Origin of the sequence: Corynebacterium jamesii (genome assembly GCF_046097395.1) — a bacterium.
GTDB lineage: Bacteria > Actinomycetota > Actinomycetes > Mycobacteriales > Mycobacteriaceae > Corynebacterium.
Window position 1 is genome coordinate 226,938 of the sequence record NZ_CP175789.1, and the last position, 57,515, is coordinate 284,452.

Here is a 57,515-nt window from a genome sequence, read left to right on the forward strand (position 1 = left end):
AAGGCACCGATGACCGCATCTCCGACCTGGAGTTCGAGCAGGACTTGATCGAACCGATGATGGTGCGAGCCGAGGTGGGTAACGGCTCCCTGATCACAGTATTGCTGGGATCCGGCGCCGACGAGCCCGAGGCGACTGTCACATTCGTGACCTTCGGTGAGGACTACGACGAACTGGTGGCCCAGGCCGAGGCCGAGCTGGACAGCGACGAGAGCCTCAGTGATTTTGAGCGTGAAGTGATGTACCAGAACGTGCTGGAGGACGCTGCCGAGATGACCCAGGAAGTCCTGGAACTGGGTACGTTCAAGGATTTTGATCAGCTCTTCGACGCCCTGGCAGTCGCACAGGTGCAGGCCACGGAGTGGGAGGAAATGCTGGTTCCGCTGGAGGACGAGTACGAGTACTACGACGAGTTTGGCGAAGAGGACTTCGACGAAGACTTCGACGGCGACGAGGACGGCGACGAGGAAGACTTCGACGACGACTACTTTGACGACGGCGACGAAGACGAAGATGATGCAGAGGACGAAGACTAACCCGTCCCGCTAGGGGGTCAGGCGGCTCGCGGGGCCGGGGCCTCGCCCGCCTGCAGATCCTCCTGCGTCATCAGGGCGTGCCACGTTAGGCCTATCTGTGGCTGCTGACTGCGATCTCTAAACTCCCGTGGATCCTCCCGCACCGTCCATGCCTGGCCGAGGATCAGCTCTAATAGTCGGGTGGATTCGTGGTGCATCCACCGCGGGCCCTCGACGGATACCGTGACCAGGAATAATTCCTGCCCCGCTGGCGCTGTGCGCTGACTAAGCCGGTGCCACATCACAGGCGATACGCGTCGCCGTGAGACGTAAACCAGGGCAACCGAATCGCCTGCGCCCACAGCAAAGCGGGGGGCACGCCAGCCGGGGGTGATCCGGATGAGGCTGCGCGGGTGCCGCAGCATGGCGCGTGCTTCCGCAGTCGCACGTTGGGGGTCGCCCAAGCCGAAGCGCCGAATGGCAGGTGCGCTGGCGTTCATGCGCTGGGGAGTAGCGCGCCGAGGGGTGGGTCTCCGAGTGGTGATGCGGGATTTCATGGTGGCTCACTTCCTTTTGCTAGGGATCGGCTGTGCGGGCTCTCCACTGGGGAGACGTGCCAGCAGTGGTTTGCGTTCAGGGATGAACACTAAGGCAGGGGGTGGACAGGGTGGCGTCGCTAAGAAAAAATAATAGAACACACAATCGAATTAGGGAAGGGGTTTCGGGCGACCGGCTACCACACCTCGTGCGATAGCATGGGCAGGGAAGAGCGCGGGCAGAAGCGCCGAACTAACGGCAATAGGTTTGGGAGCAGCGACATGGCGGAGGCGACACACAGCGCGACGAATGGTGCGGCGGACAGCGTGGCCATCGTGGGCGGTGGGCTGGCTGGCCTAGCTGCAGTACGTACCCTGCACAAACACGGCGTGAGCTGCACTGTCTTCGAGGCCGGCGACCAACTCGGTGGCCGCGTGCGCAGCGAGAAGATCGATGGTGTGACTGTCGACTACGGTTTGCAGACCTTCAACTCGTGGTATCCGGCCGTCAAGGAGATCCTGGAGCCGGGAGAGTATTCTGCCCTGGGGATTCGCCCGTTCCAGCCTGCGATTCAGACGCTGACGGACGACGGGCTAGCGCTGATTAGCGATCCCATTCGTGCCCCGCGCCTACTGCCCAGCCTCATGCGTTCCAAGGTTCGCAGCGCGCTGTCCTTCCGGGACCTCATGGCGTTGCGCCGCTGGTTGCGATCCGAACTTTCGCACCGCTCTAGCTTGGAGCTGCGCAGCATTAAGCAGAAGTACATCGACGAAGACGTCAAGACCTGCGAATCCCTCGACCAAAGAGGCGTGCACCGGCGCACCCGCTGCGTGGCGATCGACCCGCTGCTGAGCGCGTTTCTTTTCGACACAGAAGGGGAATCTTCCGCGATTTTTGCCAAATGGATGGTCGGAACAATGATGCGCGGGAACTTGGCGGTGTTGAACAACGGTATGGGGGATCTGGCGGCGATGCTGGCGCGCGTGCCGGGTGCACATTTCCGGCTGAACTCGTCGGTGACGGGCATCGAGGAAGATGGCGACGGGGTACGCGTGACTGTCGAAGGGGCAGGGGCAGAACACTTCTCGCATGCCATCGTGGCCGTGGATCCGAAGCGCGAAACCGAACTGTTGGGATCGCCGGAAGTGCCTACAACAAGCGTTTCTTCCTGGTGGTTCGTCTCTGATGAGCCAGTGATGTCAGAGGGGTTGATTACCGTCGACGGTACAGGGCGCACGCCCGTCACCTCAGCCACGGAGGTGACCGCCGTGGCGCCCAACTACGCACCGGGTAAGCACGTGGTGGCTGCCAACCATGTGCATCCACGTGGTGCGAACCCCGCAGATGGGCCGTCGGTGGCCGAGGTACAACGCGGTCTGGGCTCGCTGTTCGGTGTGGACTCTTCCGGTTGGGAGCTGGTTACGGAGCAGAAGTTTATTGACGCCATCCCACTGATCCTCCCGCAAAGCCTGCAACGCATAGGTAAGGAGCTCGGAAAGCGAGAACTCCAAGGCAGCCGCATAGCCTTGGCGGGCGCTCAGCATGCCACACCGAGTATCGACGGTGTGCTGCGCAGTGGGCAAAGGGCAGCGAACTACGTGGCCTCCCTACTGGATCAGTAAGCATCGTTAAATCCGGACCTAGCGCGGGTCTGCAGCTGACCTGCAGTGGGCGGATCCGCCACAGAATCGCTTTATTGCTCTATGCAGCGTAGGCTTGGGGCTACGATGAGTGATACTGAAAACGTCACCGGCGACGTTAACCAGCCGGTCAATGACGAGTCGGTATCTCAGAATGAACTGCAGGGTGGCATCACGGAGAATTCTTCGCAAGATTCTGCCGTGGAAAAGCAAGAGCCACAAGATGTGACTAATGAGGCAGTGGAGTCTGAGAACGCCGAAGCGAAAGTTCCAGAAAACAACAACACGCATAGCCAAGAGCAAAGCGGAAAACAGAACGAAGAGCAGCAGCCCTCTTTCGACGGGCTGGGATTGCCCGATAACGTACTAGCTGCAGTTAAGAAGGTCGGCTTCGAAGTACCTTCCCCAATCCAGGCAGAAACCATTCCGGTGCTGATGGAAGGCCACGATGTTGTTGGCCTCGCACAGACCGGTACTGGTAAAACGGCGGCATTTGCGCTCCCCATTCTGTCGCGTATTGACGTGTCGAAGCGCCACCCTCAGGCCCTCGTATTGGCTCCGACGCGCGAGCTTGCGCTGCAGGTTGCCGAGAGCTTCCAATCTTTCTCCGAGCACCTGGGTGGCATTCACGTGCTGCCGATTTATGGTGGCCAGGCTTACGGCGTGCAGCTGTCCGGCCTGCGCCGCGGAGCACACATTGTTGTCGGCACGCCCGGTCGTGTGATTGACCACCTGGAAAAGGGCAGCCTGGACATCTCTGAGTTGCGCTTCATGGTGCTCGACGAGGCCGACGAGATGCTGAATATGGGCTTCCAGGAGGATGTCGAGCGCATCCTGGAAGACACGCCCAGCGAAAAGCAGGTTGCCCTGTTTTCCGCGACGATGCCGTCCGGCATTCGCCGTTTGTCGAAGCAGTACCTGAACAATCCGCAGGAAATCACAGTCAAGTCCACCCAGCGGACCAGCGAAAACATCGAGCAGGACTACCTGCTGGTCAGCCACCGCGACAAGCTGGACGCACTGACCCGCATCCTCGAGGTCACCGAGTTCGAGGCCATGATCATGTTCGTGCGCACGAAGAATGAGACCGAGGAGCTGGCCGAGCGCCTGCGTGCCCGAGGCTTCAATGCGGCCGCCATCAATGGTGACATTCCGCAGAACCTGCGCGAACGCACCGTTGATCAGTTGAAGGACGGCCGTCTGGACATTCTGGTGGCCACCGATGTGGCTGCCCGTGGCCTGGATGTCGATCGCATCACGCACGTCTTCAACTACGACATCCCGCACGATACCGAGTCTTACGTGCACCGCATTGGCCGCACGGGCCGTGCAGGTCGCAAGGGGCGCGCTATTTTGTTTGTGACGCCCCGTGAGCGCCGACTGCTGAAGGCCATCGAAAGGGCCACCAAGTCTCGCCTGAATGAGATTGAGCTGCCGACGGTGGACGCTGTTAACGAGGCTCGCAAGGAGAAGTTCCGCGATAGCCTGACGGAATCTCTGGCCGACCCGCAGATTGGAATCTTCCGCGACCTGGTAAGCGAGTACGCGGAGTCTAATGAGGTGGAGCTGGCGGACATCGCAGCCGCGCTGGCTGCGCAGCTGCAGGCGGGCGAGGACTTCCTGATGAAGGAGAAGCCGAAGGAGGAACGTCCGCGCCGTCGTGATCGCTACGGCGACGATAACCGCAATGGCGGCGGAGCATATAAGCCTTTCGACGAGCGCTTCAATAAGGAAGCTCCGCGCATCACGGATCGCAGCGGCAAGGAGCTGGCCGTCTACCGCCTGTCGGTTGGCCACCGCCAACGCGTGCGACCGGGTGCCATTGTCGGCGCTTTGGCGAACGAGGGTGGCATGAACTCCCGCGACTTCGGTCGTATCAGCATCTTCGCTGAGCACTCCCTGGTGGAGCTTCCGGCGGATTTGCCGATGGAGGTCTTTCACGCTCTGGACCAGACCCGCGTGTCTGGCCAGCTGATCAACATCGAACCAGATCCGGGTGCGCCGGCTGGCCGCCCCGGCAGCCACAAGCGCCAGCACCGCAATGATCGGGGAGATCGTGGCGGGCGTGGTGATCGTGGCGGGCGCAACCGCTTCGACGACCGCGATGATCGTGGTGGTCGTGGCGGACGCGGCGGTCACGGTGGCCGTGGCGGGCGCAACCGCCGAGATGATCGTGGCGGTCGCGGTTTCAAGTCAGACCGCGGGCACCGTGGAGGTCGCCGCTAGCGGCAACGCCTACGCTGGGCCACGTCGCGTACTACGACTACGCAAATAAGAACGCACCCCGGGTGGGGTGCGTTTTTGTGTACCCGCGAGTTTATCCGCGGGTTTTAATTAAAGCTTCGATCCTAGACGAACATCAGAATCGCAGTGACCAGCCACAGTAGGTTGAAAATGCCTGCGAACATTGCAGCCTGACCTGGGATCTTGGAGGTGTCGGCCTTGGCAGCCTTGGCAGCCTCGGACTCGGAAGCCGGAGCGTCGCCAGCCTCCACAGCATTCAGGGCAACCAGGCCCTTGCGCTGACGGGGGATAACCAGGGCGATCAGTACACCCCAGGCGATGATGGCCAGCAGCAGAGCGAAGTGCAGTGCGGTGTTCTTCATTGCACCGTCAACGACGAAGAATGCGATGAGACCCAGTACCGGAACCAGCAGGGAGATAAAGCCGTAAGAGCGGGTGATGCGGTGCACCAGGCGCAGGGCGCCGATGGCCGCCGGGTCGCCAGACTGAGCCTTGCGGAACTGGGGAGCGTACATGGAAGAAGCAATAGCTACGGGGCCGATAAGCAGGATGGCCGCCAGGACGTGAAGTGCAACAATGAAGGTAGACATGGCCTCTACTCTGACAGATCAGCAGGCCGGTTGTCACTTCGGCAGCCCGCGGCGCCTTCAGACGTTGCAGGCCTCCCGCGCCACCCGAACGTCTGCAGCTGTCAGGGCTAAACCATAATCACCCACTACCCGCACGAACCTCGCGCAATAACCACACTGATCCACGGGCGGCAGCCACTGGCTCAGCGTAGCATCGGACTTCTCCCGGTTTACCGCCGAGGACGTGACCACCAGATTCCGCAGAGTGTCATTCGCAAACTTCCGGCGCTGAGCCTCCGGCCACGCATACGCCCCCAGATCCCACGCGGCCGCCAAAGGGACGATGTGATCGATGTCCACACCGTGGCGGTCCATGGGGCGATGTGTGTAGGGGTCTAGGTTTTGGGGTTCGGAGCCCCTGCGTGTCGCCCCACCGCCACCTCTGCCGTCGCTTGCGCACCCGCCGGTCGCACCTCCGAATGTCTGCACCAGTAGCAGGTTCCGGGTATCGCAGATGCCGAGTTCTGTGATTTGCATTCCCCACCCGTTACCGAAGCGGGCGCGCGAATAGCCCAAAACGCGGGGTCGGGCGGGAATCTGGCGGATGTGCTGCAGGTAGTCCCGAACGGCTTTCTGGTCCTGTGGGTGGTGATAATGCGGCGTCGTCACCCAAGAAACAACACAGGCCACAGCAGCCAGCAACAGGCAGTAGATAGGGAAGGGGGCTAGGCGAGAGGGCAAGAAAAAGCGCCGCATGCAGTATTAGACTGCAGCGGCGCTAGAAAAGTTCGCGCGAGGTTAGGCGGCTACTTGGCGGTTACCTCTGCGGCTTCCTCGAAGTCGATGTCCTTCTTGATAGCGACCTTGGACAGCTTGGCTGCCTCGTCGAAGGTGTCGGTGATGGCCTTGGACGGCTCCTTGGTCAGCAGGGTCACCGCGACCATCACGATGATGTTCAGGGCGACACCCGGGATCATCTCGTACAGACCGAACGGCTTGTCAATAACACCGAACTGTGGCAGGCCACCCCAGATGAAGGCGACGATTGCACCGGTGACCAGGCCAGCGGCTGCGCCCGCAGCGTTGAGACGACGCCAGAACAGTGCACCCAGAATGACTGGGCCGAAGGACGCACCGAAGCCGGCCCAGGCGAACTCGACGAGACCCAGAATTCCGGAGTCCGGGTTCAGTGCAATCAATGCAGCCAGCACGGCCACAACCAGAACGGCGATGCGGGAGAGGTTCTTCAGGGACTGGTCAGAGGCGTTCTTGTTGATGAGGCCGTTGTAGATGTCCTCGATCAGCGCGGAGGAAACCACCAGCAGCTGGGAGGAAATCGTGGACATGATTGCGGCCAGAACGGCGGTGAGGATCAGACCGGCGATCAGCGGGTGGAACAGGATGCGACCCATGTCCAGGAAGATGGTCTCGAAGTTGTCCTGGTCAGTGATGGCGATGGAGGGGTCCATGCCGAAGAAAGCCGGACCGATGATGGCGACCATGACGGTGCCGATCAGGCAGAGGAACATCCAGCCAACGCCGTAGCGCATACCTGCGCGGGCATCGGACGGGCCGCGCAGTGCCATGAAGCGCACGATGATGTGCGGCTGGCCAAAGTAGCCCAGACCCCAGGCTAGGTTGGAGATAATGGTGACGAAGGAGACCCCGGTGAACAGAGAGAACCAGTCCGGGTTCGGTTCGATGGTGTCGAGACCGTAGGTGTTCTCCAGCTGGTAGGTCCAGATCGCACCCGGATCGTCCATGTGCAGCAGTGCCATGACAGGCACCAGCAGCAGGGAGATGAACATGATGCAGCCCTGGACGGTGTCGGTGAAGGATACGGCTAGGAAGCCACCGATGAAGGTGTAGCCCACGGTGACGGCGGCGATGATGATCATGCCGGTCAGGTAGTCACCTTCGAAGGTGGACTCGAAGTAGCGGCCACCCGCGACCATGCCGGAGGACACGTAGAAGGTGAAGAACACCAGAATGATGATGCCGGCGGCGATGCGCAGGAAGTGGCTGCGATCGTTGAAGCGATTCTCCAGGAAGGAGGGGATTGTGATCGAGTTGTTCGCCACCTCCGTGTAGGAACGCAGGCGGGGTGCCGTGACCAGCCAGTTCACCGCAGCGCCGATGAGAAGGCCGATGGCCATCCACATCTCGGAGAATCCGAGCATGTACAGCGCGCCGGGTAGACCCATGAGGAGCCAGCCGGACATATCGGAGGCGCCGGCAGACAAGGCGGCAACGAAGGGGTGCAGGTTACGGCCGCCGAGCATGTAGTCCTCATACTCGTCGGTCTGGTTGAAACTATAAAGTCCAATCAGCAGCATGACGATCAGATAGATCACCATGGCTATGACAAACCATGTTTGGTCAGCCACGAACAGTCATCTCCTCAAGTTGAATGTATAAGTTCTATACGTCAGCTTTCGGGCTCTCTGTGCTCCGAAGTGTAGAAGGCGCGCGCATGTGTGACGCGCACAACTCGACTTCCACGTTAGCGAACGTAGTCGCGCTTCGAGGGGTGTCGGGCGTACGTGGTAAAACTTCCAGCATGGGATTCACGCATCAGATGCACGTAGTTGCACCGACGTCGGGTGGGTTGTGGTTGTGGGTGGAGCGGGTCGCGGGACACGGGGTGGTGCTCGATATCGATGAGCTAGAAACGGGGGATCTACCAGCGGTTTGTATGGACATTCTGGGGTCGCGCCCCTGGCGCAATAGGGGCGGGATCTGGCTTGCGACGCCACGGGGAAGAGTGAAGGAATTACCGGTGCCTGCGGTGGCTTTGACGCCCGAGGAATCCGTTGCACTTATGGGGGCATTATGTGAGTATGTGCATAAAAGTACCAGTAATGAAGCCCCGGATAAGCGCGAGCTAATCGATGGGTTCGCCCCGGAGCTCAAATTTCTTATGAACCTTTGTGTGTTCGTTGAAGAGGCAGTGTTGGCCGGGCGTGTGATGCTGCGCATGGAACGCGTGGACGATCAGTGGTTCCCGCGTTGGACACTGTCGCCGGCTGGCGATCACATGCGCGTGCTGCAGCAGTTCCACGAGCGTGTGCCCGGGGTGCTCACGCGCAACGGCGGCGAGGATGTGGTGGAGCGGCTAGCGGACGAGTTCGCTCACTGGATTGCCGTGGCGCACCTGCGTGATAAGCCGATGGAGTTTACGTCGGACTTCGTGCGAGCCTTGGCCACGGGGACGGCGACCCGGCGGGGAGGGGCAAGCACTGTGGCCAGCCTGGGGCAGTGGCGGCGGGAGGCCGAGGCGGAAGCTGGGCAGCTGGTGTTTTTGCTGTCCGCGCCGTCCGAGGTGGAAGAGCCATATGAGGGCGACACAGAAGAAGGCGAGGGACCCACGCCGACCTGGTGGCTGCAGATAGCCCATTCGGTAAACGGTAGGCCTGCCGAGCAGATTAACCCTGCCACCATGGATGAAGAGCTAAAGGTACGGGTGATCTCCAGCCTCAAGCGAGCCGGAACTGTGTGGCCGGCCTTTGAACCGCATCTGCGCGGCCTACTGACGTGGCTCAACATGGGTACGAATTCGCAGGCGCGGGGCTGGTGGCGCACGGAAGAACTGCCGAGCGAACAGCCGACCTTGGGAACGAGCTTGACCCTGTCCGAGCTGGCGAGCTTCCTGGAACACGGAGCAACCGCGCTGCGTGAGGCCGGGTTTGGGGTAATGATCCCGCGCGGGTGGGGCAAGGTGCGCCCGCGGGTGAAAGCGATTGCCACGCCGGTCGGGCAGGGGCCGGGCGCGGGCAAGCTGGGCATGGATCAGCTGCTGAACTTCTCGTGGGAGGTTAGCGTTCGCGGCGCCGACCGTGCGGACGGTGCCGGCGGCGCGGGCGAGAACCTCGACGAGGCAACGCGCCAGGAGCTCCTGAACGCGGCCGAGGCGATCGTGCGCATCAATGGCGAGTATGTATTCCTGGACCAGGAGACCCTCTCGACAGCGCGCAAGTGGTTTGCACAGGTGACGAAAGAACAGGACAAGCCGGTTGGGGAGGCCACGGTCAGCGTGCGCGACATCCTGGAAGCCGACCTGCTGAGCGCTGCCGAGACGGTAGATGCCGACCACGAATTCCGCCTGGAAGCCGACGGGTGGGTGGCACGGCTGCTGGACGGCGAAGCACAGCTGAAACCGCCCGAAGCTGTGGAGATACCCGCTACGGTGCAGACCACGCTGCGTGACCATCAGCGGCGGGGTGTGAGCTGGCTGGCCTGGAGGCACCGCCACCGCATCGGCGCGATCCTGGCCGACGACATGGGGTTGGGGAAGACGCTGCAGGTTCTGGCGCTGGTTGCCTGGGAACGTGAGGTTGACGACTGTGAAGGACCCACCTTGGTCGTTGCGCCTACCTCCGTTGTGGAAGCCTGGCGCGCTGAGGCCGCGTTGCACGTGCCAAGCCTGGAGGTCTTGGTCGATCACGGCTCCGGGTTGTTGGATGACAAGGAATTTAGTGACGCCACATCCCAGGGGCTAGAGGGGCGAATAAAGCGCCCGGATGTGGTGGTAACAACCTATGGGCGAGTGGCGCGCAATACCACCCGTTACCAGCAGATTCAGTGGGGTCGGGTGGTTGCCGACGAAGCACAGGCGATTAAGAACCCGGCGACGCAGCAGTCCCGCGCAGTACGCAGCCTGCCGGCCGCGACGCGCATTGCGCTTACTGGCACGCCGGTGGAGAACCGGTTGAGTGACTTGTACGCGATCATGGATTTCGCCAACCCCGGAATCTTTGGTTCCGCCGCAGCGTTCCAGAATCGCCTTGCTATCCCTATCGAGCGCTACGGGGACGAGGAAGCCAAGCGCAGGCTGCGTGGACTGGTGCAGCCGTTCATTCTGCGCAGGCTGAAAGACGATGCGGCAATTGGCCTGGATCTGCCAGAGAAGAAGGACATCGTGGAGCGGGTGCCGCTTTCAAGTGAGCAGGCAGCACTGTATGAGTCCTTCGTTAAGGATATGGAGATGCGCCTGCAACTACCCGGCGGCAAACGGCGCGCGAGTATTCTGGGGGCGCTGGTGAAGATTAAACAGATCTGCAACCACCCGGCGCATTACGCGGGCGACGGATCGGGGATTCTGGCCGAGGGCGAACATCGATCGGTGAAGATCGAGCGCATCTTTGAAATCACCGAAAATGCCCTGGAAGAAGGCAAAAAGGTGCTGATGTTTACGCAGTTCCCGACGTTTGGAAAGATGTTAGCGCCAGAGCTGGAGGCCACCTTCGGTGTGGAGGTGCCCGTGCTGCACGGTGGGGTGTCGCGTACCCAGCGAACCCAGATGGTCCGCGATTTTCAGAGTCCGGATGGTCCGCCGATTATGATCCTCTCAGTGCGGGCAGGCGGCACCGGCATCACCCTGACGGAGGCCTCGGTGGTGATCCACATCGACCGTTGGTGGAACCCGGCGGTGGAGGACCAGGCCACGGACCGGGCGTATCGCATTGGCCAGAATAAGTCCGTCGAAGTTTATAAGCTGGTGGTACAAGGCACCATCGATGAGAGAATTCACGACATCATCATGAGCAAGCGTGAGCTGGCGGGCGACATTGTTGGTGCCGGCGAGGGGTGGATCGCCAACCTCGACGATGCGGAGTTGCGCGAGCTGCTGCAGCTGCGCGAGTCTGCCCAGTTGGAGGAAAACGATGGTTAGCAAGCAACCAAGGAAGCGTTCGCGCACGGATGCGACCTGGGGCGATAACGTTGTGCTCGCTGATTTTGGGGCGAGGCGACGCCAAGAGACCAACCGCCTGCGGGATCAACACGGCACGCACATCAGGGGCGAGGATAGCTGGGCTAGTTCGCAATTGATGGAGGCGGTATCTAAGGCCACGGACTCGGGGCGCTTGGCGCGAGGCCGAGAGTACTTCCGGGGCGGCAAGGTGTTGAGTGTGGATTTCGCGAGAAACGTCGTTGCTGGCCTGATCCACGGCTCGCAGTTGGAGCCGTTCGAAACCTCCATCCATCTGCGCGCGCTCACCGATCGACAGCAGGACTTTGTGTACCACGAGATGCTGTCCGATAGTTCGCACATCCGCTCCATCCTGAGAGGCGGCGCGCCGGGCATGGAAGTAGCTTCGGTGTTGCTACACCCCGGGCACGTCAATCGGGTCAGCTGCACGTGTCCGGACAAAGCTGCGATCTGCAAGCACGTGGTGGCGTTGGCCTACTCGGCGGCGGAGAGGTTGGACAAGGATCCCGGCATTTTGCTGAGGTGGCGGGGGCTGAATGCGCAGGAGCTGCTGCGCCCGGTGCAGGGCTGGGGTAATGGGGGCGTAGGGGCGCCCCCAGTTAAGGGGTCTCGAGCATCCGGTGGTGTGCCGGAACAGGCTTCGCAACCAGAGCAGGTGGATTCGGAAGAGTTCTGGGGCACGTCGGCGGAACCGGTGCAGTGGCATCCGCTGAGTTGGGAATCCGGCTTGGAGCAGGGCGACCAGCAGGCGCTCAAGGAGGCTATGCGTTCGGTGGCATGGCACGCAGTGGATCAGTTAAAAGCCACACATGAACTGGAGGTTTGCTACGAAACCCTAGAGGATTCCGCGCCTTTGTTCTATTTCAAAGATGGGTTGTCCGAGGCACCTGATAGAACTACGGGCGAGGCAAGGGACAGGGCGAGCAATCGTTCGGGCGACAATGCAAGTGGCGAGATGAACAGTGAGAGCGGAAAGAACGAGTAGGGCAGACATGACACAACCATTGGCGGCACCGTCCGCGCACCGTGCGCGGATCGTGCACACATCAGACTGGCAACTGGGGATGAGGCGGCGTTTCCTCAGCGCAGAAGCGCAATCGCGCTTCGATGAATCGCGGCTGGAAGCGGTCGAAGCGCTGCTGGAACTGGCGCAGGAGAGGGAATGCGACGCAATAGTCGTGGCGGGTGACGTTTTTGACGATAACCTGCTGAAGCCAGAAATCTACGGGCGTGCGATGGACGTGCTGAAGCGTTCGACTGTGCCGGTGTTCCTACTACCCGGAAACCACGATCCGCTGGATGCGGCGAGCGTGTACCACCGGGAGGAGTTCGATGAACTGGATAACGTTTACGTGCTGAAGAATTCCGAACCGGTGGCGGTGCCAAACTCGGGCGGCGCCAGCGTGGATGGTGCGAGCGGTGCTGCCTTGGAAATTGTGGGGGCACCATTGCGCGGGAAGTCAGCAGATGAGGATCTGGTGGCAGCTGCGCTGAGCGGTCTGAGCCAGGTGAAGGGTGCCGGCATCCGTGTAATGGTCGGCCACGGAGCGGTGAACTCCTTCGGTGAGAGGGACGATTTCGACCGCATCGACGTGGCTAACGCAGCCCGGGCGTGCCAGGAGCGCAAGGTGGATTATGTGGCGCTGGGCGATACGCACTCGGCCATCCCTCTAGACGCGGACAGTGCGCAGGCGCGAGTGTGGTATTCCGGAGCCCAGGAAGTCACGGACTTCATAGAAGAGGACGGGCGCGGCGAGGCGAACTCGGGCAATGTGCTGGTGGTGGACATTGGCGTGGACCCGGCACGCCCCGAGCAGCAGGCGCAGGTGCAGGTCGAAGAGGTGCCGGTCGGGCGTTGGGCATTCCAGGCGTTGAACGCGACGGTGAACTCGGCAGAGGATATCGACGAGTTCCTGGAGCGGCTCGAAGCTATCGAATCGAAGCGCACAACCGTTATCAAGTATGCGCTGCAGGGCACACTGTCCGTTCACGATGCCGCCTACCTAGACGAACAGGTTGCCAAGATTAGGCCGACCTTCGCGGCTTTATACGAGCGCGAACGGTTGATGGACTTGCACGTTATCCCTGACGAGGAAGAACTATCGGAGGGGTTGCTGAGCCAAGGTTTCATCGGCGAGGCCGCGCAGAAGCTTAAACAGCTGGCCGAAACCGAGAGTAAGGATCCACAGCAACTGCAGCAGGCGCAGCAGGCACAGGATGCGCTGCGTTTGTTGATGCGTCTGGCTCGCCATGCGGAGCAGGGAAAATAGGGGAGAGATGCAAGAAATGACTACTGCAACGAAAGCCAGCTTCGTGCTGGAAACTCTGGATGTAGAAAACTTTGCGGGTATCCAATCCGCCCACTTCGCGCCCAATGCAACGGGAGTGACCGTCGTCCACGGCAGCAACGAGGCTGGAAAATCCAGTCTGATGAATGCTTTCGGTCTGTTGCTTTCTGATTGGAAGGTAAAAAGTAAATCCAAGAAGGTAACCACCTTCTTTCCAGTGGGAAATGGTGCCAAGCCCAGGATCACGGCCCGTCTGCGCCTGGGAAAAAATCAGGTGGAGTACACCAAGGACTTCGAAAAGGAGAAGATCTACCTGGATGTGCTGCACCCTTCCGTGCAGAACTTCACCGGCGACCAGGCGATGCAAAAATTCAATGAGCTGTTGAACGAGAACATTGATGCGGCACTGCGTGAGGCGCTGTTCGTCAGTCAGGGCGAGCGCCTGGATGCCCTCGATTTCACAGCCATTCCCTCACTGTCCTCGGCTCTACGCACCGCTGATGAGGACGCCACCCTAAGTGTTGCCGGTGGCATCAGCGAAGGTGACCAGGGGGCTGCGGAGTTACTGGTCCGTCTGATCGACGATGAAGATACGAAACTGCGGGACCGCCGAGTTAACAGGAATTCCAAGGGAGAGCTGGCCACAGCCGAAACAGAACTAGCTCGTGCACGGGAATTCCTGGCGACCGCCGAGCTGGAATACAACAATGCTCAGGCAGCGATTAGCGAAATCGAATCCAAGCAGGTTCAGCGTGCGGATGCCGAAGACGATCTACCGGATGCGCAAAAAGAGTTCGACGAATGTAACGGGCGGTTAGAAGCTGCGAAGAAGATCGCGGAGGCTTTGAGCGCTTTGGAAAATGAGCTGGAACTGAAGCAGGACCAGGTCGGGCGGTGGAGGGAAGCCTCCGAGGTGCGGGAGAAACAGAAGATCACGCAAGGGGAGCTAGAGCAGTTGCTCAACACCGCGACGGAGGAGCTACGTGGCGTCCAGAAAAAGGCCGAGGAACAACAGGCCGAGCGGGACGAGGCAAAGATAGCCTACGACAATGCCCGCGCCGCGTACGTGCGTGCGGATAAGCGTGCCAAGCTGGCTACCGCGCTGAAAAACACGGCGGAAATCCAGGAGCGGCTGGAGTCCGCGACAGAGGAGCGGGATAGGGCAGTAGGGCTGGACACGAAGGTCGCGGAGTTGGCGCAGAAGGTGGATCGCAACCTGGCCACGCCCAAGGCGGAACAGCGTATCCGCGAGGCGATGACGGACCTGGATGCGCAGATAAAAATCCGCGATGCAGGCGCGACCTCCGTGCACATCGCAGGTCCAGCCGGCAGCACCATCGTTGACAACGGAATGGAAGGCACACTGGGGGAGCGCGGTCTGGAAAAGAAGGTCACCACCGAATGGACAGTTGGCCTGGGCGAATACGAGGTGCGAGTTACCCCTGCGCAGAATTCCAGCAACCTCGACCTGAATGTCGACGAGGCTCTTCACAAAGTCAATGCGGAGCTATCTGCGGTCGGGCGCGAGCGCGTAACACTCGAAAGCCCCCGTGCGGAGATTCTTGAAGAGTTTGGGCTGGCTGTGCGGGCGCGAAACGAGGATGAGGAAACCCTGCGCGACCAGCGGGCGAACCTCAAGGCAATCCTCGGTAAGCGCACGGTTTCCGACCTTAATGCACAGGTTGAAAGCCTCACTGTCGAAGTTGAAAGGCTGCGGGAAACCTGCAGTGCCTTGCGAAGCGACGCCAACGTGAAAGCTGGCGAAAAAGTCAACGAGGAAGAAGCTATCGCCACGATGGAGGCAGCTACTCGGGCTCGTGACGAAGCCTATGAACGACTGCTCACCCTGCAGAACAGCGACGCGATCGGGCGCAGGATCCAGCACGAGGCGAAGGTGGAAAACCTACAGCAACGGCTGGATGGGGCGGTGAAGGATCTGGAAGCAGCCCGCGAGCGCTATTCCGACGAAGACCTACATGCGAAGTGCACCCAGGCAACGAAGGCCGTGGATGTGGCGCGCGAAAAGCTGGATTCCAAGCGTCGGGAAGTAGGCGAGCTCGGCGACGTTGCAGACGTGCAGGCTAGCCTCGAGGGCGCCCGGAGTCGGGTGAACATGTTGAACCAGCAGATACAGGAATGTCGCGTGGATATTGCAGCCCTGAATGCCAAGCTCGGGCAGGCTCGCGGGTCCGCAGGAACGAAGGAACAGGCAGAGGCGGAAGTAGAGCGTCTGGAGGGCGTAGTCGCTAGGCTGCGTAGGCAAGCGAATGCCGCAGAGTTACTGCACCAGGTGGTTCAGGAATCTCGGAAGCGCATGCAAGAAAAGTACTCCGAGCCATACCGTAATGCTCTAAACAAGCTCTCCGGAATTGTCTTCGGCGGCGATGTTGATCTGGGTGTAGATGAGCGGTTCCAGGTTTCGAGCCGCGCTATTGGCAACGTGCGCTTGGATAAAGAGCAGCTCTCCGGCGGCGCTCAAGAGCAGGTGGAGATTCTGCAGCTGCTCGCCATCGCCCGCCTGGTGGGGCACGACGGCAGCGGGGTGCCGATCTTCCTTGACGACGTACTGGGATTCAGTGATACCGACAGGGCCAAGAGTATGAATAAGGTGCTTGGCGCGTTGGGGCGGGATAACCAGATCATAGTCCTGACCTGTGACAAAGATAGGTTCTCCCGGATCCCGGGCGTGGACTTCCAGAGCATCGACAGCGTAAAGAAGGCTGGAGCTACGGGGAGGGCTGCGACCTAAAATGACCTAGTAGTCGCTGTACTCGTCGTAGTCATACTGCGCGTCGTCGTAACCGTCGAGGTAGCCCTCGTAGTAAGAATCATCCGGCGCGGGGGCGGGCTCCGCCGGGCGGGCGGCCATCATCTTGTTGGCACACGTCAACGTCCATCCCGACGTTCCATCGGTAAAGAAAGTTGTGCCGGTCTCGTGCATCGAGGGATCCCCGCAAGAGGCGATCGTCTTATTCATGACGGACGGGTTCGCCTGCCCCGGGGCCTCAGTGTGGCCAATGACCACCTCACCGGTGGGATTCGATTGCTGTGCTCCGCCTGGGCTGGGGGTGGTGGAAGCTTTATCCTCTTCGGAGGCAGAAGGCTGGGAAGTTTCTGAATCCTCAGTCTCACTTCTCTCTGCAGTGGTTTCCGGGGAAGCGGTGACCGTGGTGGTGTGTCCGCTATTCGAATCGCTTTCATTGGTACTGCAACTACTCATGGCGATGGCGGAGCCGAGAGCTAGAGCAAAAATGCCTGCGCGACGCAATAGGCGCATTGGTTAATCTCCTTCGAGTAGGCCGTCGCAGAGGAAGCTTCAGAACCAGCACGATCCGCTCTTGACTTCGGCCCTTGGGGGTACGGGGGAATGACTTCGGCCCTTGGGGTACGGGGGAAGGGGACGAGGGAAGAGTCTAAGCAGAATCTAAGGTTCTTTTTAATGATACCCAGTGGGGTCATTAGAAAGCAGAGTTTCGCTTCGGCGCCGAGGGAGATTTCTTGGTGGCCGCTCTTCAGGCGACCGTGCGGGAAAAGTAAAAGTCCCGGAAACCACATCTGAAGCGATGTGCCGAGACCTCAAGCGTGCCCTCGGCGAGATTCGAACTCACGACCCCTGGTACCGGAAACCAGTGCTCTATCCCCTGAGCTACGAAGGCGTGTATCGGCGGTTCACTTAGTGTTCACGCCAATACGGGTTGAAAGTCTAGCACTGCACCGGGGCGGTAGTTTAATCACCTCCGTCACTGCATGGGGCGTCTGCCCTCACTGCTAGTGTTTAATGCTGTGACTCCTGCTGAATTGTCTGAACTGATTACCGAAACTGCCCGCACGACCTTGGATGCCCACGGCCTGGATTCCTCCGTAGTGCCAGAAACTGCCACCGTGGAACGCCCACGCAACCCGGAGCACGGCGACTACGCAACGAACATTGCCATGCAGGTCGCCAAGAAGGCCGGTACGAACCCGCGTGAGTTCGGTACCTGGCTGGCGGAATCCCTCGGCGCGCACGAGGACATCGACGAGGCCACCGTCGCAGGTCCGGGCTTCATTAACATCCGCCTGGCCGCCGCCGCGCAGGGCAAGATCGTGGAAGAGATCCTCGCCGCCGGCGCAGACTTCGGCCACGGCGATGAGTTCACCGGAACCGCCATCAACCTTGAATTCGTCTCTGCAAACCCAACTGGCCCCATCCACCTGGGTGGCACCCGCTGGGCCGCCGTGGGCGATGCACTGGGACGAGTGCTAACCGCCCGCGGCGCGAAAGTTACCCGCGAGTACTACTTCAACGACCACGGCGCACAGATCGACCGCTTTGCCCGCTCCCTGTTGGCCGCCGCGAAGGGTGAGCCCACCCCGGAAGACGGATACGGCGGCGACTACATTCAGGACATTGCCTCGCAGATCGTAGAGAAAAACCCCGACTGGCAGCAGCTCAGCGCAGAGGACGCACAAGAGCTATTCCGCTCCCAGGGTGTGGACCTGATGTTTGCCCACATCAAGCGCACCCTGGCGGAGTTCGGTACGGAGTTCGACGTGTACTTCCACGAAAACTCCCTGTTCGAGTCCGGTGCCGTCGAAGCGGCGATCCAGAAGATCAAGGACAACGGCAACCTTTACGAAGCCGACGGTGCCTGGTGGCTGCGCTCCACTAACTTCGGCGACGACAAAGACCGCGTGGTCATCAAGTCCGACGGCAACGCAGCCTACATCGCCGGTGATATCGCTTACGTGGCCGACAAGTTCGACCGTGGCCACAATCTATGCATCTACATGCTCGGCGCCGACCACCACGGTTACATCGCCCGCCTCCGCGCAGCAGCTGCAGCCATGGGATACGACCCGGAGCAGGTCGAGGTGCTCATCGGCCAGCTGGTAAACCTCGTCAAGGATGGCAAGGCAGTGCGTATGTCGAAGCGCGCTGGCACGGTCATCACCCTGGACGACCTTGTGGAGGCCATCGGCGTGGATGCCGCCCGCTACGCCATGATCCGCAGCTCCGTGGATTCCTCTCTGGACATCGACATGGATCTGTGGGCCTCCAAGTCCAACGACAACCCGGTGTTCTACGTCCAGTACGCACACGCTCGCTTGTGCTCCCTGGGACGCAAGGCAACGGATCTCGGCGTCACCCGTGAAGGCGCCGATCTAGCCCTATTAACGCACGATCGCGAGGGCGACCTGATCCGCACCCTGGGCGAGTTCCCAGCCGTGGTGAAGACTGCCGCCGAGCTGCGCGAGCCCCACCGTGTGGCTCGCTATGCCGAGGCCCTAGCTGGCACCTTCCACCGTTTCTACGATGCCTGCCAGATCCTGCCGAAGCCCAGCGATGATGAGCAGACTGTTGCCGAGAACAAGGCCCTGTTTGCCGCACGCCTGTCCCTGGCTGCCGCCGCTCGCCAGACCCTTGCCAATGCTCTCGAGCTATTGGGTGTAGCCGCCCCGGAGCGTATGTAGTTGCTATTTTCTTTGTGACGCCCACACGGTCCCCCTTCTATAAAAACTCACTCACCTAGGAGATTCCCTTGGATCCGGAGACTCATCTGAACTCCACGCCCTTGCGCCGCCGTACGGCAAACACGACGGAGTTCAACGCGATCCCCGCGCACGTCTACCCGCAGACCCTGCGCCGAGAGATAGCGGGGGAGCACCAGGGCGAGGTCACCATTGGAGGCGTGCCGATCACCGAGATCGCTGAAACCTTCGGCACCCCGGCCTTCGTGATGGACGAGGAAGACTTCCGTACCCGCTGCCGCCGCCTGGCCAAGGCCTTCGGTGGCGGAGCTTTCGTGCACTACGCATCCAAGGCTTTCCTGTCGAAGACGGTTGCCCGCTGGGTGATGGACGAGGGGCTATCCCTGGACGTTGCCTCCCTCGGCGAACTGCAGGTCGCCCTGGCCGCGGGATTCCCCGCCGACCGCATCACCGTGCATGGCAACAACAAGTCCCCGGAGTTCCTGCGCCTGGCAGTTTCCGAAGGCGCGGAGCTGATCGTCGTGGACTCGCTGCAGGAGATCGAGGCGCTGTCCGCCGTCGCCGGTGAGCTGGGGAAGTCCCAGGATGTGCTGGTGCGTGTGACCCCTGGCGTGCACGTCGATACCCACGAGTTCATCGCCACCAGCCACGAGGATCAAAAATTCGGATTCTCCCTGTCCTCCGGCGCTGCTCACCACGCAGCCATGGCGTGCCATACCGCCGACGGGGTGCGCCTGCGCGGTCTGCACTGCCACGTGGGTTCCCAGGTTTTCGAGGCCTCCGGCTTTGCCCTGGCAGCTGAGCGCCTGTTGGGGCTGTGGAAGCAGCTGTTGGATTCGATCGCCACGCTGACGGACGACAACGCTGTTGAATCGTCTCGCGGTGTTGATTCGGACGCCCCCACGGTGCTGGATACCCTCGATCTCGGCGGTGGCTACGGAATTGCCTACATGCCGGATCAAGAGGCTCTCGACGTGGAAGAGGTGGCGTCCGAACTCAAGAGTAAGGTGCGCAAGGCAGCGCAGTCGGCCGGAGTGCCCGAGCCGACGCTCAACGTCGAGCCGGGGCGCGCGATTGCCGGGCCGTCAATGATCACGCTGTACCGCGTGGGCACGGTGAAGGACGTCGAGGTGGCCGATGGCATGACGCGCCGCTACATTTCCGTCGACGGCGGCATGAGCGACAACATTCGCCCTGCGCTCTATCAGGCGGAATACGACTGCCGCGTGGCCAACCGCGAAGTCGCGGGGGAGTTGTTGCCGACGCGTATCGTGGGGTCCCACTGCGAGTCTGGCGACGTGCTGGTTAACGACGCGCTGGTGCCGGAGGATGTGCGCCCCGGAGACCTGTTGATTATTGGTGCGACGGGGGCTTACTGCTACGCGATGGCCTCCCGCTACAACATGATGACCCGCCCCCCGGTGGTGCGTGTGGCGGAGGGCGAGGCGCGGCTGATGATCCGCCGCGAAACCATCGACGACGTGCTCGCTTTAGAGGAGTAATCTCCCTCGTTGCAGGGCTAGGCAGGGGTAATGGACAGCTTTGTCTAGTCGCGCGGTAGATTGGTGCGATAACCTAAGAAAAATTACCTACGAAACCTCTCATCGAGACCTCACAAAGGAGCGACATGACCGAGCAGAAATTTAAGCCAGGCAAGGGAATTGGCCAGACCGTTGGTGTGGCTCTGCTGGGCATGGGCACCGTCGGCGCGGAGGTGCTGCGGCTGCTGGGGGAGCGTAGCGATGAGTTCGCGGCCCGCATCGGTGGACCGCTCGAGGTTCGCGGCATCGCCGTGAGTGACTTGTCGAAGCCCCGCCCGGGTGTAGACCCAGAGAAGCTAACCGACGACGCGCTCACCCTCGTAGCTCGCGACGACATTGATCTGGTGATTGAGGTCATCGGTGGAATCGACTACCCGCGCGAGGTGGTGCTGACTGCGCTGCGCGCCGGCAAGTCCGTCGTCACCGCCAACAAGGCCCTCATCGCTGCCCACGCCGATGAGCTGTCCGCCGCGGCCGACGAGTCCGGCGTGGATCTGTTCTTCGAAGCTGCCGTCGCCGCCGCTATCCCGGTGGTTGGTCCGCTGCGTCGCTCCCTGGCTGGCGACAAGGTCAACCAGGTGATGGGCATCGTCAACGGCACCACCAACTTCATCCTCGATGCAATGTACAGCCGTGGTGCCAGCTACGACGAGATGCTGGCGGAAGCCACCGAGCTGGGTTATGCGGAGGCCGACCCGTCTGCCGACGTCGATGGCTTCGATGCCGCCAGCAAGGCCGCCATTCTGGCTTCCCTGGCCTTCCACACCCGCGTGTCGGGTGAGGACGTGCACACTGAGGGCATTCGCGACATCACCGTCGCCGACATCGAAGCAGCTAAGGCCGCGAATTCCACCATTAAGCTGCTGGCCATCTGTGAGCGTCTGGTGGATGAGCAGGGCGGGGAGTCCGTCTCTGCCCGCGTGTACCCGGCTCTGATTCCGATCGCGCACCCACTGTCCAGCGTGTCCGAGTCTTACAACGCAGTTTTCGTTGAGGCCGAGTCTGCCGGTCGCCTGATGTTCTACGGCAACGGTGCGGGCGGCGGTCCGACCGCCTCCGCGGTACTGGGCGACGTTGTGGCTGTGGCGCGCAATATCGTGCTCGGCGGCCGCGGCCCAGGAGAGTCCACCTACGCCTCCCTGCCCATTGCCGCATTCGGCGACGTCCGCACCCGCTACCACGTAGACATGCAAGTGGATGATCGTCTGGGCGTGCTGGCCGAGGTAGCCTCCGTGTTCTCTGAGCAGGGTGTGTCGCTGAAGACTGTGCGTCAAGAAGGGTTGAACAACGGGGCGCGCCTCGTCGTCATCACCCACAGCGCGAAGGAGCAGGACCTGGAGGAGACCGTCGCAAAGCTGAAGAAGCTGGACGCGGTGAAGGCCATCGACTCCGTCATCCGCATGGAAGGCTAAGCGCCGACTTCCAGCACAGCGCCAAAAATGCCAAGGCATGCCTGCGCGTGCCTGTTTGGCACTACAGTGGCAGTAAAATAGAGCTTCTAAAAGTAGCAACAACAGGGAAGAAACGACAGGGAACTTATGACTGACAAGGTTCTGAACCACTGGACCGGCCTGATCAACATGTACCGCGACCGGATGCCGTTCGCGAAGGACTGGGAGCCGGTAACCCTCAACGAGGGCGGTACTCCGCTGCTGCGGGCGAACCACCTGTCGGAGCTCACCGGCTGCGAGGTCTACCTGAAGATCGAGGGCGCCAACCCGACCGGCTCCTTCAAAGACCGCGGCATGACCGTCGCCGTCACCGATGCGTACCACAAGGGCCAGAAGGTTCTGATGTGTGCCTCGACGGGTAACACCTCTGCTTCCGCCGCCGCCTACGCGGCCCGCGCTGGCCTGCAGTCCGCTGTGCTGATCCCGGAGGGCAAGATCGCTCAGGGCAAACTGGCCCAGGCTGTGATGCACGGCGCGCAGATCATCCAAGTTCGTGGCAACTTCGACGACTGTCTCGAATTGGTTCGCAAGACCACCACCGAGTTCCCGGAAATCGCACTGGTCAACTCTGTGAACCCGATGCGTATCGAGGGTCAGAAGACCGCCGCGTTCGAAATCGTGGATTGTCTTGGGGATGCCCCTGATGTTCACTTCCTTCCCGTTGGTAACGCGGGCAACATCACCGCATATTGGAAGGGCTACTGCGAGTACGCCGAAGATGGCGTTTCCACCCAGCGCCCCGTGATGAAGGGCGTGCAGGCGGCCGGAGCTGCACCGCTGGTGCAGGGCGAGCCCGTATTGGAGCCTGAGACGATTGCTACCGCGATCCGTATCGGTAACCCGGCATCCTGGCAACAGGCAGTGGCGGCCAAGGAGGAATCCGGCGGAGACTTCCGTGCGCAGACCGACGATCAGATTCTGGAGGCCTACCGCACCATCGCAGGCCGCGAGGGCATCTTCGTTGAGCCGGCCTCTGCGTCTTCTGTTGCCGGCCTGCTGGACGCGCACGCTAACGGTGAGCTGACCGCTGGCCAGCGCATCGTTTGTACCGTCACTGGCCACGGCCTCAAGGATCCGACGACCGCCCTGTCCCAGATGCCGAACCCCACCGTCACCGACGTGGATCCGCACGCGGTGGTCGACGCTCTGGGTCTGAAGTAATGGGCGTAGAGATCCCCGTAGGCCGCAAGGCCACCGTCAAGGTTCCCGCATCGACCGCGAATCTGGGGCCTGGCTTCGACACGCTAGGTTTGGCGCTCGGACTGTACGACTTCGTGACCGCCGAGGTTATCGAATCCGGCCTGGAGGTAGAGGTTTCCGGTGAAGGTGAGGGCGAGGTTCCGCTGGACGAGCGCCACCTCGTGGTTCGCGCGCTGCGAGCCGCGCTAAAAGAAGCCGATGTCACCGTCCCCGGGCTGCGCGTGAGCTGTACGAACTCCATCCCACAGTCCCGCGGCTTGGGTTCTTCGGCCGCCGCTGCCACAGCCGGCGTGGCTGCAGGCAATGCCTTGGCCGGGTTCACCTTGGACGAGAAGGCGCAGGTGCAGATCGCCTCCACCTTTGAGGGGCACCCCGACAACGCAGGCGCTTCCGTACTGGGCGCCGGTGTGGTCTCGTGGACGAACACTCCGATCGACGGTGTTTCTGCGCCGGACTACCATGCCCGCCGCATCGACGTACACCCGCAGATCCAGGCCACCGCGTTTATCCCGGACTTTCACGCATCCACAGAGGCTATCCGCCGCGTGCTGCCGTCCGATATTAGCCACCTGGATGCCCGCTTCAACGTCTCCCGCACCGCCGTGATGACCGTCGCGTTGCGCGACGATCCGGAGCTACTGTGGGAGGGTACTCGCGACCGCATGCACCAGACGTACCGCGCTGAAGTGCTGCCCGTCACCGCGGAGTGGGTAAACCGCCTGCGTAACCTGGGTTACCCTGCGTTCCTCTCGGGCGCTGGGCCGACCATCATGGTGCTCAGCACGGAGCCGGTGGATAGCGCACTGGTCGAGGAGGCACGGGGTCGGGGGATGAAGGTCCTGGAGCTGGACATCGCCGGCCCCGTCGAGGTGGACGTTACCGGCTAGGCAGTGGCCGTTCTGCGGCCGCTGTTTGCGGACGGCGGCGCTTCTGCCAGGCCGCCCACGCAGCCGGAACTACGGTGAACGCGACGATGCCGAGGAAGATGGCTTCGATGTTGTTACGCACAAACTCCACCCCGCCCAGCAGCGATCCCAGGTACACGATGCCGCTGGCCCACAGCGCGGCACCGATAATGTTGAAAGAGATGAACGTGCGGTAGTTCATGCCAGACATGCCCGCCACCAGCGGGGCATAGGTGCGCACGAAGGGCACGAAGCGTGCCAACACCATCGTGATGGCACCGTATTTGTCGAAGAACTCCTCGGAGCGGTGCAGGTGTTCCTGTTTGAAGAACCGTCCGTCTTTGCGTTCGCGCAGCTTGGGGTGGAAGCGGTGACCGATCCAGTAACCCACCTGATCGCCCAGAATCGCCGCGATCGGGGCTAACAGCAGCACCTGCCACAGTGGTGCAAAACCATCCGGCTGGCTGGCCAGCAATCCGGCGGTGAAGAGCATGGAATCGCCGGGCAGGAAAGGGAAGAATAGTCCCGATTCGATGAAGATAATCACCAGAATCGCGGGCAATACCGCCGCCCCGAATGGCCCGGAACTGGAAAGCAGCTGCACCGGGTCTAGCCACTCTGGCCCCAAGGCCATAACTGTTACATCGGTCATGCAGTGAAACGCTACTCTACATACCCTTGCAATAGTTGCAATAATTGCCGTTAGGCCGCGGTGAGTGTACCCCCAAGGCCCTTAGATCGTGATGATGTCGAACTTCCCCTCGCGGAAGTACTGGCGCAGGTCCTTTTTGTCGAACTTATCCACGCTGGTCTTATCGATGTGCTCGACGAAGGTCCAGTTTTCCGGCACCATCCACCCCGGCACGCGCTTGCGCAGGTCAGCTGCCAGAGCCTGGGCGGTTTCTGTAGTCCATGGTGTGCCATCGGCTACCACGATGACCGCTAGCGGGCGCTGCCCCCACTTCTCAGAGGGGATGCCGATGACCGCGGCCTCGATCACCACGTCGGGTTCCAGCAGGTAGTTCTCCAAGGCAGCGGAGTAGATCCACTCGCCGCCGGAGCGGATGATATCCGCCTTTCGGTCGTGAATCGTTAGGTAGCCGTCCTTGTTGACCGTGGCGATGTCTCCGGTACGTAGCCAGCCGTCTTCGGTGAAGCGCGGGCTGTCGTCCTGGTAGTAGGAACCCGTCACGGTATTTCCGCGTACCTGCAGTTCACCCTCGTTGCGGTCGTTGGCCTCGAGCACGTTGTCGTTGTCATCTACGATGCGGTAGCGCATTCCCGCGTGGAAGCGCCCCTGACTTTCGCGGTATTTCGCGCGCGCTGCGCCGGCCACGCCCGCTGGTGGATGAGCGACGGTGCCCACGGGCCCGGTTTCCGTCATTCCCCAGGAGTGGATCACGTCCACACCAAAGCGCTCCTCCCACGCGTCGATCATGGCAGGGGAGACCTGTGAGCCGCCGACGTAAATCTCTTGCAGGCTCATCTTCTTTGGTTGGTGCTTGGCGTAGTGAACCAACAGGCCGGTCCACACGGCCGGCGATCCGTGAGCCTGGCGCGGCATGGCGTCTGCAATAACATGCGCAAGGTGCTCTGGGTCGGCGCTATGCCCGGTAAACACGATGGGCGCGCCCGCCATAAACGCGGCCAGGGGCACACCCCAACTCAGCACATGGTAGATCGGCACTCCGCACAGAAAGCTGGTGCCGTTGCGGATACTAAAGCTGTCGGCAGCGCGAAGCTGCATGGAGTGCAGCCACAGTGCGCGGTGGGAGTAGACCACGCCTTTCGGCTGGCCCTCTGTGCCCGTAGAGAAGCAGATCGCCGCCGGATCCGTCTCTTCTATATTTGGCCAGTCGTAGTCGGCGCTGCGCCCGTCGAGGGTAGCCTCCAGATTGAGCACGCGCAGGTGGCTTAACCCCTGCGCCTGGGCGAGCGAGTGCACCGCGGTGGTGTCGGTGAGGTTCGCCCCGATCACCAGCACAGCTTCGACACATGGGCAGTCGCTCAGCAGGGGAACGATCTGTTCGCTGCACATCGCGTCGATCACCAACACTTTCGGCGCCGCGGTGTTGATAATGTGCGTGATCTGCGAGTCCATGAGGTGCCGATTGATGGGGTTAAACACCGCGCCCATTGACGCCACAGAGAGCATAACCTCGAGGTGCTCGGTGCAGTTCGGTAGTACGGTTCCTACGCGGTCGCCCCGTCCAATGCCGAATTCATCGCGCAGCATATTGGCCATCGCGGCGGCGCGAATGCCGATGTGCAGGAAGCTAGTTTGCTCTGCGTTCTCGCCAAAATACGTGGTCACGGCGGTATTTCGGTGAACGCTGGCCCCGTATTCCAAAATCCTCGCAACGGAAAGTGGGATCTCCTGCATCGTCGACTTCATGCATTTCAGCCTAGCCGTTAGGTACAGGCTGCGCGTAAGGTGCTATTGTTACCTAAGGAAGCCGGATGCGAGGCTCGTTTTTCTTTTCTTTTTCTTTCTTTACGACGCCACCCCGCGCTACACCCGCCGCCAGTCACATCGTGGGACTTTAAGGTGGCAATCTTTCTAGAAGATTCCCGCAATCTTTGGGTTAAATTAAAAACTGTTGTCGAATACGCATGTCTGGCCGATTCTGGGGCTTCGCAGGCTCTTGAAGGATCGTTAGGGCGCTGGACGTGAAAGGACTTTTGTGAGCCTGTCCGATATTTTGGCTCGTGGCCAAGCCAATGGCCTCGCCTCGTTGAAGTTGCCGGAGCTGCGCCAGGTCGCAGCGGCGCAGGGGCTGAAGGGCACCTCTGGACTACGCAAAGGCGATCTGATCGCCGCCATTGAATCCGCTGGTAACGGTGGTAATAAGGGTAACGGTGGGGGAGCTGAGCGGAAACCTCAGCCAGCGCAGTCGCCGGAACCAAAGGAAGAGCCGGTTGCGGAGGCGCGGGAGGGGCGTCACCAAGAAAACAGCCACGAGGAAAACAGCCGCGAGAATAACCGGGCCAACCTAGAGCAGCGCGACGGCGACGACCGCGGTAATAACGGCCGTGGTGGTAACAACCGCGGTGATAACAATCAGGGCGATAACGACCGTGGCGACATTAACCGCGGCAACCGTCGCAACCGTCGCAATCGCCGTAACCGCCGCAACCGTGGCCGTGGGGATAATCGCGATAACAATCGCGACAATAACCGCAATAACGGTGGCAACAACAACGGGGACGGCAATAACACCGGCGATGGCAACAACCGCGACCAAAAGCCGGAAGAGCTGGCTCCCGTTGCGGGCATCCTCGACTTCGTCGATGCGAACACTGCCTTCATCCGCACCACCGGCTACCACGCGGGGCCGACCGACGTGTACGTTCCGATCAACACGGTGCGCAAGTACGGCATGCGCCACGGCGATGCCATCGTTGGCACCATCCGCCCGAAGAACAACAACAATAACGGCGGCGGCCGTGGGCGTAACCGCCAGAAGTACACGCCGATCTACCAGGTAGAGACTGTCAACGGGCTGACCCCGGAGCAGGCAGCAGCGCGCCCGAACTTCGCGAAGCTCACCCCGCTGTACCCGAACCAGCGACTGCGCCTGGAAACCGACCCGAAGACGCTGACTACTCGCGTAATCGACCTGATCATGCCGATCGGCAAGGGCCAGCGTGCGCTGATTGTCTCCCCGCCGAAGGCCGGTAAGACTACGATCCTGCAGGACATCGCCAATGCGATCTCCACCAACAACCCCGAGTGCTACCTGATGGTCGTGCTGGTCGATGAGCGCCCGGAGGAAGTGACCGACATGCAGCGCTCCGTCAACGGCGAGGTCATTGCCTCCACGTTCGACCGCCCGCCGGGGGAGCACACCAACGTGGCCGAACTTGCCGTCGAGCGCGCAAAGCGCCTGGTGGAGCAAGGTAAGGACGTTGTTCTGCTGCTGGATTCCATCACCCGACTGGGCCGTGCGTACAACAACTCCTCGCCGGCCTCTGGGCGCATCCTGTCCGGTGGTGTGGATTCCAACGCACTGTACCCGCCGAAGCGCTTCCTCGGTGCGGCCCGCAACATCGAAAATGGCGGCTCGCTGACGATCATCGCCACCGCCATGGTGGAGACCGGCTCGGCCGGCGACACGGTGATCTTCGAAGAGTTTAAGGGCACCGGCAACGCGGAGCTGAAGCTGGACCGCAAGATCTCCGAGCGCCGCGTGTTCCCGGCCGTGGACGTGAACCCGTCGGGCACCCGCAAGGACGAGCTGCTGCTGAGCCCGGAGGAAGCACGCATCATGCACAAGCTGCGTCGCATTCTGTCCGCGCTGGACCCGCAGGCGGCTATTGACCTGCTGATTAAGCAGCTGCGCAAGAACAAGACCAACCGCGAGTTCATGCTGCAGGTTGCTAGCTCCGCGCCCTTGGCGGGCGAGGACGAGGAGGATTAAACCATGAGCCAATCACCATCAGTCATCGACGACATCCTGTCCGAGTACCAGGGCCTGGAGATGCAGTTGGGGGACCCCGAGCTGCACAACGACCCGGCGGCCGCGCGTAAGGTCGGCAAGCGATTCTCTGAGCTGCAGCCAATCATTCAGACGCACCAGAAGCTCGAGCAGGCCCGCGAGGATCACGAGGCCGCGTCTGAGATGGCCTCCGAGGACAAGGAGTTCGCCGAGGAAGCCGAGCGTCTGGAGCAGGAAATCAGTGAGCTGGAAGAGCAGCTTACCGACCTGCTGGCTCCGCGCGACCCACACGACGGTGACGACATCGTCATGGAGATTAAGTCCGGCGCCGGCGGTGAAGAAGCTGCATTGTTTGCCGGCGAGCTGGCGCGCATGTACCAGCGCTACGCCGAGCGCCACGGCTTCAACACCGAAATTCTCGGCCTGAACGAGACCGACCTGGGCGGTGTGAAGGACATGACGCTGTCCATCCGCTCCAAGCAGCCGTCCCGCGACGGTGCCTGGTCCGAGTTCAAATTCGAAGGTGGCGTGCACCGCGTGCAGCGCATCCCCGTCACAGAGTCCCAGGGTCGCATCCAGACTTCCGCCGCAGGCGTGCTGGTGTACCCGGAGCCCGACGAGGTGGAGGACGTGCAGATCGACGACAAGGACATCCGCGTGGATGTCTACCGTTCCTCCGGTAAGGGCGGCCAGGGCGTGAACACCACGGACTCTGCCGTGCGCATTACGCACCTGCCGACGAACATCGTCGTAACCTGTCAGAAGGAGCGCTCCCAGATCCAGAACCGCGCCCGCGCGATGCAGGTGCTGGCTGCGCGACTGCAGCAGATGAAGGAAGAAGAGGCGGAAGCCGAGGCGGCCGAGGGCCGCGCTGCGCAGATCCGCACCATGGATCGCTCCGAGCGCATCCGCACCTACAACTTCCCGGAGTCTCGAGTATCCGATCACCGCATCGGCTACAAGGCCAACAACCTAGACGCCGTCCTGGGTGGCGACCTGGAAGCACTGTTCGCCGCACTGCAGGAAGCCGACCGCGCACGCCGCCTCGAGGCGGAAGACTAGCTTTTCGCAGCGCGGGCGCAGAAGCAGGATAGAACGTGGATATCAATCAGGCAGTCCGCGAGGCTACCACCACGCTGGCTGCAGCGGGCATCGATTCTGCCTCGGTCGAGGCACGCCTGTTGATGCGTTACCTGCTCGCGGAGCCAAGCGCAGGTGCACCCTCTGCACCGCCTGCTTCGCCCGAGCCCCGCACCGCCGTGACCCCTGGCACCCTTTTCCTGCGTGCCGACGACCCCGCCCCGTCCACCTACGCCGAGTGGGTGGCCCGCCGCGCCGCGCGCGAACCGCTACAACACATTGTTGGCTCCGCACCTTTTTGTGGCCTGGACCTTTTCGTGGAACCCGGCTGTTTCGTTCCGCGCCCCGAAACCGAACTGTTGGCCGACTGGGCCGCACGCTTTCTTACTGACTGCCCTTCGCCGCGCGTAGTCGATCTGTGCTGCGGGCCCGGCACGCTGGGGCTCGGGGTGGCCTTTCTTTACGACGCCCCCATTTCCCTGACCGGCATCGACATATCCGGCCCCGCACTCCGCCTGGCAGAGAAAAACGCAACACTGGTTCCGCAGGTTAATGCTGCCTTTACCCAGGCGGATCTGGCTGCCGACGATCCCGCGACGCCCACGCAACCGGCCGACGTGGTGGTGTGCAATCCGCCCTATGTGCCCGAATCCGCAGACGTCACACCCGAGGTGGCTGCCGACCCGCACGCAGCCGTGTTCTCCGGGGCAGACGGGCTGGAACTGATGCCACGGGTCCTGCAGTGGGCGGAGGCGCTGGGGCGCGCAGGAGGTGGCGTCGGAATAGAACACGACGACTCCAACGGTGCGCGGGTAGCAGGCATGATGCAGCAACGCGGCTGGCGAGACGTTACCCAACACCGCGACTTAGCTGGACGACCGCGCTTCGTCACCGCCCTGCTACCGCAGTAGTACCGGCGATGGGGTTAAGGTAGAGCACGTAATAAATAAGCAAGAAAGGCCAGCAATGTCGAGAACCGTAGACGCAACCGATCCGCAGAATCGCGAGGCCGCGCTGGATACAGCGGCGAACGCGGTGAAGGGCGGACGGTTGGTTGTGCTGCCAACCGATACGGTGTACGGCATCGGCTGCGACGCTTTCGACAACGAGGCAGTCGCCGCACTATTGCGAGCCAAGGGGCGCGGACCCGACATGCCCGTACCTGTGCTGGTGCCTAGCTGGACTACTATCGAGGGGCTTGTGCGCGAGTACACCTACAACATGCGCAAGCTGGTAGAGGCTTTCTGGCCGGGCGGGCTATCCATGGTCGTTCACCAGGCGCCTAGCCTGCCGTGGAACCTGGGTGATACCCGCGGCACTGTGATGCTGCGCATGCCGAACCAGCCGATCGCGCTGGAACTTCTGGAGCGCACCGGCCCCATGGCCGTCTCCAGCGCCAACATCTCCGGCCAGCCGCCGGCGACTAATGTGCAGATGGCAGAAGACCAGCTGGGAGCCGACGTTACGACGTACATCGATGGCGGGGAAGCGCATCACGGTGTGGCCTCCACGATCGTTGACCTTTCCTCCGGTCGCCCGCGCATTTTGCGCGAGGGTGCGGCTACCACCGAGCGCGTGGCTGAAGTACTGGGCATGAGCACCGCGGAGCTGCGGGGAGCCGTCTAATGCACGTTCTTGCCCAGCCGGCCATCGGCGCAGGAATACCCCTGCGCGAGTTGGTGCTGGTGCTCTTCGTCGCCTGCACGGTGACGTATCTGGTGACGGGCGTGGTGCGCTCGTTGATCTTGCGCTTCGGGCGAATGGCCGCACCGCGTGCGCGCGACGTGCACACGGTGCCTATGCCGCGCCTCGGCGGAGTGGCGATGTTCACCGGGCTGGTTGTGGCGGTCATTGTGGCGAACCAACTGCCCGCATTGACGCGCGGTTTTCCACCGGTGACACCCGATATGACGGCGGTGCTGATGGCCGCCTTTGTGATTGTGGTCGTGGGAGTAGTAGACGACCTCTACGACATTTCTTGGGTGCTGAAGCTCGGCGGACAGGTTGTGGGCGCCGTGGTCATGAGTCTCATGGGCTTGAGCTGGTACCTTTTCTATCTGCCTTTTGGCGAAGGCACCACGCTGATCCTGGACCAAGTCCAGTCCACGATCCTGACTGCGCTGCTGACCGTGACTATCGTGAATGCCATGAACTTCGTGGACGGCCTGGACGGGCTGGCCGCGGGTTTGGGGGCCATCGCGGCCGGAACGATCCTCATCTATTCGCTGACCATCCTGCACGATCAGGGCGGCACGGTGGCGGCCTATCCACCGGCGATTATCTCGGCAGCACTGGTGGGCATCTGCATCGGGTTTTTGCCTCACAACTTTTCGCCGGCGCGCATCTTTATGGGGGACAGCGGCGCGATGCTGATTGGCCTCCTGCTGTCCGCTGCCTGCACGTCTGCCTCCGGGCGTATTAACGCCGCACTATACGGCCCGGCGGACATCGTGGCGTTGATGTCGCCGATGATCGTGGTGGTGGCTGCGCTGTCCATCCCGTTGCTGGATCTGGTGATGGCGGTTGTCCGGCGCGTATCCAAGGGCAAGAGTCCGTTCTCGCCCGACAAGAAGCACCTGCACCATCGGCTGTTGCACTTCGGCCACAGCCAGAAGCGCGTGGTGTTGGTTTTGTACACCTGGGTTGGGGTAGTGGCCTTTGGGGCCGTGGGGCTGACGGTACTGCCGCTACACGTGATGGCAATCTCCTTCGGGTTGCTGGTGATAGTAGCCGTTTCGGTGACGGTGGTTCCGCTGTGGCGGGAGAATCGGAAGTCTCAACCGGCTCAGGTAAGCTAATCGCCATGAGTGACGCGACTGAGAACAACGGTGCGGTGAACGACGGTGCGGTGAATAGCGGTGCGGGCGCCAACGAGCTACCCGAGCTCAACGACGTATCCCAAGCCAGCGACCACGTAGCTCCGCTGAAGGTCGCCATGCGCGCCGGGGCGCTAGCGCTGGTGGTGCTGGGCGCGCTGTCCCTTCTGGTCTGGGGCCTCATCAGTGGTGCCGCAGGGCTGTGGGGAGCAGGCATTGGGTGGCTGGTCGGCGGCGGATTTATGCTGCTGACGGTCGTGATCGTGCTGATTAGTTCCAACACGTCGCCGTCGATGACGATGGGACTGATCCTGGGTAGCTGGCTGGTGAAGGCGGCCGTGTTGCTGGGCATCCTGTTCTTCCTGAAGGATAAAACCTTCTACGACACTCCGGCACTAGCCGTGACAGTGATGTTGTGCATGATTGCCGTATTGATTATCGAAACGTTGGCAGTTACCCGTACCCAGAAGCTCTACATCAGCTAGGAGAGATCAGCTAGGCGAGATCAGCTAGGTGTTACCAGAAGCAGAGGCACGCTCAAGCTAAGGGCTAGTTCTCGCCTGTGCCCCGGATTGCGACCCGCACGCCGGGGCATATTCATGTTTCGGGTTCATGTTTCGGGGCGCGCTAAGGAGGGGCTGTGACGGTGTGATCGGCCCCGCACTGGGGTTGGCGGAATGCGGATGTTTGTTCAACCAAAACGTTGAAATGCACGACCAAGTGGGGGGACCCGTAAAGCGTTTCACTTAGCGATTCGCGAGTTAAAACTGATATTGTTCTATCGGGCCATTTATTGGCACACGTATGTGTGAACAGTAGATACGGCACCGGCTGATTATGTAGGGACGTGCGACGGAGTCCCTCAATATCGGCCTAACTCTTCGAAAAGAGACCTCCATCGCACCGCAGTGATTCTATGCAATCTTGCGGCCCAATCACGGGAGAGAACGCTGAGCGTAACAACCTTGGCCATGAAGGGCGAATTTCACGTGCCTTCATTGGAACACGAATTCTTCCCGGGGCAAGTGGATAGCGACCATCTGTGGTTCAGTGAGTTTGCTGGTGGAGCGTTCGCGCTCGACCGCCTCATGGTCATCCGTATTGTGATGATTCTGCTGGTTACCGCATTCTTCTTCTTTGCAATGCGGAAGCCGAAGCTGATTCCGAGCGGCGTACAGAACGTTGCTGAGTACTTCTTGGACTTCGTTCGGATTCACATCGCGGAGGATATCTTGGGCAAGAAGGAGGGGCGTAGGTTCCTGCCGATTATCGCCGCTATCTTCTTCACCGTCCTTGCCGTCAACATGTCGACGATCATTCCGTTCATGAACATTTCAGCCAGCGCTCGAGTGGGTCTGCCACTGGTGCTGGCTGTTGTTGCGTATATTGCATTCATCTACGCGGGTGTGAAGCGCTATGGTTTCGGCAAGTACATCAAGTCCTCGCTGATCATTCCTGGTTTGCCTTCCTGGCTCCACTTCATCGTGGCGCCGATCGAGGCATTCTCCACATTCGTCCTCCGTCCGGTAACGCTGACCATTCGTCTTATGGCGAATATGTTGGCTGGACACATCATCCTCGTCATGCTGTTCAGTGCCACGAACTTCTTCTTCTGGCAGATGAGCGGTTGGACCGTGGCTGCTGGCGGCACGATCCTCTTCGCGATCGCCTTCACCCTGTTCGAACTCATGGTGATCTTCCTGCAGGCATACATCTTCGCCCTGCTGACCGCCGTGTACATCGAGCTGTCCCTCCACGCAGACGAGCACTAATTCGCCCCTTTTAAGTACTCAAATGACCAGGCCGGACAACAACAAAAGAAAAGCTGCAACCGGCCGGTTCTCAGAAAGGTAATGGAAACCAAATGAACGACATCTTCCTCATCGCGCAGGACACCACCACCAAGTTCCAGGGCTTCGGCACTATCGGCTACGGCCTGGCTGCTATCGGCTCCGCTATCGGTGTGGGTAACGTTGCAGGTAAGACCGCTGAGGCTATGGCTCGCCAGCCCGAGATGGCCGGCCAGCTGCGCACCACCATGTTCCTGGGTATCGCTTTCGCCGAGGCACTGGCGCTGATCGGCTTCGTCGCCGGCTTCCTGTACTAATTTCAGTGCGATTGGCCGCTCGTTAAGAGCACTTTTTAACCACCGCACCAGAATCGAAAGCTGGAGACTATGACGAACACCTTTTTGTTAGCAGCTGAGAAGCTGCCAATGGAGGAGTCGGTGAACCCGCTGCTTCCTCCGCTGTACGACATCGTCTGGTCCATCATTCCTTTTGCAGTCATCCTGTTTGTCTTCTGGAAGTTCGTTCTTCCGAAGTTCCAGGAAGTGCTGAATCAGCGCGAGGATCAGATCGAGGGCGGCATTCGGCGCGCCGAGTCCGCTCAGGCAGAAGCTAAGGCTGCCTTGGAGAAGTACAACGCTCAGCTTGCTGAGGCACGCACTGAGGCTGCCCAGATTCGTGATGACGCCCGTTCCCAGGGCCAGAAGATCATTGCGGACATGAAGGCTCAGGCAACCGAAGAGTCCAACCGTATCGTCGAGTCGGGCCACAAGCAGCTCGAGGCACAGCGTTCTGCCGTTGTTACCGACCTGCGCAAGGAGATGGGTGAGAACTCCATCAACTTGGCTGAGCGCCTGCTGGGCGAGCAGCTGTCGGACGACGTGAAGCGCTCGGGCACCATCGATAACTTCCTCGCCGGACTGGACAACGTCGGCGCATCCGGGAAGTGATCGGTATGCACGCAGCGAGCCGAGAGGCAATTGAGCGCCTCGAGCAGACTCTGGACCAGGGGCTGAACGAGACCTCCGACAAAGTGGGCACCGGTGTAACCACCGGCACCGAGCTGTTCGACGTCGTCGAGCTGCTCGACAGTGACCGCGGCTTGCGTGTCGCGCTGATCGACCCGGCGAGGGATGCCAACACCCGCGCAGAACTGGCAAAGAGCCTGTTCGGCGGCAAGGTATCTGCCTCGTCGGAAGAAATCGTGTCTGCTGCTGTATCCCAGACGTGGTCTAACACTCGCGACCTGCGCGACGGACTGGTAAAGCTGGGCCGCCTGGCTCTGCTGCGCGCCGCCGACGCCCAGGGGCAGCAGGACCGCGTTGAAGACGAACTGTTCCAGCTGGCTCGCACCATCGAGCGTCAGCCGGAGCTGGAACTGAAGCTAGCCGATCGCGCCGCATCCCCGGATGCACGCCGCGACCTGCTGGCGAAGGTTCTATACGGAAAGGTCACCTCCACGACCGAGGCTCTGGCGCTGCAGGCAATTGGCCGTCTGCGTCAACGTCCAGTCGAGGAACTTGACTCGTTGACGGATGAGGTAGCTGCACTGGAGGGACGCACCGTAGCGCGCGTCCGTTCCGCAGCCGCCCTGGGTGAACAGCAGAAGTCGACTCTGTCGGACAAGCTGGAAAAGATTTACGGTCGTAAGATTGCGGTCCACTCCGAGGTTGATACCAGCCTCCTCGGCGGTGCCGTGATCCGCGTCGGTCACGAAGTTATCGACGGCAGCACTGCAGGCAACCTGCAGCGCCTGCGCCAGTCGATCGCTTAGGGCGTCACCAAAAAACGCCTAAAGAAACCGACACAGACCAAGCAAGAGAATAAATGCTGGAAGACGAAACCGAGAGCAGGAAGAACATGGCGGAGCTGACGATCTCCTCCGATGAGATCCGTAGCGCGATTGCGAACTACACCTCGAGCTACTCCCCGGAGGCCTCCCGTGAGGAGGTCGGCGTGGTCACGGCGGCTGCAGACGGTATTGCCCAGGTAAGCGGCATGCCTTCTGTGATGGCTAACGAGCTACTCGAGTTCCCAGGCGGCGTGATTGGCGTCGCACAGAACCTCGACACCGACACCGTCGGCGTCGTGATCCTGGGTAACTTCGAATCCCTCAAGGAGGGCGACGAGGTCAAGAGGACCGGCGAGGTCCTGTCCATCCCGGTCGGGGAGAAGTTCCTCGGCCGCGTTATTAACCCCCTGGGTCAGGCCATCGACGGCCTGGGCGACATCGAGTCCGAGGAAGAACGAGCCCTCGAACTCCAGGCGCCCTCCGTGCTGATGCGTCAGCCTGTCGAGGAGCCGATGCAGACCGGCATCAAGGCTATCGACGCAATGACCCCGATCGGCCGTGGTCAGCGCCAGCTGATCATTGGCGACCGCAAGACCGGTAAGACCTCGGTCTGCATCGATACCATCCTGAACCAGCGCGACAACTGGGCAACCGGCGACCCGAAGCAGCAGGTTCGCTGCATCTACGTTGCCATCGGCCAGAAGGGCTCTACGATCGCCTCGATCCGTAAGACCCTGGAAGACCACGGCGCGCTGGAGTACACCACCATCGTGGCAGCACCGGCATCCGACTCCGCCGGCTTCAAGTGGCTGGCACCGTTCACCGGTGCCGCACTGGGTCAGCACTGGATGTACCAGGGCAAGCACGTCCTGGTTATCTACGATGATCTGACCAAGCAGGCTGAGGCCTACCGTGCGATCTCCCTGCTGCTGCGTCGCCCACCGGGCCGTGAGGCATACCCAGGTGACGTCTTCTACCTGCACTCCCGTCTGCTGGAGCGTGCAGCGAAGCTCAACGACGAGCTGGGCGGCGGTTCCCTGACCGCACTGCCGATCATTGAGACGAAGGCAAACGACGTGTCTGCCTTCATTCCCACCAACGTTATTTCCATTACCGACGGTCAGGTATTCCTGGAGTCCGACCTGTTCAACCAGGGTGTCCGACCGGCTATCAACGTTGGTGTGTCCGTCTCCCGTGTTGGTGGTGCCGCACAGACCAAGGGCATGAAGAAGGTGTCCGGCTCCCTGCGTCTGGACCTGGCTGCCTACCGTGACCTGGAGGCCTTCGCAGCCTTCGCGTCCGACCTGGATCCAGCCTCCAAGGCACAGCTGGAGCGCGGTAAGCGCCTGGTTGAGCTGCTGAAGCAGAAGGAGACCGAGCCGCAGTCCGTTGAGGACCAGATGGTTTCCATCTACCTGGCTGGCGAGGGCGAGTTCGACGACGTTCCGGTTGAGGACGTTCGCCGCTTCGAGTCCGAGCTGCTGGAGAACCTGCACGCTTCCCACGGTGGCGTGTTCGAGCAGATCAAGGGTGGCACCCCGTTCAACGACGAGTCCAAGGCCGCACTGGCTGGTGCTGTTCAGGACTTCAAGCAGGGCTTCCAGACCACCGACGGCACCCCTGTCATCAACGAGCCTGAGGCTCGTCCGCTTGGCGACGACGAGGTCTCCAAGTCTCAGATCACTGTCTCCCGCAAAGCAAAGTAACCGCGGAAGGTAAGTGAGCACAGTGACCACCAAGAACATTAATGAAACAGAAGGGAGGCGATAGTTATGGCTAGTCTTCGCGAGCTGAGGACACGCATCAAGTCCGTGAACTCAACGAAGAAGATCACGAAGGCCCAGGAGCTCATCGCCACCTCGAGGATCACCAAGGCTCAGGCGCGCGTTGCGGATGCAGAGCCCTACGCGGATGAGATCACCCGCGTGGTTCAGCGTCTGGCATCCGCAAGCTCCCTGGATCACAAGATCCTGCAGGAGCCTGTCGGGGCTTCCCGTGCCGCGATCCTCGTGGTTTCAAGTGACCGTGGCATGTGCGGTGGCTACAACAACAACGTCTTCAAGAAGACTGCAGAGTTGCGCAAGCGCCTGGAGAACGAAGGCAAGGACGTTGTTCTGTACGTCTCTGGTAACAAGGGCATCTCCTACTACAACTTCCGCGGTGAGGACATCGCAGGCGCCTGGTCGGGTTACTCCCAGGATCCCGACTACGCAGCCACCCACGATGTTCGTCGCCACCTGATTGATGGCTTCGTCGCCGGTTCCGAGGGAACCGCTAAGTGGCGTGAGGGCCTCAATGTGGAAGAAGGACAGGGCATTCAGGGATTCGACGAGGTGCACATTGTGTACACCCGTTTCGTTTCCATGCTGAGCCAGACCCCAGAGGCACACCGACTGTTGCCGATCGAGACTGTGGTTGAGGAAGAAAAGCTGGAACTCGGCGAGGACTTGGTCTCCGACAAGGCCGACCATGTCGCTGCCGACTACGACTTTGAACCCGACCCAGACACCCTGTTGAAGGCTTTGCTGCCGCAGTATGTCTCCCGAGGCATCTTCGCAGCAATGCTGGAGTCTGCGGCGTCGGAATCCGCAGCGCGTCGTACCGCGATGAGCGCCGCAACCGACAACGCGACCGACCTGGTCAAGCAGCTCTCGCGAGTGGCTAACCAGGCTCGTCAGGCCCAGATTACCCAGGAAATTACAGAGATCGTCGGTGGCGCATCCGCGCTCGCCGATAGCGGAGAAAGTGATTAAGTATGACTACAGCAAACAAGATTCAGCAGCCCGCTGAATCGGCTGTTGCGGGCCGCGTCGTGCGAGTTATCGGCCCGGTCGTCGACGTGGAGTTTCCGCGTGGCCAGCAGCCAGCACTGTTCAACGCCCTGACCGTCGAGGTGGACCTCGAGGCAGTGGCAAAGACCATCACCCTGGAGGTCGCACAGCACCTCGGGGACAACCTCGTTCGCGCCGTGTCCATGGCTCCGACCGACGGTCTGATCCGTGGCGCCGCGGTTACCGACACCGGTAAGCCGATTTCCGTGCCCGTCGGTGACGTCGTCAAGGGCCACGTCTTCAACGCGCTGGGCGACTGCCTGGACGAGCCAGGTCTGGGCCGCGACGGCGAGCAGTGGGGCATCCACCGCGAGCCGCCGGCATTCGACCAGCTCGAGGGTAAGACCGAGATCCTGGAGACCGGTATTAAGGTCATCGACCTGCTGACCCCGTACGTCAAGGGCGGCAAGATCGGCCTATTCGGTGGTGCAGGTGTGGGTAAGACGGTGCTCATCCAGGAGATGATTACCCGTATTGCTCGCGAGTTCTCCGGTACCTCCGTGTTCGCAGGTGTTGGTGAGCGTACCCGTGAGGGCACCGACCTCTTCCTGGAAATGGAAGAGATGGGCGTGCTGCAGGATACTGCGCTTGTGTTCGGCCAGATGGACGAGCCGCCGGGAGTCCGTATGCGCGTGGCTCTGTCCGGTCTGACCATGGCGGAGTACTTCCGCGATGTACAGAACCAGGACGTGCTGCTGTTCATCGACAACATCTTCCGTTTCACCCAGGCCGGCTCTGAGGTATCGACCCTGCTGGGTCGTATGCCTTCCGCCGTGGGCTACCAGCCCACCCTGGCTGACGAGATGGGTGTGCTGCAGGAGCGTATTACCTCGACCAAGGGTCGTTCCATTACCTCCCTGCAGGCCGTGTACGTGCCGGCCGATGACTACACCGACCCGGCACCGGCTACGACCTTCGCCCACCTGGATGCGACCACCGAGCTGGATCGTTCCATCGCCTCGAAGGGTATTTACCCTGCTGTGAACCCGCTGACCTCTACCTCTCGTATCCTCGAGCCGGGTATCGTCGGCGAGCGTCACTACGAGGTTGCTCAGCGCGTGATCCACATCCTGCAGAAGAACAAGGAACTGCAGGACATCATCGCCATCCTGGGTATGGACGAGCTCTCGGAAGAGGACAAGATCACCGTTCAACGCGCACGTCGCCTGGAGCGCTTCCTGGGCCAGAACTTCTTCGTTGCGGAGAAGTTCACCGGCCTGCCGGGCTCCTACGTGCCACTGAAGGACACGATCGATGCCTTCGAGCGCATCTGCGATGGCGAGTTCGACGCGTACCCGGAGCAGGCCTTCAACGGTCTGGGTGGTCTCGACGACGTCGAGGCCGCTTACAAGAAGATGACCGAAAAGTAAGGGGTTAAGCACATGGCTGAGATTGCCGCACAACTGGTCTCCGTGGAGCGTCCGCTGTGGGTTGGTACCGCAACGTCCGTCACTGCGCAGACCACTGAGGGCGAGATCGGCGTGCTCCCTGGTCACGAGCCCCTGCTCGGCCAGCTGGTCGAGAACGGCGTCGTTACCATTCGGACCAACTCTGGTGAGAAGCTGGTCGCCGCGGTACAGGGCGGGTTCCTGTCCGTGTCCGACAAAAAGATCACCATCCTGGCGGATTCTGCAACGTGGGCCAACGAGGTCAACGTTGCGGATGCCGAGTCTCGCGTACAGTCCGCCGAGACTGAGCACGACAAGGCAGTCGCCGAGTCCGAGCTGCGCGCTGTGAAGCGTTTGGACGTCTAGCTGAGACTAGCTCTTACGTCCCTGATAAACGGGTTCCACTCTTTTCTTAGAGTGGGGCCCGTTTTGCTCTCTCGAAACCTCCTTCATGGCTGTAAGTTAGGGACATGGCGTGGTTGTGGTATTTCCTAGCGGCGGTGGTGCTATTCATCATCGTTGTGGTCGTGTGGCGATTTTTTGCGTTGCGCTCCCAGGGGTATCCCGTGGTTGTCCGGCGCCTACCGAATTCCGATGGCAGGCACTGGCGGCACGGGATTTTGAAGTATTCGGGCCAGTCCGCCCAATTCCACAAGCTGCGCAGCCTGCGCCCGGCTTCGGACGTTGTGCTCACTCGCCTGGGCACTACTATCGTGTCGCGCCGCGAAATTACACAGCGCGAGTCCGCCTTTTTGGAAGACAACGTCCACGTTGTCGAGGTTGCGCATCGTTCCACGCATTGGGAGATCGCCCTGGATAGCGCCGGCGATACCGCACTGGTGGCGTGGCTCGAGTCGGCGCCCTCCGAGCGGCGCATACCCCGCCACTGATTCGCCGCCAGCCGCCGTAGCGTAGTCTAAACAACCATGCGCTTAGTCATTGCTCGTTGCTGTGTCGATTACGTCGGCCGTCTCGAGGCTCATCTGCCTCCAGCCGATCGCCTGATCCTGGTCAAGGCCGACGGTTCGGTCTCCATCCACGCCGACGATCGCGCCTACAAGCCGCTCAACTGGATGATGCCGCCGTGTACCCTCGAGGCCGTCGAAGCTAGCTCTTTTGATGGTGATGACGCCCCTACGGAGTATGCGGAGCTAGACAACGAAGGAGTCGAGCAGTTGTGGATCGTAGCGAACCCCAAGGGGGAGCAGCTGCGAATTCAGATCTTCGAGATCTTTTCAGATACGGAGCATGATCTGGGGGAGGATCCGGGCTTGGTTAAGGATGGTGTGGAAGCGCACCTGCAGGAGCTGTTGGCAGAGCAGATTGAGATCTTGGGTGAGGGGTACTCCTTGGTTCGTCGCGAGTATCCGACGGCTATTGGACCGGTGGATATTCTGTCCAAAGACTCGACGGGCGCGACGGTGGCGGTGGAGATCAAGCGCCGCGGCGGCATCGACGGTGTGGAGCAGCTTACTCGCTACGTGGAGCTGCTGAACCGCGACGAACTGCTAGCGCCGGTGACAGGTGTGTTTGCAGCTCAAGAAATCAAGCCCCAGGCGCGCACGCTGGCAGAGGATCGCGGATTCCGGTGCGTTACGCTGGACTACGAAGCAATGCGAGGAACCGATTCCTCGGAGCTGAGGCTCTTTTAAGACTGAGCGGCTGCTCGCTGGTGGCCATCCCTCGCGCGCGCAGAGAGCGCGGGAGGACTAAGCAGAAAGGACACTTCCAAGGTGACTAATCCTTCTAATATCCCTCCGTCCCGTTTTGTGGCCGGTGCAGTGGATCTGGGTGCGGTAAAACAGCAGGCAGAGCAGCGCGCACAGGCGCAGGCCGCGCAGCGCGCACAGGCGCAGGCCGCGCAGGCGGGCGCAGCTGGTGGTGCAGCCGGTGGTTCAGCCACGGGCGGAACCGTGGCGTTCGTCAGCACGATCACCCCAGAGAACTTCGAGTTCGACCTGGTGGTACGTTCCACGCAGGTGCCAGTGATCACGCTGCTCGGCTCCGCGCGCTCGGATGCTTCGGAGCAGATGCGCGCTGACTTCATCACGCTGGCTGAATCCCAGCAGGCGCCGACGAAGTGGCTGTTCCGCTATGTGGATGTGGATGCCACCCCGGAGGTAGCCCAGGCTTTCGGCGTGCAGGCGATCCCCACTGTGATTGCCTTGGCTGCCGGCCGTCCGCTGACAAACTTCGAGGGCGGCCAGCCCGCCGCCCAGTTGCACGGTTGGGTCGATGCAGTGGTAGAAGCCGTTGATGGCAAGCTGCGTGGTCTGGCTCCGGAGGAGGATCCGGCCAACGGCGCCGGTGCGGCTAGCGCGGGCGAGGGCGCGGGCGCCGATGGCGTGGATCCGGATCACGGAGACCCGCGACTGGCTGCCGCTGCAGAGAAGCTGGAGCAAGAGGACTATGCGGGTGCCGTTGCCGAGTACGATGCGATCCTGGCCGCCGCCCAGCAATCGGCCGAGCGGGTTGATGAGGAAGTTGTGGCGGAGGCTCGCGCAGCCCGCGCAAACGCCCTGCTGATGCAGCGCCTGTCCACCGGTGGCGACGAATATGCGGAGTCCGATCGCCTGCTTTTGGCTGGGGACAAGCCTCAGGCCTTCGATCTGCTCATTGAGGAACTGCGCCCCTCCGCCGAGGGCGGTGCGGAACACAAAAAGCAGGCGAAGGCTCGCCTGCTTGAGTTGTTCGCACTGTTCGACCCTGCAGATCCGGAGGTCATCGCGGGGCGCACCCGTATGGCGTCCGCGCTGTTCTAACCCCGCCCCCCGGAGACGGTGAGCCGACCGCCCGCTGGCTCGCCGGCTCGCTGCTGGAGCAAGGGCCAGCGGGCAAGGGCCGGCGGGCCAGCGGCTCTTAACCCTCCAGCACGAACCAACGGGCCGTGTGCGCCGGGATCTGCAGCACGGCGGAGGCATCCATACCGTGGGAGCCAGTGGGCTCCGTGTGCAGGTCTCCGTTGACGCGTCCGGCGCCCTCGTACTGCACGTCGTCGGTGTTTAGCACCTCGCGCCACGTCCCGGCCTGTGGCAGGCCGATGCGGTAGTTCTCCTGGGTGGTGCCCGAGAAGTTAATAACACACGCCAGCTCGCGCCCACGGTGGCGTCGCACAAAAGAAAGAACGTTGTTCGCCGAGTCGTCGCTGGCGATCCACTGGAAGCCCTCCGGAGCGTGATCCTGGCCCAGAGCGGGCTCGGAGTGGTAGAGCTTGTTCAGCTGGCTAGTCAGGGTGCTGATTCCGCGGTGGAACTCGCCCTCCCAGCCCTCGAGGTTCTGCCAATCCAGGCCGCGGGATTCGTTCCACTCCTCAGTCTGGCCCCATTCCTGGCCCTGGAAAAGCAGCTTCTTGCCCGGGTGCGCCCACATAAAGGCCAGGTAGCTGCGAACCATCGCGGCCTTATCCCACGCGGAACCAGCGGGCATACGCGACCATAGAGTGCCCTTGCCGTGGACGACCTCGTCGTGGCTGATCGGCAGCACGTACTTCTCGGAATAGGCGTAGACCATAGAGAAGGTGATTTCGTTGTGGTGGTAGCTACGGTAGGCCGGGTCGCGCTGGATGTATTCCAGGCTGTCGTGCATCCAGCCCATGTTCCACTTCAAGCTGAAGCCCAGGCCACCCTCACTGGTGGGGGCGGTCACTCCTGGCCAGGAAGTCGACTCTTCGGCAATGGTCAACGAACCCGGGCACTCGCGGTGCACGGTGGCGTTCATTTCCTTGAGGAACTCCACGGCATCCAGGTTCTCGCGGCCGCCGAACTCGTTGGGCAGCCAGTCGTCGCGGGAGTAGTCCAGGTAGAGGATGGACGCTACGGCATCTACACGCAGGCCATCGATGTGGAACTCCTTGCACCAGTACAGCGCGTTGGCCACCAGAAAGTTGCGGACCTCGTTGCGCCCAAAGTCGAAGACGTAGGTGCCCCAGTCTGGCTGCTCGCCGCGGCGGGCGTCCGGGTGCTCGTAGCAAGCCTCGCCGTCGAAGCGCCCCAGCGCCCAGCCGTCCTTGGGGAAGTGGCCGGGAACCCAGTCCATGATCACACCGATTCCGGCGCGGTGCAGAGAGTCGATCAGCAGGCGCAGGTCGTCCGGGGTGCCGTAGCGGTTGTTCGGCGCGTAGTAGCTGGTCACCTGGTAGCCCCACGAGGGCTCGAACGGGTGCTCGGAGACACCCATCAGCTCTACGTGCGTGTATCCCATCTTCGTAACGTATTCCACCAGCTCCACGGCAAGCTCCTGGTAGCTCAAGCCCTTGCGCCAGCTGCCCAGGTGCATTTCGTAGATGCTCATCGTCTCGTCCACGCCCACGGCCGCGCGGTGAGCTAGCCATTCGTCGTCGGCCCAGGTGAACTCGCTGTCCGCGACCACGATGGAGGCGGTTGCCGGGGCAGGTTCCGCCCACCGCGCCATCGGATCCGCCTTATCCAAACGCACTCCATCACCGGTGGTGATGGAGAACTTGTAGTGCGCTCCAGCGCCAATGCCCGGGAGCCACAGCTCCCAGATGCCGCTGCTGCCGAGCGCGCGCATGGGGTGCTGGTTGGCGTTCCAGCCGTTGAAGTCACCGATCACGGATACGCCTGCGGCATGCGGAGCCCACACGGAAAACGCCACGCCGCCATCGAGCACGTGCGCACCGAGAACCTTCCACAGCTCCTCGTGGCGCCCTTCGCCGATGAGGTAACGGTCCAGGTCGCCGACGGTTGGCAGGCGCCGGTAGGGATCTTCCAGGGTGGTGGTTGTGCCGCCTGCCCAGGTGATCTCAAAAACGTAGGTGTCTACGAAGTAGTCGACGGTGGTGGAAAATAGCGCTGGGTATTCCTCCGCCGGTGCCATCGGCTCCGGCTCCCCGCCGTTAATACGGACGGCAACGGACTCCGCCCCGCACTGCGCTGTGCGGATGGTAGTGGTTCCGTCGCCGTTGTCGTGCGCTCCCAACACGTCGTGGGGGGCGTGGTGCCTACGTTCTGCGAGCCGGTGATAGTCGTGGTTCATACCCGCCGATTCTACCTGCGGGGATCGTATTCTTCCTGGGCTCGCATGCAGACGCGCTCGCGCTCACCCTCACCAAGGGTAGGTAGCTGGAAGATGTGCGCGACCTGGAAGTTCGGATCCAGGCGCACATAGTTGCTGGCACTCCAGGTGTAGGTCTGGTTCGTCGGCAGGTCGGTGACCTCGAAGTGCGCGTCCTCCGGTGCACCCAGGCCGAGAGCCTCGGTATCCAGGTTCACAGCCCCCTCGACGATCGCGTTCGGGTTGAGGTTGACCACCACGAGCACGGCGTTGCCGGTTACACCGTCCACCTTCGAGTATGCGATGAGGTCGTCGCTTGTGGTCTCGTGCAAGCGCAGGGTGCGCTGCTGCTGTAGCGCCGGGTTTTCTTGACGCCACGTGTTCAGATCCCTAATCCATTCAGAGCAATTGTCCACCGTGTAGTCGCGCGGACGCAGTTCATACTTCTCGGAATCCAGGTACTCTTCCGAGCCGACGTGGACCGGGGTGGATTCGTAGATCTCGAAGCCGGAGTACACACCCCACAGTGGAGACATCGTGGCAGCCAGGGCAGCGCGGATGGCGAACATGGCCTTGCCGCCGATCTGCAGGGATTCGTGCAGGATGTCTGGGGTGTTAACGAAGAGGTTCGGGCGGAAGACGTCGGCGTAGTTGGCGATGTCCCCGGCGAACTCCTCTAGCTCTTCCTTGGTGGTCTTCCAGGTGAAGTAGCTGTAGGACTGCGTGAAACCGGCCTTGGCCAGACCGTACAGTCGCGGCGGGCGGGTGAATGCCTCGGAGAGGAAAACCACGTCCGGGTCGGTGGCGTGGATCTCGGCGATCAGCCACTGCCAGAAGTTCGCGGGCTTGGTGTGGGGGTTATCTACGCGGAAGATGCGCACGCCGCGGCCGATCCACAGCCGCACGACCTTCAGTACCTCGTGGTACAGCCCTTCCGGGTCGTTGTCGAAGTTCAGCGGGTAGATGTCTTGGTACTTCTTCGGCGGGTTTTCCGCGTATGCGATGGTGCCGTCCGGCAGGACGGTGAACCACTCCGGGTGCTCCTGGGCCCATGGGTGGTCGGGTGCACACTGCAGCGCCAGGTCCAGGGCTACCTTCAGCCCCTGGTTGTTGGCGGCGGCGACGAAATTCTCAAAGTCCTCAACGGTGCCCAGGCGCGGGTGAACTGCCTCGTGGCCGCCGTCCTTGGAACCGATGGCCCAGGGGGAGCCGACGTCTTCCGGGGTGGGGGTCAGGGTGTTGTTTTTGCCCTTCCGGTTGACCTCGCCGATCGGGTGGATGGGCGGCAGGTAGACTACGTCGAAGCCCATGCCCGCGATGCGTGGCAGATCCGCCGCGGCGGTGGCGAAGGTGCCGTGCACCGGGTTGCCCTCTGCATCCCAGCCGCCCGTGGAGCGTGGGAACATCTCGTACCAAGCGCCTACGCCGGCGGTCTTTTCCTCCACCAGCACGTGGAACTCCGGTCCGCGGGTCAATAGGTCGCGCAGCGGGCGCTTGTCCAGAGCCTGCTTGACCTCTGGGGACAGGGCAGTGGCCAGGCGCTCGTCGATGCTTAAGGACTCGTCACGCAGCTGGCCAGGGACGGAAGACACCAGATCGCGGTGCTTGCGGGAGGCCTTTTCTGCGGCCCGCTCGAACAGGCGCGCGCCGAGCTCAAAGTCGTTTGCCAACGCCTGGGCATCCTGGCCCGCGGCTACCTTCTTGGTGATGGCGTTGAACCATGTGGCGGCTGGATCCGACCAGGCGTCCACACGAAAAGTCCACATGCCCGGCACATCCGGAACGAACACGGCATGGCGACGGTCAACGTCCTCGGGATCCTGCGACATGGTGATCTTCGCACGGCCGCCTTCTGCGCCAGCGGGGCGGCGGACGACGAGGGTGGCGGAGATAGCGTCGTGCCCCTCACGCCACACGCTGGCGCTTACCGGGAATACCTGGCCGACGATGGCCTTAGCGGGGGTAGCTCCGTGGGAGATGACGGGGGAGATGCAGTCGATGCCAAGGCGGCCGATCATGGGGGAAGCTCCTTCGAATGGCGGTTATTGTGGCGTTCCACAGTAAGCCTATGTTGTTGGCACACTTCGCGTGGATCTTAAGGCACCATGGGGGAGTGAGCGAGAACGTGACGAACCTGATTTCCACCCCGGCCACCGCGCAGGTTGACGAGGACGACCTGATCGTCAACATGCGCGGGGTGTCCGTCGTGCGCGATGGGCGGGCGATCCTGGCGCCGATGGATTGGCAGGTAGAGCTGGACGAACGCTGGATCATCGTCGGGCCGAACGGTGCGGGCAAGACTACCTTGATGCGCCTGGCTTCGGCACAGATGTTCCCCACGACTGGCACTGTAAAGCTGGTCGGCGAGCAGGTCGGCAAGGTGGCTCTGCGCGAGCTGCGTACCGCCATCGGCATGAGCTCCTCTGCCTTGGCGCAGCGTGTGCCGGGGGAGGAGAAGGTCGCGGATATCGTAATCTCCGCCGGCTACGACGTGCTGGGACGGTGGCGCGAGGATTACGACGAGATGGACTACGAGCGCGCCATCGAGATCCTGGAGAGCGTCGGCGCCTACCACCTGGCCGAACAACACTGGAGGACCTTGAGTGAGGGCGAGCGCAAGCGAGTGTTGATTGCGCGTGCCCTGATGAACGACCCCGAGCTGTTGCTGCTGGACGAGCCGGGCGCGGGCCTGGACCTGGGTAGCCGAGAGGATCTAGTGGCGCTGCTATCCGACCTGGCCGTCGATGCGGACTCCCCGGCGATCGTAATGATCACCCACCACGTAGAGGAAATCCCGCCGGGGTTCACCCACGCCCTGTTGCTGGACGAGGGCGAGGTCGTAGCCCAGGGCATCCTGGAAGACGTGATGACCAGCGAGAACCTGACCCGTACTTTCCACCAGCCGATCGAGGTTACCCAGGAGGACGGTCGCTGGTTCGCCCGCCGTAGCCGTAAGCGCCGGGGCAGCCACCGTTCTCTTCGAGGCTGATAGAGGAAGATCGGTAGACTCAACCACATGTTGGAAAACCGTTTGGGCCCAGTGCAGCCACGCCACGCGTCAACGGTGATTCTGTTGCGCGATACGTTGTCGGGAATCGAGGTGTACGTCCAGGAGCGTGCCTCGACCATGAAGTTCTGCGCGGAGATGACGGTTTTCCCAGGGGGCGGCGTGGATTCCCGCGACATGCCGGGGGATGTAGATGGCGATGGTCACGAGTCCCCGGCAATCAACTGGCAGGGCGCGGAGGTCAAATGGTGGGCCAAGCGCCTGCAGAAGCCGGAATCCATGGCCCGCGCCCTGGTCTGCGCTGCGGTACGAGAGACCTTCGAGGAAAGCGGCACGTTGCTGGCCACCCACCGCGATGGCTCCCCGGTGGTGGACACGACCCCTTACCAGGAGCAGCGCAAAATGCTGGAGAACCACCAGCTGAGCTTTTCTGATTTCATGAGCAACAACAACCTGGTCCTGCGCTCCGACTTGCTGCGCCCCTGGGCCAACTGGGTCACCCCGGTGGAGCAGCCGATTCGCTACGACACGGCCTTCTTCGTCGCCGCCATGCCGGAAGGCCAGCAGACCAGCGCCGATACCCGCGAGGCGACCTCCACGGGCTGGTTTCGTCCTTCCACGTTGTTGGACGGGTGGCGCTCCCGCAAGATCTCCCTGATGCCGCCGACGTGGGCCCAGCTGAAGTTGCTGGATACCTTCCGCACGGTGGAAGAAGTTCTGGATTTTTCGTCTAATCTCTCCGTCGACCCGGTGCTCGCGGAACCCGTCGACGAGCCCTACATGGCTGAGTACTACCTGATGGAGCAGCAGATGTATGGCACACCCGCTCGCCATTTCGCGCCGGGCATGAAGTTCGCCGTCGACCCTGCGGAGCTGCCCGCCAACCCCTTCGCCAGCCGCCCCGATTCCTACGAGCAGTAGGGCGCGCGCACGCATGGCCTATTCCTCTGCCGAGCTGAGCTTTTTGCTCGCCGATTGCGCCGCTGGCTCGTCTCTTATTAACGACGCCACCACGTACCAACTAACGAAGAAGTCCCTGGTAAAGGACCTTTCCCACCTGCGCAAGACTCACGGCGAGCATGCCCGCGCCCTTGTGGAGTTGGTGCAGTCCCGCCGCGCGGGCAAGCTGCCTGACAGTTGGCTGATGGATAGCGAATCCACTCAGCAGGCCACCCCGCCCGTGGTTGCAGCGTGGCGCGCAGACGTGCTGAAGGCCGCCGGGGTGGACGCGGCCGTGGACGTTACCTGCAGCATCGGCACCGAACTAGCAGCCCTAGCTGCCGCAGGGCTGCGGGTACTGGGCGGAGACCTAGATCACCAGCGCCTGCGCATGGCTCGCTTCAATGTGCCGGAAGTTTCGGTCGTGCGGATGGATGCGCTGCGACCCGCGTTCGCCGGTGACCTGAAATCCGGCGCATTGAAATCCGGCGTGGTGGTGGCGGACCCAGCACGTCGGAACTCCTCGGGGCGCATCGCGAAGCTGGAGGATCTACAGCCGCCACTGCCGGATCTACTTGACCGTTACAACAACCTTGTAGTGAAGTGTGCGCCGGGAATCGACTACTCCGAGTTCGACGGTCACGTAGAAGTCGTTTCGGTGGATGGGGGAGTGAAGGAGACGTGCCTGTATTCGCCCGGCATCGTAGGCCGGGGACGTAGAGCGGTGGTGATGGGGGCGTCCTCAGTTAAAGAAACAGTGACTAGCGATGAACCCGAGACGGACCGCGTGGGTGCGGTGGGGCGCTACATTGTGGATCCCGATGGGGCCATCGTGCGCGCCGGCCTGGTGCGCCAGTACGCGGCGCGGCATGGGCTGTGGCAGCTCGATCCGCACATTGCGTACCTGACCGGCGACGAGCTGCCGACGGGCGTGCGCGGGTTCGAAGTCGTTGAGGAAGTGCCCTTGAAGAAGGCGCGGTCGGCGCTGGTGGGGTTGGGTGCAAAGTCCGTGGAGATCCTCGTGCGGGGCGTGAACGTGGATCCGGACGAGCTGCGGAAGAAGTGGAAGCTGAAGAATAGCAGTGGCGAAGCCTACTCCGTGGTGGTCACGCGCATCGGTGAGGGTGGAGCAGCGAAGGGTATGGCTTTCATCTGTCGGCCGACGATTTCCTAGCCCGCTGCAGCTCACGGGGGTAGTTCTAAAACAATATAGGAAATTTGTGGCGATGATCACCTAGTGATAGGTAGTATGGTGCCACATCACATTACCCAAGCAGGAAGGTCAACGAATGTCGAACATCGTTGTTCTGGTTAAGCAGGTGCCGGACACCTACTCCGAGCGCAAGCTCACAGACGATGACTTCACCCTCGACCGCGACAGCGCAGACGCTGTCCTGGACGAAATCAACGAAAACGCTGTCGAGGCTGCACTGCAGCTGAAGGAAGCTGACAGCTCCCGCAACGTCATCGTCCTGTCTGTCGGTCCGCAGCGCGCAACCGAGGCGCTGCGTAAGGCACTGTCCCTGGGCTGCGACGAGGCCAAGCTGGTCATCGACGACAACCTGGCTGGCTCCGACGCACTGGGCACGGCGTGGACCCTGTCCAACGCTCTGAACCAGATCGAGGATATCGAGCTGATCATCACCGGTAACGCTTCCACCGATGGTGGCGCTGGCTCCGTTCCGGGCCTGTTGGCTGAGTACCGCCAGATCCCGGCTCTGACTCACATGGAAGAGCTGACCGTCGAGGGCGGCAAGGTCACCGGCAAGCGTGTCACCGAAGAGGGCGTGTTCGGCCTGGAGGCTCCGACCCCGGCCATCGTGTCTGTGACTGAGAAGTCCAATACCCCGCGCTTTGCTGCCTTCAAGGGCATCATGGCTGCCAAGAAGAAGACCATCGAAGAGCTGTCTCTGGAAGAGATCGGCGTGGACGCTGCAAACGTTGGCCTGGCAAACGCCACCACCTCTGTTTCCGCTTCCACCCCGAAGCCGCCGAAGTCGGCCGGTGAGATCATTAACGACGAGGGCGAGGGCGGCAAGAAGCTGGTCGAGTTCCTGGTCAAGGAAAAGCTGGTTTAAGGGAAGTAGGGAATTAAGGACATGACCAACGTACTAGTACTGGTTGAGCACGGTGAGGGTCAGCTGAAGAACTCCACCGTCGAGCTGATCACCGCTGCACGCGTGTTCGGCACCGTCGGCGCCGTCGTTGTTGGCGCTCCTGGCACCACCGAGAAGCTGCAGGGCGCACTGGCCGAGGCTGGCGCAGAGACCATCTACGCCGCTGAGTCCGATCAGGCAGAGTCCCTGCTGATCACCCCGGAGGTAGACGCAGTATCCGGTCTGGCAGCCCAGCTGCAGGTCCCGGTTGTTATCTCCGCTACCGCAACGGGCAACGAGATCGCCGGCCGCGTCGGCGCCCGCGTTGCTTCCGGTGTTCTGTACAACACCAACAACATCACCGCTGAGAAGACCGCTGAAATTAGCATCTTCGGTGGCGCTTACACCGTTACCGCATCCGCCGCTGGCGCATCCCCGGTATTCACCCTGGCTCCGGGCTCCCTGGATCCGGAGCCGCAGGCTGCGGCCGGCAACGTCCAGCAGGTTGAGCTGCCGGGCGCTGGCCCGACCGCTGTCACCATCACCTCCTTCGCTCCGGCGGAGCAGGGCGACCGTCCGGACCTGACCGAGGCCAACATCGTGGTCTCCGGTGGTCGTGGTGTGGGTGGCCCGGAGGGCTTCGCCGACGTTGTCGAGCCGCTGGCCGACGTCATGGGCGCTGCTGTTGGTGCTTCCCGTGCAGCTGTGGATGCCGATTACTACCCGGGCAAGTTCCAGGTTGGTCAGACCGGTGTTACGGTCTCCCCGAACCTGTACGTCGCACTGGGTATCTCCGGCGCCATCCAGCACAAGGCTGGTATGCAGACCTCCAAGACCATCGTCGCTGTGAACAAGGACGAAGAGGCTTCCATCTTCGAGATCGCAGACTTCGGTGTTGTGGGCGACCTGTTCAACGTTGCCCCGCAGGCTACCGAGGAGCTGAAGAACCGCAAGTAGTTCTTCGCCCTAGGCTTTAACAGCCGCCCTGTCGCCACTACTGGCGCGGGCGGCAGCCATTAACCGGCGCCCTTTCGCTCAGCTTTCACGCTGGCGGGAGGGCGCTGGTTTTTTCCTGCGCCCGTTCTTGCGCACCCCAATAGGCTGCGTTGTGAATGGCGGTGTGTGCAGTTAGGTGTGTGCAGTTATACGTCCTGCTGACGGATGAAGTCCTCCATATACGGCAACGTGAAGCGCACCCGGCCGAAGCCCGCCGCCTCGATCAGATCGCGAGTGATAAGGCGGCTACGCCAAGTGGACAGGCCTTTTGGCTCCACGCCCAGGCGAGCGGCGATGTCGCCAGTCCTGACAGCTGCCGTTTCCGGTGTTGCTGCGCTCACCGATTCTGCTTCGCGCGTCCGCTCGTCGGACATAATCGCTGCCATCGCACGGAGAAAATTCATTTCCCCCTCCGGCAGGCGGCTGAGAGCGGGCCGGTGCACGTGGCTAGTCATGCGGTCGATAGCCCGCTGGGAGGCAGTTTCCACGTGTGCGGCCTCGATGGTGCCCAAACCGTCGATCCCGGCTGCCGCCCAGGACAGCGCGCCAACCACTTGGATGAGGTAAGGGTAGCCGCGGCACATGGCGGTGGCGCGGCATAGGGCGTCATCAGTAAAAGGGCGACCAGAGTCCGCAGCGGTGATGGCGAGAGTCTTGGAAACCTCCTCGGTCGGCACAGCGTGGAGATCCACGCGGAAGGCGCGGCGCAAGAACGTGGTGCCCTCGTGCTGCAGCAGGGTGTCCACGCCGTGGGGGAGTCCCGCGCAGACGAAGGCGATATCGCGCTCGTCACGCATGAGGTCCTGGACTGCCGTGGCTAGGCGGTGGAGCTGGTCGAGGTCGGCGGACTGCAACTCGTCGAGGGTGATGAGGATGCCAGCGCCCGTGATGGCGCCGGAGAGCTCGCGTAGACGGGTGATGAGTGTGGGCACACTGCGGAGCTCCTCGGCTCGCGAGTGAACCTCCGTGCGAAAGCTGCCTACGCCGGTGAGGGAGGCGCCGGAGAGTTTGCGCTCTGGGGGTTGCTCGATGTTGGCGATAGCGGTGGGGATGGTTGTCTCGACCAACTCGGAGATCATGTCGCTGTTGGGGTAGGCGCGCAAGATGATCCAGCCTTGTGTGCGGGCTTTGTCCTCGATCTCGTTGAGTAGCACTGTCTTGCCCACGCCACGCAGACCGCTGGCCAGGATTGTGCGATGCGGGGAGCCGGGCCCTTCGGCTAGGCTGAGTTCGAAATCCTGTAGCAGCTCCGCCCTGCCTGCCAAGTAATATGGCGATGTGCCGAAACTGGGGCGGAAGGGGTTGCGCTGGCTGGGTGTGGGCGTCTGATGTGGGTGCTCGGACATGCCTCATAGCATAGCGCCACCCTGGTGGATTATGTTAGATCTGTTAGATCTTGGTGGTCTTGTTAGAAGTGTTAGATCTCGGTTTAATTGTTAGATCTTTGAAGTGAAAGAAAAACCAGGATCTAGCTCCCATGACCCTGAAGCATCCGAATTCGAGAAACAAGTAGGGTAGGGGCGTGAACGAGACAAACCACGCAGCGAGCGCGCAAGGGCGCCTGTATGTGGACAACGCGGCATCCCAGGCCCTGCGCCCCGAAGCGCAGGAGGCGATGGAGCGAGCCGCAAGTCTGCTGAACCCTGCAGGCCAGTACAAGACCGGCCGCGAAGCCCGCCGCAGCCTTGAGGAAGCCCGCGAACAGATCGCAGAACTCCTCGGCGCGGATGCAGCAGAAGTAATCTTCACCGGCTCCGGCACGGAGGCGGATAATATCGCCATTCAAGGGCTCGCGTTTGGCTCGAAGGCTCATCGGGGTGCGCACGTTATCGCCAGCTCCGACATCGAGCACCCCGCCGTGGTCGAGTCCGTCGACTGGCTTACCACGGGGCCGCTCGATCTGGGCTTTGACCGTGCCGTTCTTCCTGTGGACGCCACCGGTCGCGTCCGCGCCGAAGAGTGGATAGCCGGTCTAGAAGGCGGCGCGGACACACCTAGCGACCTGGCGCTGTTGACTTGCATGTGGGCCAACAATGAAACCGGCGCGATCCAGCCGGTGCAACAACTGGCGGAGTTCGCCCGGAAGCACAACGTTCCCTTCCACACCGACGCAGTGCAGGCAATCGGCCACCTGCCAGTCGACTTTCATGCCCTCGGTGCCACCACACTGGCCGCAAGCGCCCACAAGTTCGGCGGCCCGAAGAACACCGGTTTGCTGCTTGCCCGCCGAGATGCGGACATCCTGAGCCCCGTGCGTGGAGGCGGACAGGAGCGAAAGCTCCGTTCCGGCACTGTGAACGTCCAGGGTGCGGTGGGATGTGCGGCCGCGCTGGCGTCATCAATAAAGGAACTAGACCAAACAACCGCCAGAATGCGCATCGCGCGCGAGACGCTCCGGGCGGCGGCGCAGGAGATCGACGGAGTACGGATCTGGACACCTGAGGACGGCGCGCTGCCCGGGCACCTGCACATGAGCTTCCCTGGCGCCGAGGGCGACTCGCTGATCATGCTTTTGGACGCCGCCGGGGTGGACGCCTCGACGGGCTCGGCATGCAGCGCCGGGGTGAACCGCGCCAGCCACGTGCTCACTGCCATGGGAGTTCCCGTAGATGTGGCCCGAGGCGCGCTGCGACTCACCATCGGTGCGGACATCGCCGATGAGCAAGTCGAATACCTGGCAGGAATCTTGCCGCGCGTGGTCGAACAGGCGCGTGCCGCCGGAATGGCCTAACCGGAATGGCCTAATCCACCGGAACGCGAGTAGGGTGCCACTCATGCGAGTAGTAGCAGCAATGAGTGGCGGTGTAGATTCCGCCGTGGCAGCGTCCCGAGCGCTCGAAGCCGGGCACGAAGTGATCGGTGTGCACCTGGCGCTTTCCCAATCTCCGGAGGCCGTGCGGGCAGGTTCGCGCGGATGCTGCTCCCTGGAAGATTCCGCGGATGCGCGTCGCGTAGCAGACAAACTGGGGATTCCGTTCTACGTGTGGGACTTCTCCGACCGCTTCAAGGCAGACGTAATCGACGACTTCGTGGATTCCTACGCTATTGGCGAAACCCCGAACCCGTGCCTGCGCTGTAACGAGAAGATCAAGTTTGAGGCACTGCTGGATCGCTCCATCGCACTGGGCTTCGATGCCGTGGTAACCGGCCACTATGCCCGCTTGCACGATGGCGTGATGCGCCGCGGAGTGGATCCCAACAAAGACCAGTCCTACGTCCTAGGCGTGCTGACCGACGAGCAATTAGCGCATTGCATGTTCCCGGTTGGAGACACAATTAAGCCGGAGATCCGCGAGGAGGCGAAAAGCCATGGCTTCGGCGTGGCCTCCAAGCCAGATTCCCACGACATCTGCTTCATCCCCGACGGGCAAACGCAGGCCTTCTTGGGCAAAAAGATCGGCCTGCGGCCGGGGCTAATGAAGGATCAGGACGGTTCCACCGTCGCCGAACACGAGGGCGTATACGGATTCACCATCGGCCAGCGCAAGGGGCTGGGGCTGCCACGCGAAGGTCTGGATGGAAAGCCGCGCTATGTAACGGATATTGACGCCGCCACGGGCACCGTAACCGTCGGTCAGCGTGACGACCTACGCATCGGCGGGATCACGGCAGATCGTCTGAAGCGCCTGGACCCTTCCGTACACGGTCGCGAGTTTGAGTGCGAGGTGCAGGTTCGTGCGCATGGAGGGGTAGTGCCCGCCACCGCACGACTGGTCGACGACCCGGAGGGGATCACGCCGGCAGGGCGCGTCAAGAAAGACGGCGAGAGCCCATGGCGCCTGGAGCTAGAACTGCATGAGCCACTGCAGGGCGTGGCGCGCGGGCAGGCGGCAGTGGTCTACCAGCCGGATGCAGATGGTGACATCCTATTGGGCAGCGGCACCATTCGTGCCACCACGCCGTGGAGCAGCGCAGGTGCGGCGGATACAGCTCCTGTTGAGTCTGCAGCGCCTGCAGCAGAGGCGTAGCGCGAACTATGGCAGATGACGCAACGCAACCCGAGCCCATGGGGCGCCTGGGTTGGTGGGAAAACACCGTCACGGACCACGCGGATCTGCGCGCCGCCGCCCAATCCGCACTCACCCGCACGTGCGACGTGGATGAGGATACGGGCGTGCCGCCCACCCTGTCGCTTCCGCGGTGCGGACGGGCAGGGGATCTCACGGCGCTGTCTGCCAGCTTTGCTCAGCTGCCGATTCGCGCGAACCCGCGCGGCTGGGAGCTGACTGCCCACCCTAGCCTCGAGTCTCGCCGCATGGACGGCTGGGTGCGGGAGGCCTCGGACATTGCCGAGGAGTTGCTTGCGGGGAAAACCGAGCGGCTGATGCTGCACGTCACTGGTCCGTGGACGTTTGGCGCGGACGTGGAGTTCCGCGGCCATCCAGTGCTGCGCGACCGTCCGGCGTTTAAAGACTGCGCGTTGCACCTGGGCTTTGGTGCGGAACAGATCACCCGCACACTGTCGGCGGCACTTGGCTGTGAGGTTGTTATTGCACTGCATGAGCCGCGCGCCCGCGAGGTCATGGGCGGCCTGCCCGGCGCCACCCGCTTCGACGCTATCCCCGCCGTCGACCGCGAATTCATCTACGGCGTGTGGCAGCGCTTTCAGCAGCAGGTTGGGTGCCCCGTGGTGCTGGACACGGGTTCGTTTATTGAAGACGCCCTCTCGCATGCGCCCGGCTTTCACCGCATCGTGGTGCCGGCGGACCAGCTGCAGACAACCAGCGGCAAAGACCTGGTTGGCGGGATGATCGGACGCGGCCAGGGGATCGGCTGGGCGGTGCCCCAGGCAGCGCCGTTAGCCGGCGGGGCGGGTGCCGACGCTCGAGGGCATGCTGCTGCGCATCCGGGGCCAGCTGGCGTGGAGAGTGCCGGCGACTCGGCCGGAGATCCCAGCGGGGCCGACGTGGAGGCCGTCGCGGGCGACATCGCCCGCGGCGTTCTGCGCCAGTGGGAGCAGTGGACCCTGCCCGCCGACGAGTTGCCGGAGTTGGTGGACATTGTGGTGCCCGAGGGTAAGCGCACCGCGGCTCAGGCCTCCGTGGCGGCGGCCCGCGCCCGCCACGCGGCGGCGCTACTGTGGCGCAATTGATAGTGCAACGGGTGCTGCTCTAGCACGGACCCGGCGCGCCTGAGCGCGGACTGCACCGCTGAGCGCGCCTGAGCGCGGTGCACGCTAGCAGCGCTAGAACTCCTCGTAAACCGCCGGATCCTGGTTCTTCCGGCGCCCATCAGGACGTCCCAGCGCGGTAATGGCCT

The 57,515-nt window shown here is 62.0% G+C and carries 48 protein-coding genes and 1 tRNA gene (2 of these 49 cut by a window edge); 37 read left to right on the forward strand and 12 right to left on the reverse strand.

Going from position 1 to position 57,515, the window contains the following annotated elements; translation table 11 throughout:
* A protein-coding gene (locus ACKFRT_RS01075; protein ID WP_408926113.1) for a hypothetical protein crosses the window boundary here: on the forward strand, positions 1–536 show its 3' portion. 316 nt of this gene lie to the left of the window's left edge; only the last 536 of its 852 coding nucleotides appear in the window; its start codon lies beyond the left edge, outside the window; its stop codon occupies positions 534–536.
* A gap of 17 nt (positions 537–553) precedes the next feature.
* On the opposite strand, the gene ACKFRT_RS01080 is transcribed toward ACKFRT_RS01075, so the two are convergent.
* Positions 554–1,072, reverse strand: coding sequence for a hypothetical protein (locus ACKFRT_RS01080; protein WP_408925444.1), 519 nt, complete (start codon positions 1,070–1,072; stop codon positions 554–556).
* Between the two features lie 261 nt (positions 1,073–1,333).
* On the opposite strand from ACKFRT_RS01080, the gene ACKFRT_RS01085 reads away from it, so the two are divergent.
* The gene (locus tag ACKFRT_RS01085) at positions 1,334–2,674 is read left to right on the forward strand and encodes an NAD(P)/FAD-dependent oxidoreductase (protein ID WP_408925445.1); all 1,341 of its coding nucleotides are present in this window, start codon (positions 1,334–1,336) and stop codon (positions 2,672–2,674) included.
* 105 nt (positions 2,675–2,779) lie between these two features.
* A complete protein-coding gene (locus tag ACKFRT_RS01090; RefSeq protein ID WP_408925446.1) occupies positions 2,780–4,918 on the forward strand; it encodes a DEAD/DEAH box helicase in 2,139 nt (712 codons plus the stop codon).
* Between the two features lie 122 nt (positions 4,919–5,040).
* On the opposite strand, the gene ACKFRT_RS01095 is transcribed toward ACKFRT_RS01090, so the two are convergent.
* From ACKFRT_RS01095 to putP, 3 genes are all read right to left on the reverse strand, one after another.
* Positions 5,041–5,526 carry a hypothetical protein gene (locus ACKFRT_RS01095; RefSeq protein WP_408925447.1) on the reverse strand — a complete coding sequence of 162 codons (486 nt, stop codon included), beginning with the start codon at positions 5,524–5,526 and terminating at the stop codon, positions 5,041–5,043.
* Between the two features lie 57 nt (positions 5,527–5,583).
* Positions 5,584–6,042 carry an HNH endonuclease family protein gene (locus tag ACKFRT_RS01100; protein ID WP_408925448.1) on the reverse strand — a complete coding sequence of 153 codons (459 nt, stop codon included), beginning with the start codon at positions 6,040–6,042 and terminating at the stop codon, positions 5,584–5,586.
* Between the two features lie 269 nt (positions 6,043–6,311).
* A complete protein-coding gene (gene putP, locus ACKFRT_RS01105; RefSeq protein WP_296215212.1) occupies positions 6,312–7,892 on the reverse strand; it encodes a sodium/proline symporter PutP in 1,581 nt (526 codons plus the stop codon).
* Positions 7,893–8,347: 455 nt separating this feature from the next.
* Here putP and ACKFRT_RS01110 point away from each other — a divergent pair, with 455 nt between their 5' ends.
* From ACKFRT_RS01110 to ACKFRT_RS01125, 4 genes are read left to right on the forward strand one after another with little or no spacing between them, the layout of a single operon-like run.
* Positions 8,348–11,176: a DEAD/DEAH box helicase gene (locus tag ACKFRT_RS01110; protein WP_408925449.1), complete on the forward strand. Its 2,829-nt coding sequence runs from the start codon at positions 8,348–8,350 to the stop codon at positions 11,174–11,176.
* On the forward strand, positions 11,169–12,200 hold the full coding sequence (locus tag ACKFRT_RS01115; protein WP_408925450.1) for an SWIM zinc finger family protein: 1,032 nt from the start codon (positions 11,169–11,171) through the stop codon (positions 12,198–12,200). Before ACKFRT_RS01110 ends, ACKFRT_RS01115 begins: the two co-directional genes overlap by 8 nt.
* Positions 12,201–12,207: 7 nt before the next feature.
* Positions 12,208–13,485, forward strand: a complete 1,278-nt coding sequence (locus tag ACKFRT_RS01120) for an exonuclease SbcCD subunit D (RefSeq protein ID WP_408925451.1) — start codon at positions 12,208–12,210, stop codon at positions 13,483–13,485.
* A gap of 16 nt (positions 13,486–13,501) precedes the next feature.
* Entirely contained in the window at positions 13,502–16,252 is a 2,751-nt protein-coding gene (locus tag ACKFRT_RS01125; protein ID WP_408925452.1) for an AAA family ATPase, read from the forward strand.
* A 6-nt stretch (positions 16,253–16,258) separates the two neighbouring features.
* Here the strand turns inward: ACKFRT_RS01125 and ACKFRT_RS01130 are convergent, their stop codons facing one another.
* Positions 16,259–16,780: a hypothetical protein gene (locus ACKFRT_RS01130; protein WP_408925453.1), complete on the reverse strand. Its 522-nt coding sequence runs from the start codon at positions 16,778–16,780 to the stop codon at positions 16,259–16,261.
* A gap of 306 nt (positions 16,781–17,086) precedes the next feature.
* Positions 17,087–17,159: transfer RNA gene (locus ACKFRT_RS01135), tRNA-Arg, on the reverse strand.
* A gap of 127 nt (positions 17,160–17,286) precedes the next feature.
* Here ACKFRT_RS01135 and argS point away from each other — a divergent pair.
* The 5 genes from argS (at position 17,287) to thrB (ending at position 24,054) form a co-directional block, all read left to right on the forward strand.
* The gene (argS, locus tag ACKFRT_RS01140; protein WP_408925454.1) at positions 17,287–18,957 is read left to right on the forward strand and encodes an arginine--tRNA ligase; all 1,671 of its coding nucleotides are present in this window, start codon (positions 17,287–17,289) and stop codon (positions 18,955–18,957) included.
* A gap of 68 nt (positions 18,958–19,025) precedes the next feature.
* Entirely contained in the window at positions 19,026–20,477 is a 1,452-nt protein-coding gene (lysA, locus tag ACKFRT_RS01145; protein ID WP_408925455.1) for a diaminopimelate decarboxylase, read from the forward strand.
* Positions 20,478–20,602: 125 nt separating this feature from the next.
* Positions 20,603–21,928 carry a homoserine dehydrogenase gene (locus tag ACKFRT_RS01150; RefSeq protein WP_296215197.1) on the forward strand — a complete coding sequence of 442 codons (1,326 nt, stop codon included), beginning with the start codon at positions 20,603–20,605 and terminating at the stop codon, positions 21,926–21,928.
* Positions 21,929–22,054: 126 nt separating this feature from the next.
* Entirely contained in the window at positions 22,055–23,128 is a 1,074-nt protein-coding gene (gene thrC / locus ACKFRT_RS01155) for a threonine synthase (RefSeq protein ID WP_408925456.1), read from the forward strand.
* On the forward strand, positions 23,128–24,054 hold the full coding sequence (gene thrB / locus ACKFRT_RS01160; RefSeq protein WP_408925457.1) for a homoserine kinase: 927 nt from the start codon (positions 23,128–23,130) through the stop codon (positions 24,052–24,054). The genes thrC and thrB overlap by 1 nt, the downstream gene beginning before the upstream one ends.
* On the opposite strand, the gene ACKFRT_RS01165 is transcribed toward thrB, so the two are convergent.
* Complete coding sequence (locus ACKFRT_RS01165; protein WP_408925458.1) at positions 24,044–24,724, reverse strand: DedA family protein; 681 nt, start codon at positions 24,722–24,724, stop codon at positions 24,044–24,046. The genes thrB and ACKFRT_RS01165 overlap by 11 nt on opposite strands.
* 81 nt (positions 24,725–24,805) lie before the next feature.
* Positions 24,806–26,467 (reverse strand): long-chain fatty-acid--CoA ligase, encoded by a 1,662-nt coding sequence (locus ACKFRT_RS01170; protein WP_408925459.1) that lies wholly within the window; start codon positions 26,465–26,467, stop codon positions 24,806–24,808.
* Between the two features lie 289 nt (positions 26,468–26,756).
* Between ACKFRT_RS01170 and rho the strand changes: the two genes are divergently transcribed.
* From rho to ACKFRT_RS01255, 17 genes are all read left to right on the forward strand, one after another.
* On the forward strand, positions 26,757–28,493 hold the full coding sequence (rho, locus tag ACKFRT_RS01175) for a transcription termination factor Rho (RefSeq protein ID WP_408925460.1): 1,737 nt from the start codon (positions 26,757–26,759) through the stop codon (positions 28,491–28,493).
* 3 nt (positions 28,494–28,496) lie between these two features.
* Complete coding sequence (prfA, locus tag ACKFRT_RS01180; RefSeq protein ID WP_408925461.1) at positions 28,497–29,573, forward strand: peptide chain release factor 1; 1,077 nt, start codon at positions 28,497–28,499, stop codon at positions 29,571–29,573.
* 35 nt (positions 29,574–29,608) lie between these two features.
* Positions 29,609–30,502 carry a N5-glutamine methyltransferase family protein gene (locus tag ACKFRT_RS01185; RefSeq protein ID WP_408925462.1) on the forward strand — a complete coding sequence of 298 codons (894 nt, stop codon included), beginning with the start codon at positions 29,609–29,611 and terminating at the stop codon, positions 30,500–30,502.
* A 55-nt stretch (positions 30,503–30,557) separates the two neighbouring features.
* Positions 30,558–31,217 (forward strand): L-threonylcarbamoyladenylate synthase, encoded by a 660-nt coding sequence (locus ACKFRT_RS01190; protein ID WP_408925463.1) that lies wholly within the window; start codon positions 30,558–30,560, stop codon positions 31,215–31,217.
* Positions 31,217–32,389: an MraY family glycosyltransferase gene (locus ACKFRT_RS01195; protein WP_408925464.1), complete on the forward strand. Its 1,173-nt coding sequence runs from the start codon at positions 31,217–31,219 to the stop codon at positions 32,387–32,389. The genes ACKFRT_RS01190 and ACKFRT_RS01195 overlap by 1 nt, the downstream gene beginning before the upstream one ends.
* Before the next feature lie 5 nt (positions 32,390–32,394).
* Positions 32,395–32,892 carry a hypothetical protein gene (locus tag ACKFRT_RS01200; RefSeq protein ID WP_408925465.1) on the forward strand — a complete coding sequence of 166 codons (498 nt, stop codon included), beginning with the start codon at positions 32,395–32,397 and terminating at the stop codon, positions 32,890–32,892.
* Positions 32,893–33,378: 486 nt separating this feature from the next.
* On the forward strand, positions 33,379–34,179 hold the full coding sequence (gene atpB, locus ACKFRT_RS01205; RefSeq protein WP_408925466.1) for a F0F1 ATP synthase subunit A: 801 nt from the start codon (positions 33,379–33,381) through the stop codon (positions 34,177–34,179).
* 92 nt (positions 34,180–34,271) lie between these two features.
* Positions 34,272–34,514 (forward strand): ATP synthase F0 subunit C, encoded by a 243-nt coding sequence (locus ACKFRT_RS01210; protein ID WP_408925467.1) that lies wholly within the window; start codon positions 34,272–34,274, stop codon positions 34,512–34,514.
* Between the two features lie 69 nt (positions 34,515–34,583).
* Positions 34,584–35,144 carry a F0F1 ATP synthase subunit B gene (locus ACKFRT_RS01215; protein WP_034985593.1) on the forward strand — a complete coding sequence of 187 codons (561 nt, stop codon included), beginning with the start codon at positions 34,584–34,586 and terminating at the stop codon, positions 35,142–35,144.
* Positions 35,145–35,149: 5 nt separating this feature from the next.
* A complete protein-coding gene (locus ACKFRT_RS01220; RefSeq protein WP_408925468.1) occupies positions 35,150–35,968 on the forward strand; it encodes a F0F1 ATP synthase subunit delta in 819 nt (272 codons plus the stop codon).
* A gap of 86 nt (positions 35,969–36,054) precedes the next feature.
* A complete protein-coding gene (atpA, locus tag ACKFRT_RS01225) occupies positions 36,055–37,692 on the forward strand; it encodes a F0F1 ATP synthase subunit alpha (RefSeq protein ID WP_408926114.1) in 1,638 nt (545 codons plus the stop codon).
* Between the two features lie 66 nt (positions 37,693–37,758).
* A complete protein-coding gene (locus ACKFRT_RS01230; protein WP_408925469.1) occupies positions 37,759–38,739 on the forward strand; it encodes a F0F1 ATP synthase subunit gamma in 981 nt (326 codons plus the stop codon).
* A 2-nt stretch (positions 38,740–38,741) separates the two neighbouring features.
* Positions 38,742–40,187 carry a F0F1 ATP synthase subunit beta gene (gene atpD, locus ACKFRT_RS01235; protein ID WP_293789799.1) on the forward strand — a complete coding sequence of 482 codons (1,446 nt, stop codon included), beginning with the start codon at positions 38,742–38,744 and terminating at the stop codon, positions 40,185–40,187.
* A gap of 12 nt (positions 40,188–40,199) precedes the next feature.
* Complete coding sequence (locus ACKFRT_RS01240; RefSeq protein WP_296215173.1) at positions 40,200–40,571, forward strand: F0F1 ATP synthase subunit epsilon; 372 nt, start codon at positions 40,200–40,202, stop codon at positions 40,569–40,571.
* A gap of 104 nt (positions 40,572–40,675) precedes the next feature.
* On the forward strand, positions 40,676–41,095 hold the full coding sequence (locus ACKFRT_RS01245; protein WP_296215171.1) for a DUF2550 domain-containing protein: 420 nt from the start codon (positions 40,676–40,678) through the stop codon (positions 41,093–41,095).
* 36 nt (positions 41,096–41,131) lie between these two features.
* Complete coding sequence (gene nucS, locus ACKFRT_RS01250; RefSeq protein WP_296215169.1) at positions 41,132–41,857, forward strand: endonuclease NucS; 726 nt, start codon at positions 41,132–41,134, stop codon at positions 41,855–41,857.
* Between the two features lie 81 nt (positions 41,858–41,938).
* On the forward strand, positions 41,939–42,967 hold the full coding sequence (locus ACKFRT_RS01255; protein ID WP_408925470.1) for a tetratricopeptide repeat protein: 1,029 nt from the start codon (positions 41,939–41,941) through the stop codon (positions 42,965–42,967).
* Between the two features lie 97 nt (positions 42,968–43,064).
* On the opposite strand, the gene glgB is transcribed toward ACKFRT_RS01255, so the two are convergent.
* Complete coding sequence (glgB, locus tag ACKFRT_RS01260; RefSeq protein WP_408925471.1) at positions 43,065–45,200, reverse strand: 1,4-alpha-glucan branching protein GlgB; 2,136 nt, start codon at positions 45,198–45,200, stop codon at positions 43,065–43,067.
* 11 nt (positions 45,201–45,211) lie between these two features.
* Entirely contained in the window at positions 45,212–47,236 is a 2,025-nt protein-coding gene (locus ACKFRT_RS01265) for an alpha-1,4-glucan--maltose-1-phosphate maltosyltransferase (RefSeq protein WP_408925472.1), read from the reverse strand.
* 50 nt (positions 47,237–47,286) lie between these two features.
* Between ACKFRT_RS01265 and ACKFRT_RS01270 the strand changes: the two genes are divergently transcribed.
* The 5 genes from ACKFRT_RS01270 (at position 47,287) to ACKFRT_RS01290 (ending at position 52,217) form a co-directional block, all read left to right on the forward strand.
* Complete coding sequence (locus ACKFRT_RS01270; protein ID WP_408925473.1) at positions 47,287–48,207, forward strand: ABC transporter ATP-binding protein; 921 nt, start codon at positions 47,287–47,289, stop codon at positions 48,205–48,207.
* Between the two features lie 27 nt (positions 48,208–48,234).
* Positions 48,235–49,146 carry an NUDIX hydrolase gene (locus ACKFRT_RS01275; RefSeq protein WP_296215159.1) on the forward strand — a complete coding sequence of 304 codons (912 nt, stop codon included), beginning with the start codon at positions 48,235–48,237 and terminating at the stop codon, positions 49,144–49,146.
* Positions 49,147–49,159: 13 nt separating this feature from the next.
* Positions 49,160–50,338 (forward strand): THUMP-like domain-containing protein, encoded by a 1,179-nt coding sequence (locus tag ACKFRT_RS01280; RefSeq protein WP_408925474.1) that lies wholly within the window; start codon positions 49,160–49,162, stop codon positions 50,336–50,338.
* A 115-nt stretch (positions 50,339–50,453) separates the two neighbouring features.
* Positions 50,454–51,242, forward strand: coding sequence for an electron transfer flavoprotein subunit beta/FixA family protein (locus ACKFRT_RS01285; protein WP_296215156.1), 789 nt, complete (start codon positions 50,454–50,456; stop codon positions 51,240–51,242).
* 21 nt (positions 51,243–51,263) lie between these two features.
* Complete coding sequence (locus ACKFRT_RS01290) at positions 51,264–52,217, forward strand: electron transfer flavoprotein subunit alpha/FixB family protein (protein ID WP_296215154.1); 954 nt, start codon at positions 51,264–51,266, stop codon at positions 52,215–52,217.
* Between the two features lie 185 nt (positions 52,218–52,402).
* Here the strand turns inward: ACKFRT_RS01290 and ACKFRT_RS01295 are convergent, their stop codons facing one another.
* Positions 52,403–53,602, reverse strand: coding sequence for an ATP-binding protein (locus ACKFRT_RS01295; RefSeq protein ID WP_408925475.1), 1,200 nt, complete (start codon positions 53,600–53,602; stop codon positions 52,403–52,405).
* Positions 53,603–53,778: 176 nt separating this feature from the next.
* Between ACKFRT_RS01295 and ACKFRT_RS01300 the strand changes: the two genes are divergently transcribed.
* Genes ACKFRT_RS01300 through ACKFRT_RS01310 form a run of 3 tightly spaced genes read left to right on the forward strand, consistent with a single transcriptional unit; the run spans position 53,779 to position 57,348 of the window.
* Positions 53,779–54,987, forward strand: coding sequence for a cysteine desulfurase family protein (locus ACKFRT_RS01300; protein ID WP_408925476.1), 1,209 nt, complete (start codon positions 53,779–53,781; stop codon positions 54,985–54,987).
* A 43-nt stretch (positions 54,988–55,030) separates the two neighbouring features.
* Positions 55,031–56,224: a tRNA 2-thiouridine(34) synthase MnmA gene (mnmA, locus tag ACKFRT_RS01305; RefSeq protein ID WP_408925477.1), complete on the forward strand. Its 1,194-nt coding sequence runs from the start codon at positions 55,031–55,033 to the stop codon at positions 56,222–56,224.
* Between the two features lie 8 nt (positions 56,225–56,232).
* Positions 56,233–57,348 carry a hypothetical protein gene (locus ACKFRT_RS01310; RefSeq protein ID WP_408925478.1) on the forward strand — a complete coding sequence of 372 codons (1,116 nt, stop codon included), beginning with the start codon at positions 56,233–56,235 and terminating at the stop codon, positions 57,346–57,348.
* Between the two features lie 93 nt (positions 57,349–57,441).
* Here the strand turns inward: ACKFRT_RS01310 and ACKFRT_RS01315 are convergent, their stop codons facing one another.
* On the reverse strand, positions 57,442–57,515 hold the end of the coding sequence (locus ACKFRT_RS01315) for an aldo/keto reductase (RefSeq protein ID WP_408925479.1). 817 nt of this gene lie beyond the right edge of the window; the window shows 74 of its 891 coding nt (coding positions 818–891); its start codon lies off the right edge, out of view; its stop codon occupies positions 57,442–57,444.

What these genes read in the sequence shown, in the direction of transcription:
- ACKFRT_RS01130 (WP_408925453.1), bottom strand. Translation starts at nt 16,780, where the DNA reads ATGCGCCTATTGCGTCGCGCAGGCATTTTTGCTCTAGCTCTCGGCTCC.
- ACKFRT_RS01265 (WP_408925472.1), bottom strand. Translation starts at nt 47,236, where the DNA reads ATGATCGGCCGCCTTGGCATCGACTGCATCTCCCCCGTCATCTCCCAC.
- atpD (WP_293789799.1), top strand. Translation starts at nt 38,742, where the DNA reads ATGACTACAGCAAACAAGATTCAGCAGCCCGCTGAATCGGCTGTTGCG.
- ACKFRT_RS01275 (WP_296215159.1), top strand. Translation starts at nt 48,235, where the DNA reads ATGTTGGAAAACCGTTTGGGCCCAGTGCAGCCACGCCACGCGTCAACG.
- ACKFRT_RS01100 (WP_408925448.1), bottom strand. Translation starts at nt 6,042, where the DNA reads ATGCAAATCACAGAACTCGGCATCTGCGATACCCGGAACCTGCTACTG.
- ACKFRT_RS01170 (WP_408925459.1), bottom strand. Translation starts at nt 26,467, where the DNA reads ATGAAGTCGACGATGCAGGAGATCCCACTTTCCGTTGCGAGGATTTTG.
- ACKFRT_RS01095 (WP_408925447.1), bottom strand. Translation starts at nt 5,526, where the DNA reads ATGTCTACCTTCATTGTTGCACTTCACGTCCTGGCGGCCATCCTGCTT.
- ACKFRT_RS01230 (WP_408925469.1), top strand. Translation starts at nt 37,759, where the DNA reads ATGGCTAGTCTTCGCGAGCTGAGGACACGCATCAAGTCCGTGAACTCA.
- ACKFRT_RS01165 (WP_408925458.1), bottom strand. Translation starts at nt 24,724, where the DNA reads ATGACCGATGTAACAGTTATGGCCTTGGGGCCAGAGTGGCTAGACCCG.
- ACKFRT_RS01210 (WP_408925467.1), top strand. Translation starts at nt 34,272, where the DNA reads ATGAACGACATCTTCCTCATCGCGCAGGACACCACCACCAAGTTCCAG.
- ACKFRT_RS01200 (WP_408925465.1), top strand. Translation starts at nt 32,395, where the DNA reads ATGAGTGACGCGACTGAGAACAACGGTGCGGTGAACGACGGTGCGGTG.
- thrC (WP_408925456.1), top strand. Translation starts at nt 22,055, where the DNA reads ATGACTGACAAGGTTCTGAACCACTGGACCGGCCTGATCAACATGTAC.
- nucS (WP_296215169.1), top strand. Translation starts at nt 41,132, where the DNA reads ATGCGCTTAGTCATTGCTCGTTGCTGTGTCGATTACGTCGGCCGTCTC.
- mnmA (WP_408925477.1), top strand. Translation starts at nt 55,031, where the DNA reads ATGCGAGTAGTAGCAGCAATGAGTGGCGGTGTAGATTCCGCCGTGGCA.
- prfA (WP_408925461.1), top strand. Translation starts at nt 28,497, where the DNA reads ATGAGCCAATCACCATCAGTCATCGACGACATCCTGTCCGAGTACCAG.
- ACKFRT_RS01085 (WP_408925445.1), top strand. Translation starts at nt 1,334, where the DNA reads ATGGCGGAGGCGACACACAGCGCGACGAATGGTGCGGCGGACAGCGTG.
- atpA (WP_408926114.1), top strand. Translation starts at nt 36,055, where the DNA reads ATGGCGGAGCTGACGATCTCCTCCGATGAGATCCGTAGCGCGATTGCG.
- ACKFRT_RS01220 (WP_408925468.1), top strand. Translation starts at nt 35,150, where the DNA reads ATGCACGCAGCGAGCCGAGAGGCAATTGAGCGCCTCGAGCAGACTCTG.
- ACKFRT_RS01080 (WP_408925444.1), bottom strand. Translation starts at nt 1,072, where the DNA reads ATGAAATCCCGCATCACCACTCGGAGACCCACCCCTCGGCGCGCTACT.
- glgB (WP_408925471.1), bottom strand. Translation starts at nt 45,200, where the DNA reads ATGAACCACGACTATCACCGGCTCGCAGAACGTAGGCACCACGCCCCC.
- ACKFRT_RS01295 (WP_408925475.1), bottom strand. Translation starts at nt 53,602, where the DNA reads ATGTCCGAGCACCCACATCAGACGCCCACACCCAGCCAGCGCAACCCC.
- ACKFRT_RS01120 (WP_408925451.1), top strand. Translation starts at nt 12,208, where the DNA reads ATGACACAACCATTGGCGGCACCGTCCGCGCACCGTGCGCGGATCGTG.
- ACKFRT_RS01090 (WP_408925446.1), top strand. Translation starts at nt 2,780, where the DNA reads ATGAGTGATACTGAAAACGTCACCGGCGACGTTAACCAGCCGGTCAAT.
- ACKFRT_RS01190 (WP_408925463.1), top strand. Translation starts at nt 30,558, where the DNA reads ATGTCGAGAACCGTAGACGCAACCGATCCGCAGAATCGCGAGGCCGCG.
- ACKFRT_RS01125 (WP_408925452.1), top strand. Translation starts at nt 13,502, where the DNA reads ATGACTACTGCAACGAAAGCCAGCTTCGTGCTGGAAACTCTGGATGTA.
- ACKFRT_RS01215 (WP_034985593.1), top strand. Translation starts at nt 34,584, where the DNA reads ATGACGAACACCTTTTTGTTAGCAGCTGAGAAGCTGCCAATGGAGGAG.
- ACKFRT_RS01270 (WP_408925473.1), top strand. Translation starts at nt 47,287, where the DNA reads ATGTTGTTGGCACACTTCGCGTGGATCTTAAGGCACCATGGGGGAGTG.
- ACKFRT_RS01310 (WP_408925478.1), top strand. Translation starts at nt 56,233, where the DNA reads ATGGCAGATGACGCAACGCAACCCGAGCCCATGGGGCGCCTGGGTTGG.
- ACKFRT_RS01290 (WP_296215154.1), top strand. Translation starts at nt 51,264, where the DNA reads ATGACCAACGTACTAGTACTGGTTGAGCACGGTGAGGGTCAGCTGAAG.
- ACKFRT_RS01245 (WP_296215171.1), top strand. Translation starts at nt 40,676, where the DNA reads ATGGCGTGGTTGTGGTATTTCCTAGCGGCGGTGGTGCTATTCATCATC.
- ACKFRT_RS01150 (WP_296215197.1), top strand. Translation starts at nt 20,603, where the DNA reads ATGACCGAGCAGAAATTTAAGCCAGGCAAGGGAATTGGCCAGACCGTT.
- ACKFRT_RS01115 (WP_408925450.1), top strand. Translation starts at nt 11,169, where the DNA reads ATGGTTAGCAAGCAACCAAGGAAGCGTTCGCGCACGGATGCGACCTGG.
- ACKFRT_RS01240 (WP_296215173.1), top strand. Translation starts at nt 40,200, where the DNA reads ATGGCTGAGATTGCCGCACAACTGGTCTCCGTGGAGCGTCCGCTGTGG.
- ACKFRT_RS01285 (WP_296215156.1), top strand. Translation starts at nt 50,454, where the DNA reads ATGTCGAACATCGTTGTTCTGGTTAAGCAGGTGCCGGACACCTACTCC.
- thrB (WP_408925457.1), top strand. Translation starts at nt 23,128, where the DNA reads ATGGGCGTAGAGATCCCCGTAGGCCGCAAGGCCACCGTCAAGGTTCCC.
- ACKFRT_RS01195 (WP_408925464.1), top strand. Translation starts at nt 31,217, where the DNA reads ATGCACGTTCTTGCCCAGCCGGCCATCGGCGCAGGAATACCCCTGCGC.
- atpB (WP_408925466.1), top strand. Translation starts at nt 33,379, where the DNA reads ATGAAGGGCGAATTTCACGTGCCTTCATTGGAACACGAATTCTTCCCG.
- ACKFRT_RS01280 (WP_408925474.1), top strand. Translation starts at nt 49,160, where the DNA reads ATGGCCTATTCCTCTGCCGAGCTGAGCTTTTTGCTCGCCGATTGCGCC.